General features: G+C 63.3%; 54 protein-coding genes and 1 pseudogene (1 of these 55 running past the window's edge). 33 read left to right on the top strand and 22 right to left on the bottom strand.

Features of this window, described 5'->3' with window-relative positions:
* On the bottom strand, positions 1-74 hold the 5' portion of the coding sequence (locus tag ENE74_RS14875) for a DUF7146 domain-containing protein (protein WP_127691718.1). Its footprint begins 775 nt before the window's first position; 74 of the gene's 849 nt are visible here — the first part of the coding sequence; it begins with the start codon at positions 72-74; its stop codon lies off the left edge, out of view.
* Positions 75-297: 223 nt separating this feature from the next.
* Here ENE74_RS14875 and ENE74_RS14870 point away from each other — a divergent pair, with 223 nt between their 5' ends.
* Positions 298-1,326 (top strand): hypothetical protein, encoded by a 1,029-nt coding sequence (locus tag ENE74_RS14870; protein WP_241242023.1) that lies wholly within the window; start codon positions 298-300, stop codon positions 1,324-1,326.
* Between the two features lie 1,452 nt (positions 1,327-2,778).
* On the opposite strand, the gene ENE74_RS14865 is transcribed toward ENE74_RS14870, so the two are convergent.
* The 4 genes from ENE74_RS14865 to ENE74_RS14850 form a co-directional block, all read right to left on the bottom strand.
* Positions 2,779-3,882 (bottom strand): replication initiator protein A, encoded by a 1,104-nt coding sequence (locus tag ENE74_RS14865; RefSeq protein WP_127691717.1) that lies wholly within the window; start codon positions 3,880-3,882, stop codon positions 2,779-2,781.
* 78 nt (positions 3,883-3,960) lie between these two features.
* A complete protein-coding gene (locus ENE74_RS14860) occupies positions 3,961-5,040 on the bottom strand; it encodes a ParB/RepB/Spo0J family partition protein (protein ID WP_127691716.1) in 1,080 nt (359 codons plus the stop codon).
* Positions 5,037-6,233, bottom strand: coding sequence for an AAA family ATPase (locus tag ENE74_RS14855; protein WP_127691753.1), 1,197 nt, complete (start codon positions 6,231-6,233; stop codon positions 5,037-5,039). Before ENE74_RS14855 ends, ENE74_RS14860 begins: the two co-directional genes overlap by 4 nt.
* Before the next feature lie 638 nt (positions 6,234-6,871).
* Complete coding sequence (locus ENE74_RS14850) at positions 6,872-7,672, bottom strand: N-formylglutamate amidohydrolase (protein WP_127691715.1); 801 nt, start codon at positions 7,670-7,672, stop codon at positions 6,872-6,874.
* Between the two features lie 20 nt (positions 7,673-7,692).
* Here ENE74_RS14850 and ENE74_RS14845 point away from each other — a divergent pair, with 20 nt between their 5' ends.
* Both ENE74_RS14845 and ENE74_RS14840 read left to right on the top strand, forming a co-directional pair.
* Entirely contained in the window at positions 7,693-8,601 is a 909-nt protein-coding gene (locus tag ENE74_RS14845) for a transglutaminase family protein (protein WP_127691714.1), read from the top strand.
* 11 nt (positions 8,602-8,612) lie between these two features.
* Complete coding sequence (locus tag ENE74_RS14840; RefSeq protein ID WP_127691713.1) at positions 8,613-9,425, top strand: transglutaminase-like domain-containing protein; 813 nt, start codon at positions 8,613-8,615, stop codon at positions 9,423-9,425.
* Between the two features lie 89 nt (positions 9,426-9,514).
* On the opposite strand, the gene ENE74_RS14835 is transcribed toward ENE74_RS14840, so the two are convergent.
* The 6 genes from ENE74_RS14835 to ENE74_RS14810 form a co-directional block, all read right to left on the bottom strand.
* Positions 9,515-9,682 carry a DUF1328 family protein gene (locus ENE74_RS14835; RefSeq protein WP_127691712.1) on the bottom strand — a complete coding sequence of 56 codons (168 nt, stop codon included), beginning with the start codon at positions 9,680-9,682 and terminating at the stop codon, positions 9,515-9,517.
* Between the two features lie 242 nt (positions 9,683-9,924).
* A complete protein-coding gene (locus ENE74_RS14830; protein WP_127691752.1) occupies positions 9,925-10,767 on the bottom strand; it encodes a transglutaminase-like domain-containing protein in 843 nt (280 codons plus the stop codon).
* A gap of 170 nt (positions 10,768-10,937) precedes the next feature.
* The gene (locus ENE74_RS14825) at positions 10,938-13,028 is read right to left on the bottom strand and encodes a catalase (protein ID WP_127691751.1); all 2,091 of its coding nucleotides are present in this window, start codon (positions 13,026-13,028) and stop codon (positions 10,938-10,940) included.
* A gap of 28 nt (positions 13,029-13,056) precedes the next feature.
* Positions 13,057-14,301, bottom strand: coding sequence for a DNA topoisomerase IB (locus tag ENE74_RS14820; protein WP_241242021.1), 1,245 nt, complete (start codon positions 14,299-14,301; stop codon positions 13,057-13,059).
* Between the two features lie 50 nt (positions 14,302-14,351).
* On the bottom strand, positions 14,352-14,837 hold the full coding sequence (locus ENE74_RS14815) for a hypothetical protein (protein WP_127691711.1): 486 nt from the start codon (positions 14,835-14,837) through the stop codon (positions 14,352-14,354).
* Between the two features lie 139 nt (positions 14,838-14,976).
* Positions 14,977-15,405 (bottom strand): DUF3597 family protein, encoded by a 429-nt coding sequence (locus tag ENE74_RS14810; RefSeq protein ID WP_127691710.1) that lies wholly within the window; start codon positions 15,403-15,405, stop codon positions 14,977-14,979.
* A 250-nt stretch (positions 15,406-15,655) separates the two neighbouring features.
* Between ENE74_RS14810 and ENE74_RS14805 the strand changes: the two are divergent.
* Positions 15,656-15,967: pseudogene (locus ENE74_RS14805) on the top strand (DUF4142 domain-containing protein); the annotation flags it as partial.
* Positions 15,968-16,274: 307 nt separating this feature from the next.
* Here ENE74_RS14805 and ENE74_RS14800 read toward each other — a convergent pair.
* Both ENE74_RS14800 and ENE74_RS14795 read right to left on the bottom strand, forming a co-directional pair.
* A complete protein-coding gene (locus tag ENE74_RS14800) occupies positions 16,275-16,601 on the bottom strand; it encodes a response regulator (RefSeq protein WP_277601379.1) in 327 nt (108 codons plus the stop codon).
* A 200-nt stretch (positions 16,602-16,801) separates the two neighbouring features.
* Complete coding sequence (locus ENE74_RS14795; protein ID WP_164847497.1) at positions 16,802-20,029, bottom strand: PAS domain S-box protein; 3,228 nt, start codon at positions 20,027-20,029, stop codon at positions 16,802-16,804.
* Between the two features lie 190 nt (positions 20,030-20,219).
* Here ENE74_RS14795 and ENE74_RS18730 point away from each other — a divergent pair, with 190 nt between their 5' ends.
* Positions 20,220-20,387: a helix-turn-helix domain-containing protein gene (locus ENE74_RS18730; protein WP_420902598.1), complete on the top strand. Its 168-nt coding sequence runs from the start codon at positions 20,220-20,222 to the stop codon at positions 20,385-20,387.
* A 63-nt stretch (positions 20,388-20,450) separates the two neighbouring features.
* Here ENE74_RS18730 and ENE74_RS14785 read toward each other — a convergent pair whose 3' ends face one another.
* A complete protein-coding gene (locus ENE74_RS14785) occupies positions 20,451-20,711 on the bottom strand; it encodes a hypothetical protein (RefSeq protein ID WP_127691705.1) in 261 nt (86 codons plus the stop codon).
* Between the two features lie 236 nt (positions 20,712-20,947).
* Positions 20,948-22,063: a LysR family transcriptional regulator gene (locus ENE74_RS14780; protein ID WP_241242028.1), complete on the bottom strand. Its 1,116-nt coding sequence runs from the start codon at positions 22,061-22,063 to the stop codon at positions 20,948-20,950.
* A 349-nt stretch (positions 22,064-22,412) separates the two neighbouring features.
* Between ENE74_RS14780 and ENE74_RS14775 the strand changes: the two genes are divergently transcribed.
* A complete protein-coding gene (locus ENE74_RS14775; protein WP_241242020.1) occupies positions 22,413-23,633 on the top strand; it encodes a GNAT family N-acetyltransferase in 1,221 nt (406 codons plus the stop codon).
* A 19-nt stretch (positions 23,634-23,652) separates the two neighbouring features.
* Entirely contained in the window at positions 23,653-24,111 is a 459-nt protein-coding gene (locus tag ENE74_RS14770; protein WP_127691702.1) for a MarR family winged helix-turn-helix transcriptional regulator, read from the top strand.
* Here the strand turns inward: ENE74_RS14770 and ENE74_RS14765 are convergent.
* The gene (locus ENE74_RS14765) at positions 24,089-24,334 is read right to left on the bottom strand and encodes a hypothetical protein (RefSeq protein WP_127691701.1); all 246 of its coding nucleotides are present in this window, start codon (positions 24,332-24,334) and stop codon (positions 24,089-24,091) included. The genes ENE74_RS14770 and ENE74_RS14765 overlap by 23 nt on opposite strands.
* A 465-nt stretch (positions 24,335-24,799) precedes the next feature.
* Between ENE74_RS14765 and ENE74_RS14760 the strand changes: the two genes are divergently transcribed.
* Complete coding sequence (locus tag ENE74_RS14760; RefSeq protein ID WP_127691700.1) at positions 24,800-26,362, top strand: DUF389 domain-containing protein; 1,563 nt, start codon at positions 24,800-24,802, stop codon at positions 26,360-26,362.
* Positions 26,359-27,633, top strand: a complete 1,275-nt coding sequence (locus ENE74_RS14755; protein WP_127691699.1) for a cation:proton antiporter — start codon at positions 26,359-26,361, stop codon at positions 27,631-27,633. The genes ENE74_RS14760 and ENE74_RS14755 overlap by 4 nt, the downstream gene beginning before the upstream one ends.
* 16 nt (positions 27,634-27,649) lie before the next feature.
* Here the strand turns inward: ENE74_RS14755 and ENE74_RS14750 are convergent, their stop codons facing one another.
* The 3 genes from ENE74_RS14750 to ENE74_RS18295 form a co-directional block, all read right to left on the bottom strand.
* Positions 27,650-28,186 (bottom strand): DUF305 domain-containing protein, encoded by a 537-nt coding sequence (locus ENE74_RS14750; protein WP_241242019.1) that lies wholly within the window; start codon positions 28,184-28,186, stop codon positions 27,650-27,652.
* Positions 28,187-28,439: 253 nt separating this feature from the next.
* Positions 28,440-29,732 carry an HD-GYP domain-containing protein gene (locus tag ENE74_RS14745; RefSeq protein WP_277601378.1) on the bottom strand — a complete coding sequence of 431 codons (1,293 nt, stop codon included), beginning with the start codon at positions 29,730-29,732 and terminating at the stop codon, positions 28,440-28,442.
* Between the two features lie 201 nt (positions 29,733-29,933).
* Positions 29,934-30,080 (bottom strand): hypothetical protein, encoded by a 147-nt coding sequence (locus ENE74_RS18295; RefSeq protein WP_164847496.1) that lies wholly within the window; start codon positions 30,078-30,080, stop codon positions 29,934-29,936.
* Positions 30,081-30,202: 122 nt separating this feature from the next.
* On the opposite strand from ENE74_RS18295, the gene ENE74_RS14740 reads away from it, so the two are divergent.
* From ENE74_RS14740 to ENE74_RS14725, 4 genes are all read left to right on the top strand, one after another.
* The gene (locus tag ENE74_RS14740) at positions 30,203-31,162 is read left to right on the top strand and encodes a mechanosensitive ion channel family protein (RefSeq protein WP_127691696.1); all 960 of its coding nucleotides are present in this window, start codon (positions 30,203-30,205) and stop codon (positions 31,160-31,162) included.
* Between the two features lie 80 nt (positions 31,163-31,242).
* On the top strand, positions 31,243-32,655 hold the full coding sequence (locus ENE74_RS14735) for a DUF2254 domain-containing protein (RefSeq protein WP_127691695.1): 1,413 nt from the start codon (positions 31,243-31,245) through the stop codon (positions 32,653-32,655).
* Positions 32,652-33,857, top strand: a complete 1,206-nt coding sequence (locus ENE74_RS14730) for a hypothetical protein (protein ID WP_127691694.1) — start codon at positions 32,652-32,654, stop codon at positions 33,855-33,857. The genes ENE74_RS14735 and ENE74_RS14730 overlap by 4 nt, the downstream gene beginning before the upstream one ends.
* Entirely contained in the window at positions 33,857-35,662 is a 1,806-nt protein-coding gene (locus tag ENE74_RS14725; RefSeq protein WP_127691750.1) for an SLC13 family permease, read from the top strand. The genes ENE74_RS14730 and ENE74_RS14725 overlap by 1 nt, the downstream gene beginning before the upstream one ends.
* A gap of 6 nt (positions 35,663-35,668) precedes the next feature.
* On the opposite strand, the gene ENE74_RS14720 is transcribed toward ENE74_RS14725, so the two are convergent.
* The gene (locus ENE74_RS14720; protein WP_127691693.1) at positions 35,669-36,418 is read right to left on the bottom strand and encodes a hypothetical protein; all 750 of its coding nucleotides are present in this window, start codon (positions 36,416-36,418) and stop codon (positions 35,669-35,671) included.
* 392 nt (positions 36,419-36,810) lie between these two features.
* On the opposite strand from ENE74_RS14720, the gene ENE74_RS18290 reads away from it, so the two are divergent.
* From ENE74_RS18290 to ENE74_RS14710, 3 genes are all read left to right on the top strand, one after another.
* On the top strand, positions 36,811-37,005 hold the full coding sequence (locus tag ENE74_RS18290) for a hypothetical protein (RefSeq protein WP_164847495.1): 195 nt from the start codon (positions 36,811-36,813) through the stop codon (positions 37,003-37,005).
* Between the two features lie 34 nt (positions 37,006-37,039).
* The gene (gene bktB, locus ENE74_RS14715; protein ID WP_127691749.1) at positions 37,040-38,236 is read left to right on the top strand and encodes a beta-ketothiolase BktB; all 1,197 of its coding nucleotides are present in this window, start codon (positions 37,040-37,042) and stop codon (positions 38,234-38,236) included.
* A gap of 100 nt (positions 38,237-38,336) precedes the next feature.
* Positions 38,337-38,606, top strand: coding sequence for a hypothetical protein (locus tag ENE74_RS14710; protein ID WP_127691692.1), 270 nt, complete (start codon positions 38,337-38,339; stop codon positions 38,604-38,606).
* Positions 38,607-38,650: 44 nt separating this feature from the next.
* Here the strand turns inward: ENE74_RS14710 and ENE74_RS14705 are convergent, their stop codons facing one another.
* Positions 38,651-39,946: a hypothetical protein gene (locus ENE74_RS14705; RefSeq protein ID WP_127691691.1), complete on the bottom strand. Its 1,296-nt coding sequence runs from the start codon at positions 39,944-39,946 to the stop codon at positions 38,651-38,653.
* A 110-nt stretch (positions 39,947-40,056) separates the two neighbouring features.
* On the opposite strand from ENE74_RS14705, the gene ENE74_RS14700 reads away from it, so the two are divergent.
* On the top strand, positions 40,057-41,004 hold the full coding sequence (locus tag ENE74_RS14700) for a lytic transglycosylase domain-containing protein (protein ID WP_127691690.1): 948 nt from the start codon (positions 40,057-40,059) through the stop codon (positions 41,002-41,004).
* Between the two features lie 49 nt (positions 41,005-41,053).
* Here the strand turns inward: ENE74_RS14700 and ENE74_RS18285 are convergent, their stop codons facing one another.
* Positions 41,054-41,545, bottom strand: coding sequence for a helix-turn-helix domain-containing protein (locus tag ENE74_RS18285; protein WP_164847494.1), 492 nt, complete (start codon positions 41,543-41,545; stop codon positions 41,054-41,056).
* 476 nt (positions 41,546-42,021) lie between these two features.
* On the opposite strand from ENE74_RS18285, the gene ENE74_RS14690 reads away from it, so the two are divergent.
* The 16 genes from ENE74_RS14690 to ENE74_RS14615 all read left to right on the top strand — a co-directional run bounded on the left by ENE74_RS14690 (position 42,022) and on the right by ENE74_RS14615 (position 56,004).
* A complete protein-coding gene (locus tag ENE74_RS14690; protein ID WP_127691688.1) occupies positions 42,022-42,342 on the top strand; it encodes a TrbC/VirB2 family protein in 321 nt (106 codons plus the stop codon).
* 61 nt (positions 42,343-42,403) lie between these two features.
* The gene (gene traL, locus ENE74_RS14685; RefSeq protein ID WP_127691687.1) at positions 42,404-42,694 is read left to right on the top strand and encodes a type IV conjugative transfer system protein TraL; all 291 of its coding nucleotides are present in this window, start codon (positions 42,404-42,406) and stop codon (positions 42,692-42,694) included.
* Position 42,695: 1 nt separating this feature from the next.
* Positions 42,696-43,277, top strand: a complete 582-nt coding sequence (locus tag ENE74_RS14680; RefSeq protein WP_127691686.1) for a type IV conjugative transfer system protein TraE — start codon at positions 42,696-42,698, stop codon at positions 43,275-43,277.
* A complete protein-coding gene (locus tag ENE74_RS14675) occupies positions 43,274-44,092 on the top strand; it encodes a type-F conjugative transfer system secretin TraK (protein ID WP_127691685.1) in 819 nt (272 codons plus the stop codon). Before ENE74_RS14680 ends, ENE74_RS14675 begins: the two co-directional genes overlap by 4 nt.
* A 4-nt stretch (positions 44,093-44,096) precedes the next feature.
* Positions 44,097-45,422: a TraB/VirB10 family protein gene (locus ENE74_RS14670; RefSeq protein ID WP_127691684.1), complete on the top strand. Its 1,326-nt coding sequence runs from the start codon at positions 44,097-44,099 to the stop codon at positions 45,420-45,422.
* On the top strand, positions 45,409-46,284 hold the full coding sequence (locus ENE74_RS14665; protein WP_127691683.1) for a DsbC family protein: 876 nt from the start codon (positions 45,409-45,411) through the stop codon (positions 46,282-46,284). Before ENE74_RS14670 ends, ENE74_RS14665 begins: the two co-directional genes overlap by 14 nt.
* Positions 46,281-47,291, top strand: coding sequence for a TraV family lipoprotein (locus ENE74_RS14660; RefSeq protein ID WP_241242018.1), 1,011 nt, complete (start codon positions 46,281-46,283; stop codon positions 47,289-47,291). The genes ENE74_RS14665 and ENE74_RS14660 overlap by 4 nt, the downstream gene beginning before the upstream one ends.
* A gap of 1 nt (position 47,292) precedes the next feature.
* Positions 47,293-49,878 (top strand): type IV secretion system protein TraC, encoded by a 2,586-nt coding sequence (traC, locus tag ENE74_RS14655; RefSeq protein ID WP_127691682.1) that lies wholly within the window; start codon positions 47,293-47,295, stop codon positions 49,876-49,878.
* Between the two features lie 3 nt (positions 49,879-49,881).
* Positions 49,882-50,238, top strand: coding sequence for a hypothetical protein (locus ENE74_RS14650; protein WP_127691681.1), 357 nt, complete (start codon positions 49,882-49,884; stop codon positions 50,236-50,238).
* Positions 50,231-50,917, top strand: a complete 687-nt coding sequence (locus ENE74_RS14645; protein ID WP_127691680.1) for a type-F conjugative transfer system protein TrbI — start codon at positions 50,231-50,233, stop codon at positions 50,915-50,917. The genes ENE74_RS14650 and ENE74_RS14645 overlap by 8 nt, the downstream gene beginning before the upstream one ends.
* The gene (locus ENE74_RS14640; RefSeq protein ID WP_127691679.1) at positions 50,898-51,443 is read left to right on the top strand and encodes a S26 family signal peptidase; all 546 of its coding nucleotides are present in this window, start codon (positions 50,898-50,900) and stop codon (positions 51,441-51,443) included. The genes ENE74_RS14645 and ENE74_RS14640 overlap by 20 nt, the downstream gene beginning before the upstream one ends.
* 2 nt (positions 51,444-51,445) lie before the next feature.
* On the top strand, positions 51,446-52,096 hold the full coding sequence (gene traW, locus ENE74_RS14635; RefSeq protein WP_127691747.1) for a type-F conjugative transfer system protein TraW: 651 nt from the start codon (positions 51,446-51,448) through the stop codon (positions 52,094-52,096).
* On the top strand, positions 52,096-52,365 hold the full coding sequence (locus tag ENE74_RS14630) for a hypothetical protein (protein ID WP_127691678.1): 270 nt from the start codon (positions 52,096-52,098) through the stop codon (positions 52,363-52,365). The genes traW and ENE74_RS14630 overlap by 1 nt, the downstream gene beginning before the upstream one ends.
* The gene (traU, locus tag ENE74_RS14625; RefSeq protein WP_127691677.1) at positions 52,365-53,384 is read left to right on the top strand and encodes a conjugal transfer pilus assembly protein TraU; all 1,020 of its coding nucleotides are present in this window, start codon (positions 52,365-52,367) and stop codon (positions 53,382-53,384) included. The genes ENE74_RS14630 and traU overlap by 1 nt, the downstream gene beginning before the upstream one ends.
* Positions 53,385-53,395: 11 nt before the next feature.
* Entirely contained in the window at positions 53,396-54,142 is a 747-nt protein-coding gene (trbC, locus tag ENE74_RS14620; RefSeq protein ID WP_127691676.1) for a type-F conjugative transfer system pilin assembly protein TrbC, read from the top strand.
* The gene (locus tag ENE74_RS14615) at positions 54,139-56,004 is read left to right on the top strand and encodes a conjugal transfer protein TraN (protein ID WP_127691675.1); all 1,866 of its coding nucleotides are present in this window, start codon (positions 54,139-54,141) and stop codon (positions 56,002-56,004) included. The genes trbC and ENE74_RS14615 overlap by 4 nt, the downstream gene beginning before the upstream one ends.
* Positions 56,005-56,136 lie beyond the last annotated feature (132 nt).

The following is a 56,136-nucleotide window of genomic DNA, read 5'->3' as shown; positions in this document are numbered from 1 at the left end:
CCGTGCCAGGTTCCGCCGAGCGCGCCGACAAGATCGATGAGTTGCTGGCTGGGTCTGTGGGCTGCTAGCGTCATGAGCCACTCCTTTCCCTGCCCTCATCCCTCCTTTCCTTCCGCGATCGTGAGCCCTGGACGACCTCCCTGCGCCGTCATGTCTGCGGCGCCTCACGCGTGCAAACTGGTCGCGGGGGCTATGGTCCGGAGCGAATATCAACGGGCAGCGTGAGGACACGAACCGCCCAAAAGCCGCTATACAAGCATACTTTACCGAACGATCATCTCAGTTTACTATTCCGGGATGGAAGCAGCCAAACTGACGAGCCATAGCCCGGTGGACTATAGCCCGAGGATGGTGTCGGCGATAGCCTCGGCAAGTAGCGCAATTGCTGCTCTGAATGCCCGGATATCCGTCAGTCCCGTCGCATCCGCCTGGCAGCGGAGAGCTTCGTGGAGCGGCTATGCCAGAGCCCTTCAGCTCCAGTCCGCGGAAGTTGACGAAATCGACCTATTTTCCTGGGGCTGCGGCCTGCAGATCGCCGGTCGCGCGCGCCAATCGACCACGCTCGATATGTTCGACCGGTTCGAAGAATGGTCGACGGCGCTTGCTGATCGCGACCAATTGAACTGGCGCGGCCGGGTTCCGGCTGACAGGGCAGATCAGCGCGACGCGAAACAGCACCCGCATCTGATCCAGGCGTTCGAACGGGTCCGGCTGCACGCGCGTACCGATAGCACGATACTACCCTGGCTTGGTCTCCCTTTCGCGCTGCGCGATCTCGGTCTGAGCGCTGCCCCCCTTCCCTCGCTTGCCGGCGGCGTGAAGGCCTTCCGTCTGAAGGGCACGCCTGGCCCTGACGATTGGCACGCCGCCATATCATCGCTTGGCGCCGCTGCGCGCACGAGCCTCGAGCGCCTCGATCATCTCGAACGCCAGCGCCGGGACGCCTTGCGCGCGGTCGCTGCCGAATATCGTCCCGGTGCACTGATCCGATTGTTCGCGCTGCTGCAGCACAGGCCGCTCGTCTCGCCCCAGGGCATATCCAAGATGCTCGGCATGAGCGTGGCCGGCGCGAGCAAATTGCTCGAAAGGGCAGTCAACGCCGACATGCTTGTCGAGATCACGGCCCGGCGCAGCTGGCGACAATTTCTGACGCCCGACCTCGCAGCCGAATTCGGCTTTATCACGCGCCCGGTCGGCAGGCCAAGATCGGAGCCCCCTCCCCTGCCCCCTACGCGCGATCTGGGCGAAACATTCGACGCGTTCGACCAGGAGATGGCCGCTATCGACGCATTGTTGGCCGGTATCGGGCAGAGGAGCGCTTCGTAGTACAGGGCATGACGGATCGCGGTGTCCACTGCTGCTGGGCTGTCCATCCCTTGGGCTGCGTGCACTTGGGTGCCGAGAGACGGTCGTAGAGCATCGATTGAGCTACATTGGTGGCGGAGCGTGGGCACAGCGGCAAAAGCGCTTCTGAAGCCCCATGAGGCGTCCTGAGCGCCTTTTTGCGAAATGCTCGGCAGCGTACTGGTCCTTCATTATCTGACGACAGCCTGTCGAGATCGGGTGTATTCGCTATTACGGGGCGATAGACGATCGGATCAGCTCGACGGGGTGGTTGCTGGTATGTACTGTTCTGGAACCGGCGGCATGTCTGGTCCCTCTTCTCCCATTCTCATTTTCAAAAAGAAGGAAGCGCCGCGAGGCGCCGTTAATTCCTTAGAGAGAAGGATAAAAAGTTAGGCTGTGGACGGGCTCGTTGCGACTCGCGGATTCAATGCGAGTCGGAGAGTACGGACCGTTCCCGTTATCCCGTCATCCCGTTCCTGAAATACCCATTAGGGCGTTCCCGTTGACCCGTGATTCGGTTCCCGAAATACCGTGCGCTGTTCCTGAAATACCGTGGGATAAAATGGGCCGGGCGTGGCGGTAAAATGCGTTTTACTCGCCGGATTTCTGGCGGTTTTACGTGGGTTTGAGGCCTTTTTGCAAGCGTGCGAGGGAGGCAGTGGGCCTTCCCCTTCCCCGCACTGGGATGCTGGTCTTCATTATGTGCCGAGTCGTTGGCGGTGCTGTTGGACCAACGGTGAAGCTCCTTGCTCGGTATTTCGGGAACGGCGACGTCCGCAATCGATGCTCTGATATGCGTGCGGCGTCAAAAACCCAAAGGAACCGCCATATCGAGCGGCTTCCGATCCTTCGCTGACCTGGGCCGCACCCGTCCGGAATAGAAGCTGTCGATCGCGCATTTGGAGGCGGCGCCGGCCGCTCGGTACTTTGGGAACGCGGCGCGGGGTGCTCTCGGCAGGGAGCGGACAGGGTATTTCAGGAACGCCGCTGATGCCGCTTTGGCCCAGGGGCATCGGCGATACTCGCCCTAAGGCCTGCGCAGCGTCGTTCCACCTGTCCGAGCCCAACCCGGATGACCATTGCTCGCAAGATAGGATAGACGGGGCGTTCCTGAAATACCGTGATGGCAGCGGACCATGCCACATTGGACCCGCTTTGACGGAGATAATGAGGGCTATGTCCCGCGCAGCGAGCTGCAGGCGGGTTTCTCGATCGCGCAGAAGCCGTCGCTTGGCGTCCGAAGCGGTCTTTCAGGAACGGCCGCACAGGAGACGAATCGCGCAGGGCGGGGGAGGGAGGCATTGACCGACGCTGCGGCGGCCAAAGACGCAATTCACTCTATGGTTTAGAGTGGTTCCGACACGATCGATCGCACACCGCGTTGAAGTCTGGCGGCAAGAGCCGATTCACAGGGGATCGCCCAGAGGCGGATTACTGGGCGGGGCGCTGCTTTGCGCAAAAGGTCGCGAAGATCTGCGTGATATTGTGTGCGTCGAAGGCAATTTCGCGCTGGCGCAGGAAAGCACGGAAATCGTCGCCGACGAGGCCATGATCTCTCTGGGGGGAGGGGAGGTTGGCACGGGCGATGGCGCCGAAGGCGCTATGGGAGATATGGCCACTCGCAGGGAAGGCGATAACCGGCTCTTGCGGAGGCTTGTTCTTCGTCGGTGGGGCAGGGGAGGGGCAGCGCTTGCCAGCCTCTTCAGGCTCCTGATCTCGCCGCGTCATGCGCAGCAACGGCTCGGCGTCGTGCCTGATCTCGAGGTCCAGCGAATAGCCGGGCAGAGCATTTTCCTTGACGATCTTGGTCATCTCGAATTTGAACCGGCGATAGTCGCCTTCCGCGCCGGATTTCTCGAAGAGCGTCGGCATGGATATGGCAAAGCCGTCGGCACCAGCGCCGCCCGCATGTTTGCGGGCGACACGATAGAGCCAGCGTTCACGGCCGCCTGTGAGGGAGAAGTAGGCAGGGTCTATGGCGAGGACGCCACCGTCCATGAGCACACCGTCATAGAACCATTTGGCCAGCGTTATGCGCATGCCTCGGACATTGCCGGATCGGTCCTTGAGCTGGCTATGGCTGTCGATCCAGGAGAAAGTTGTCTCCACGGCGTCGCCGGATCGGATGTTGGTCTTGACTGTCGTCGATTGCAGGCGATCGAGGGCGTTACCGAGCAGATCATAGGCTCGGCCGCCAATGTCGCGCTTGAGCGTCCTGAGCATGTCATACGGGACGATGTGCAGCGTCTGGGGGATGTCGTTGGTCCCCCGCCGCTTGTGCTCGATGAGCACCGAGGCACAGTAGATCAGAATGTCGAGATCGTAGATCGTGGCCAGACCATATTCGGAGTTGGCCGAGACATGGACGGTGATCTTGCGATCGGGACTGACATAGTCGATCGGCTTCAGGCGCTTGCGCTTGGACAGCGAGAAGAAGGGACGCTCCATCGTCTCGCGCTGATCCCGCAAGGGGAGGGCGGTGAGTTGCGGCAGAAAGAGATCTACCTGGCCGTCTTCTCGGGAATCCTTGGGCATTCGACGTCCTGAAAATCAGTAAAACGCGTTTTACTCCCGCGCAACTATATGAAAATAAACGGTAATATCACAAGGCGATCATTTTCTAGTGAACTGTGCGGCCTCTATGACGGGGCGCAGGGTCTCCAATATTTCCTCGACCGTGGCGCCGCCCTTGGGGTTGATGTTGAGCGTAATGCCGCGCGCACGGGTGTCGGTGAGCACCTGCCCGATCTGCCGGCCGCTCGATGATGTAAGAGCCGGCTTCGTCTTCGGTGCCGCCTTCGGCTTTACCGGCGTCGTGGCGGCGGCTGCGAGGCGCTCACAGACCTTTACGCCTTCGATCTTGGGCGAGCCGCCATCACGCAGTGCTTGCTGCTCGGCGCCGATCTTCAGCGCCTCTCCAAGGATTGCATCGCGATAACGGGGATCCTTGAGGAGGGGCGAAAGGCGCATGCCATGGCGGACCTTGATGTCGGCCGCTTCCGCGAACGCGCCGACCACCTCTTCGGGCAGTTCGGCGAGCTGCAGAAGATTATGCAGGTTCTGCTTCGGGATTGCGAGCCGGTCCGCCATCCGGGCGCGTACGCCGCTATAATAGGCGTCGACCGCATGCTGATAATTGCGGGCGCGTTCGATGTCGGTGACATCCTCGCGCTCACGATTTTCAAGATCGGCAAGCCTGAACGCACCCTCATCATCGAGAGTCTCGATCCGGGCGACCAGTTCGATTTCGCTATGGTTATTGGCGTGGAGCCACGAGACCGAGAAATGCCGACGCGTTCCCACGATGAGCTCATAGGGGTGCTCGGCATGGGGCGTACGCCGCACCACGACCGGCTCGCGATTCGTTCCTTCCTCGCGGATCGATTCGATGAGGGAGGCGCACCGCTCATAGCCGAGCGCTGCATAATCGCGGGCATTGCCCGGCCAGATCGAGCATTCCGACGGTTTCAGGCGGATCGTCAGGCGTTTGACCGTTCGCGCGATTTCATCGAACGCGACGCCGCGACGCTCTAGAAAGGACGGTCCGGCAGGGGCTTCGTCGGCCGCTGCCGGACGTTCTGCCAAAGCTCCGGCAGGCACCGCCTCGACGGTCGCCGCCGGGGCAGGGGTCGTGCCGATGCTCTCGATGGCGTTCGCCAGCAGACTGCGCCGTTTGCCCCCCGCGCCGCTCATGCCGCCTCCGTCAGCCGGTCGGTGCCGAGCTGGGCCATGCGCGAGGGCCACTGCTTGCAGATGTCCTTTTCGACTTCGCGGAACACCATGTTGAGATTGTCACGGCAGCGCGTGTAGGTTTGATGCGAGCCGTAAGGCTTGTTCACTTCGTAGATGGACGACATGGCAAGGCCGGCATTCTTGATCTCTTCCGACAGCAGGATCGGCGTCGAGAGCATCTGGCCGGCATAAGTCTTCTCCATGACCTGGAGCATCTGCGATTCGTTGGTCCGGCTGGGTTGGAACATCGTGCACACCACGCGGATGAAGCCATAGTCGATCGAGGTATCGAACTTCGACACCAGATCCATCGCCTCCCGGCAGGTCTGCATGAAATGGATGGTCGACAGATAGTCGAGTTGCCGAGCCGGCACCGGAATGAGCAGTCCATCGGCCGCTGTCAGCGTGTTTACGCCAAGAAAACCCATGGCCGGAGGCGGATCGAGGATGACCACGTCGTAATCGTAGCGCACTTCCTCAAGGCCGATCCGCAACATGCGAAAAGCCCCTGCAATAGCGGTGGGTCCTTCCTCGATGGTGGCGGTGAGCTCCCATTCGGTGTCCTGGAGGCCAAGATTGGCCGGACAGATGTCGATATTGGGCCATGCGGTCTTCTGGATCGTCTTGCGCAGCGAATCAGCCTCGTCGATGCGCGGCGACAGGAAATTCGACAGGGTATGCGTCTCATCGACGAGGGCTTCGAGATTGACGTCGAACATCACGCTCATCGAGGCCTGCGGATCGCAATCGACGACCAGGACGCGATAGCCACGCAGGGCAAGATAATCCGCCAGATGCTTGCCGGTGGTCGATTTGCTCACACCGCCCTTGAAATTCTGGACCGAGACGACGACGGCCCGTTCGGAGGGCAATTTCCCCATCTTGATGCCGAGTTTCTCGCGAATCGCGATGAGATCCTCGACGGTGTAGAAGCGGCGGCCATTGGCCGCGGTCTTGGGGGAGGGGAGGCGGCCGCGGGCTTCGGCCTTGGAGAGCGCCTCAGGGGTCCGCCCGAGATATTCGGCAGCCACCGTGGCGCCCATGGAAATGGTGAGAGTCTTGCGATCGGAGGGGTCGATGGCGGCTTGCCGCAGGACGGACTTGGCATTCTCGCACGAGGTGATCATCGTATCGAGAATCTGGCCCGACAGCATGGACATGTCCCCCTTAGAACTGGTGAGGAGGCTAGGGTTCGTCAAAAACGACCGGAATTCACCTCTGATCCCGGACAGCTATGCCAAAATCAGGGTGGTTAGTCAAACCAGGCCTGAAATTGTCGTCATCACCGGGACAAAGGAGACCACAGCAGGCTGTTCCGGGACATTTTCGAGGAGGTGCGGCAGCGGAAGTGCCGGCGAAAATCAACGGCCGCAAGTGCGGTGGTGTCGGCGGCAAAGCGCCAAATGGTGTTGAGCGATCTCCTGCAAGAATAGAGACAAGCATCCGGACATGCGCGAATCAATGACCGGCTTTTAACGACTGACAGGCAAGCAGAAGAGCGCGATGTCGTCGATGCGAAACGTCATAATTCGGCATGACTTCGCGCAGACCTGCGTCGCGGCAATCGATTCGACCTCATCAAGGCGACAGGTGCCAATGGGCGGGCGCGTTATGGCCCGGTCTCGTCATCACAGGGCGCCGACTAACCTTGGTCAGCACACCGCCCTATCAGCCCCACCCGCCCTTACTCCCATTCCGCGCAAGATAAAGGTCCACCGCGCGCCGGGTGTGTCATGATCACCTGAAGGAATAGAGCGCATGACGGCGCAAGCAACGGTGCCGCAGCCGATCTCTATTGCGCAGAAGTGGATTGAATGCCTATTTTTTGAGCAGCGGAAGTGAGAATTTGCGCCAAAAGAGTAGCCCAATGCGCCTGTTGGTCGGACGTTGCTATTTCATCCTGTCGCAGTTCGATCTCCACATAGGGCAGACCAGCCGCGATCGCATGATAGGGAACCGTGAAATCGGTATCGTCGAATTGATAGGGCCGGTTGTCACCCACGATGAGGCCGTCTTCCAGGCGCAGGGCGTGAAGAACCTCGGTGGCGAAACGCTCGTCGCCGCCTCCGTAAAGCACGCCGATGTGCCATGGGCGCGCATCACCGGCGAGCGTGGGCGTGAAGCTGTGCAGCGATACCGGGATGGTCGGGCGATTGCGCAAGCTGCGCTCATCCAGCAGGTCGGCGATGGCGCGGTGATAGGGGCGGTAGATCGCCTCGGCGCGGGCTTCCCGCTCTGCCGGCTGCAGGCACGAGTTCCGGGGGATGATGACCCTGTCGCTCATCGGGGTGATCGCTTCATCGTCTGACAGTGCGCGGTTACAGTCGATGACAAGCCGGGAATAACGCTGCGCGGCAAAGGGCGCGTCGAGGACGCGCGCGAGAAGGCGGCCGATGTCCGCAACGCCGAGGTCCAGCGCAATATGGCTCATCATATCGGCTTTTGAGAGGCCCAGGCCTTCCAGCTGCTCTGGTACCGCATTGCCCGCGTGATCGCCTAGCAGCAGGAACCCGCCGCGCCCATCACGGTTAACGATATCGACCGGCCCAGCATCCCGAGAAGTTAGCAAGCCGCGCTCTTCTTCGCTTGTCATCGCTATTACGTGGATCCTGGATGCCGCTCGTCAACCTCTCGCATGTGACGACCTACTCGTACAGCCAGCCCGCCCGTTTCGGCGAGCACCGGCTGATGGTAAGGCCGCGCGAGAGCTACGACCAGCATCTGATCAGTGCAGAGCTCAAAATCGATCCCGAGCCCAGGGAGGTGCGCTGGCTCCACGATGTATTCGGCAATTCGGTCGCCGTTGCGAGTTTCGATCGCCGCGCGGAGCAACTTCGTATCGAGAGCCGGGCCCGTCTTCTGCACCTGCCGAGCGATCTGGAGGATGTGCACATCGAGGAATATGCGCGGGGCTATCCATTCACTTACTCGTCTGAGGAAATGCCCGACCTGTTGCGGTCGATCGAGCGCCAGCATCTCGATCCGCTTCGCAGGATCGACACCTGGGCCCGCCGCTTTGTGGCCTCGCCGGGCGCGACTTCGACGCTCGGCTTGCTCACCGAGATGACGAAGGCGATCAAACGCGAATTCACCTATTTGCCGCGGCACCAGAAGGGCACGCAAAGCCCGCTTGAGACCCTGGAGCGCGGTACCGGCACTTGCCGTGACTATGCGATGTTCATGATCGAGGCCGCCCGCGCGCTTGGCTTTGCTGCCCGGTTCGTCTCAGGCTATGTCTATAATCCTACCGGCAAGCGCCGGCGCATCGGCGGCGGCAACACCCATGCCTGGGTGCGGATTTACATTCCGGGTTCGGGCTGGGTCGAATTCGACCCGACCAACGCGATCGTCGGCACGCACGGTCTCATACGCGTTGCAGTCGCGCGAGACATCAACCAGGCCATCCCGGTTTCCGGGACATTCTCCGGATTTCCAGGCTCGTTTCTTGGGATGGAGGTGACGGTCGATATCCATGCCGACGGGGATCCGCCTCTCTCCGCCGACACCCTTCCCGCCCTTTGAGGATGCGTTCCATGTTGATCCGCGCCGGCTACGACATACGCTTCGATACTGAAGCCGCGACGCCGTTAATGGCGATGCTCAGCCTCCATCCGTCCCGAAACAAGGATCTGACCACGCCGCATCGGATTCTGACGACGCCGCAGGTCCCCATCTACGATTACCTCGACAGCTACGGCAATGTCTGCTCACGCGTCACCGTGCCAGCTGGCGGGCTCGCGCTCAGTTGCGACTTCACGATCGAGGACAGCGGAGCGCCCGATCACGTGGCGGTCGGGGCGAACCAGCATCCGATCGAGGAATTGCCCGATGATGTTCTTCTGTATCTGCTGGGCAGCCGATATTGCGAGACCGACAGGCTCCTTGAAACAGCCTGGTCGCAATTTGGCGAAGTGGAGAAGGGCTGGCCGCTGGTTCAGGCCATCGTGGACTTCGTGCACGACCATGTAGAATTTGGCTATCACCATGCGCGGGCCACACGGACCGCCTGGGATGCCTATCAGGAACAGCAGGGTGTTTGCCGGGACTTTGCTCACCTCGCGATCACGTTCTGCCGCTGCATGAACATTCCGGCGCGCTATTGCACCGGCTATTTGGGCGACATCGGCGTCCCGCCCTCAGATGCCCCCATGGACTTCTCAGCCTGGTTCGACGTGTTCCTGGGCGGAAAATGGCATAGCTTCGATGCCCGCCACAACCAGCCACGCATCGGGCGGATTCTCATGGCGCGGGGACGCGACGCCACGGACACCGCGCTCACCACATCCTTCGGCCCGGCAACGCTCGCGCGCTTCGAGGTTCACACCGACGAAGTGGACCGCCCGTAAGGCCAGGAAGCCAAGAGGGGCGCGATCACCATTGACCGCGCCCCTCTTTCAGGCCTGTTTCAGCGCCTGGCGGCACCGTCAGACGGACTTCAGGGAACCCGGCGACCGCGGCCGAACAGGAAGCCCAGAGCAAGCACGACGACCGCAACCACGAGGAAGATCTTTGCCAGATCGGCCGAAAGACCAGCGACGCCGCCAAATCCAAGAAGTGCCGCAACGAGTGCGACGACTGCGAAAATAATGGCCCAGCGGAACATCTGATTCTCCCCGTCATATGTGAGGCCGCGCAGCTTGTCGGCACGCAGCCGTTACGAAACCTGCAAAGCGCGCCAAGGTTCCGGTCGGCATGGGCTCCAGAGCCGACGATATGGCTCAGGGTCGGTCGAGCAGGCGTCTTGGCGCCTTTCAGAGCGAAAGCGCAGGGGAGGGCGATATGATTCATGGGCGGATCGCTGATGTCCGCGCGTAACGCGCACGTCAGATCAAATCCAACCAGCCACTAGGCAGCCATGGTCAATGGCGCTGACTGATAGATGCTGTCAACTTCGTCGGTGTGAACCTTGAAGCCGATGAGATCGACAGAACCAAAAGCGGTTGTCAGCGCCGTATCGGCAGCGTCTCGCCCGCAGGCCATCAGGATGCGACCAATGCGCGGAACCCGGTGGCGGGCGTCGAAGCTATGCCATTTTCCGCCGAGGAACGCTTCGAACCAGGCGTGGAAATCCATTGGGATGGGGACAGGATCGATACCTATATCACCCAGATAGCCGCTGCAATAACGGGCCGGAATGTTCATGGCCCGGCACAATGTCACTGCGAGATGGGCGAAGTCCCGGCAAACGCCTACCTTTTCATTATAAGCTTCGGCCGCCGTGCGCGTGGCGCGCGCAAAAGGGTAGCCATATGTCAGGTGGCCGTGGACGAAATCGACGATCGCCTGCACGCGCTGCCAACCTGCCGGCACATGACCGAACAGCCGCCAGGCCTCGTTGGAGAGGAGATCGGTCTCGCAATACCGGCTGCTCGCCAGATACTGCAGGACATCGGGAGGGAGGTCCGCCACGTCTTGTTGGATTGCGGAAGGATCATAGGCGTCGGGTTCACCGCAGTCCTCGACCACAAAGTCGCAGGACAGCGTCGTCACCCCTGCGGGCATCCTCAGCCGCGTGCAGGTATTTCCGAATATATCGAGATAGTCTTCCATGGGCACTGCCCGGTCATTCGACAGGACGTGCGGCGTGCAGAGGTCTGCACGCCGCTCGGGTCGAATGCTGAGCAAAGACACCATCGGCGTCGGCGCATAGGCACGGTAGGTCAGATCAAAGCCGGCGCGGATAAGCATGGGCGATTTTCTTCTCTCTTTGTCGGCGATACTCGCCGTCGTCGCGATCCTTAACTCGGACGGCTGCTGGTTGGTTTCAGCAGGGCTCATGTGTGCGGCGAACGGCGCGAGTGGACGAGCGTAAGGCAGCGACGAGCGGTGGCCCGCTCATACCGGCAATCCTGGAATGATCATGCCAGCGTGCGCAGCATGGGTTCGCGGTCATAGAAGCGGCGAGAAGCGGCAGTCATGAAGGACTTGCCAAGGTCGGTGACGCCCTCGTCTGGCTCGATGCCGGCTTTGTCCAGCAAGGGCTTGGCAGCGTCGGAGTGACCTATGGCCTTGAGATGCCCGAACGCGTCCATTGCGAACTGCACCGCTGCTGCTTCCTTGATGAGCGCAGCGCAGCCTTCTTGTGACAGGACGATCGCAACCGCGTCGAAGATTTGGCTGGGCGAGCCGGCAAGCTGGCCATCTGCCTTTCGGACCGAGCCATCGCTGAGCTTCGCGCCGCCGACCTTGGGCGCGACGATCACCGCCTTGCCTTTCGCTTTCTTGATCGCTGCGACCACAGCGTCGAGTTCGGCGGCATCGGTGCCGTCGGCGATCAGGATGCCGACGGCGCGGCCTTCCAGTGTCTCCTTCATGTTCTTGTGGATCGAGAGTGCGTCCGACAAGGGCATGTCGACCGGCTCTTTTGCCGCCGGTGCCTTTTTGGGCAGCGGGATACCGAGCCCGTCAGCCACGCGCCGGGCGAGATCCTCGTCGACATTGCGCAGGTTCGCCACCATTCGCGGCGGCACCTGGTCGAGCAGTCCGACCTTGGAGAGTTCGAAGACAAAAGAAGAGGCGATGTGCGCCTGTTCGCTCTGGGTTTGCGAAAGATAGAAAAGCCTGGCCTGACTGTAATGATCCGCGAAAGTCTCGGAGCGCACGCGCAGCTTCTCGCCGCTCTCATCGTCTCCTGTCGCGGCATCGACCGTTACGAAGCCGGTAACGGGGCTTTCACGCGGCCCGCCAACCTCTCCGTGCGCGGCGAGGCTGTTGGGCTCGTAATTGGCGCGGCCCCTGGGCACCATCGTCTGCATTTTGCCGTCGCGCTGGAAGTTGGCGAAGGGGCATCGCGGCGCGTTGATCGGGATCTGGTGGAAGTTGGTCGTGCCGAGGCGCGAGTTCTGCGTGTCCAGGTAGGAGAAGAGCCGCCCCTGCAGGAGGGGGTCGTTCGAGAAATCGATGCCCGGGGGAACATTGGACGGCAGAAACGCGACCTGCTCGGTCTCCGCGAAGAAATTGTCGACGTTGCGATTGAGGGTCAACGTGCCGATCAGGCGGACCGGCACATTTTCCTCGGGGACGAGCTTGGTCGCATCGAGCACATCATAAGGCTGCGCGTCGGCAAAGGCCTGATCGAAGACCTGGATGCCAAGATCCCATTGCGGGAAATTACCGGTGTCGATGGCCTCGAAAAGGTCGCGGCGCTGAAAGTCGTTGTCCGCCGCCTGGAGCTTGAGCGCTTCATCCCAGATCGTCGACTGGAGGCCGAGCCGCGGCTTCCAGTGGAACTTGACGAAGCTCGCCTCGCCCTTGGCATTGACCAATTTGAAGGTGTGGACGCCGAACCCTTCCATAGTCCGGAACGAGCGCGGAAGAGCGCGATCAGACATGGCCCACATCAGCATATGGGTTGTCTCGGGCATCAATGAGGCCCAGTCCCAGAAGGTGTCGTGCGCACTGCCCGCCTGAGGGTAGCCGCGATCGGCCTCCATCTTCACGGCGTGGACGAGATCGGGAAACTTGAGCGCATCCTGTATGAAAAATACCGGGATGTTGTTTCCGACCAGATCCCAGTTGCCCTCGCGGGTGTAGAACTTGACGGCGAAACCGCGGACGTCGCGCGGTGTGTCGACCGACCCGGCGCCGCCGGCGACGGTCGAGAAGCGCACGAACACCTCCGTCTTCTCGCCCTTGGTGAAGACGGCAGCCATGGAAAGATCCGAGATATCGTCGGTCGCCTCGAATACGCCATGCGCGCCCGATCCACGGGCGTGGACGATGCGCTCGGGGATGCGCTCATGATCGAAGTGGAAGATTTTCTCGCGAAGAACGAAATCTTCGAGCAGCGTCGGCCCGCGCGTCCCGCTCTTCAGCGAATTCTGGTTGTCCGAAATGGGCACGCCATGGTTGGTGGTGAGGACAGCAGTGTCCAGGCCAGCGGCAGTCTGGTGCGTTTCGCCACCCGAAGGCTGGGTGCGGTCCGACTTGGTACGAGGCGATTTGGCCATGGAATGCCCTCCCTGTTGTGACGATGCCTCAAGGCAACCGGCGGGTGATGATGGATCGACGCAAGCCTGCGCCCGTGACGACAACTCGCGACGGCGATAATCGTCCCTGGTGCGAATGAATTTCAGCGCCGGTCGTCATGAAGCCGGTGATCCTCGCTCCGCCTAGGAGCCGACCTGTTTTGCCTTGGCGCTCAGCCGTTCGTGCAGGAACGCCAGGACAACGGCTTCTTCCGGGCGTAGCTGCGACAGGTCTTCCCGCAGTTCCTTGGCCGCTTCGTCGCGCGCTTCCAGGATGAGCGCATCGCTGAGGTAGCTCTCGAAAACTTCGGGGTGGATATAGCATTTGCGGCAGACAGTGGGCGTATTGCCGGAGACGCGCCGCTACCGTTTCGATCGCCTCGCGCACGTTGCGCTTGGCCGCGGCGGCGCTGTCGACCTTTTCATATTCGGAGAGCGCGATCGCGGCCAGCACGGTGCCGCTCCATGTCCGGAAATCCTTTGCCGTGATCTCCGCGCCGGAAATTTCCTTGAGATAGGCGTTGATGTCGCCCGAGCTGACTTCGCGCTGGGCACCCTCTTCATCCAGATATTGGAACAGGTGCTGGCCCGGAAGATCTTGGCTTGCCTTGACGATCCTGGCGATACGCCGGTCGCGAATGCTGAGACGCCATTGTTTTCCACTTTTGCCCTTGAAGCTGAAGCGAAGTTCGGCCCCGTTAACCGCGACATGCCGGTCCTTGAGCGTCGTCAGCCCGTAGCTCTTATTCTGTTTTGCGTAGTCGGCGTTGCCGACGCGGATCATGGTCGTTTCCAGCAGTCGCACGATTGTCGCGAGCACCTTCTCGCGCGGCAAACCGCGAAGGCTGAGATGTTCGTCGACTTTGCCGCGGATTTGGGGAAGCGCCTGCGCGAACTCGAGCATATGCTCATATTTTGTGCCGTCGCGCACTTCGCGGAAGCGTGCGTGATATCGGTACTGCTTTCGGCCCCGGGCATCGCGACCCGTGGCCTGGATGTGACCATCGGCACCCGCGCAAATCCAAACATCGGTATAGGCCGGCGGGATTGCGAGCTTCCGGATGCGCGCGAGGGTCTCGGTATCGCGCATCGGTTTGCCGTGCCTGTCGACATAGCGGAAGCCTTTGCCATGACGCAGTCGCCTTATTCCTGGCTCGTTGTCGTTGACGTAAACCAACCCTGCGCTCTCGGCGGCCTCGTGGGGGTCTACGATCGAACCACTCTCGTCTTGAGGTGCTGCTGATGGAGATGCCATAGCCGCAAAATCTCAATCGGCCGCCAGTGGTTCCCCGCGACCTCTGCAGTTCATCGCTTGGCCGCGCCTTTTGCGCGAAGCCGCCGGGCGTTCATGGTGGCAGCCGAGTGAACAGGCGCGAGCGCCGCGGTCGGTAACGCCGCGAGCGTCGCCCAGATTTCCAGATTGCGCTCGGCAACCTGTGTCCATGCTGACCAATTGAGCCAGCCGCCTTCCCACAGCCGTCCGAATGCACGCGCATTGGCGCCGCCTGTTTTGCGAAGCCTCTCCCGAGCGGATGCGATTGATCGTTGCGATCGTCCGAAAGCGCTCGTCTTTTCTGTAAGCATTCGCGTCAGTTCGCGCTGATCGGCATTGAACGGATCGATCAGTGTTGCCGAAATCAGCGGCATGCGCATCTCGATGACGCTTCGCGCGCTGCTCATGGTCTCCACCCAGTCGCTCGCCAGCTCAACGGCCGTGAGCGGCCACATCCACAGGATCATCCCGTTCTCGACTGCCGATTTCATCACGACCTCCGATTTGCTGCGCCGCACCAGTCCGTGGCCAAGAGGCGGGATCTTTTCGCACGGTCGCACGGTCTGGAACTCCGTAAACAACCGCTCGCCTTATCAGGCCCCGAGGGACAGGCCCGGTTCACCGCTGCTGAAGAATGAACCGAACCTGCTGATGTCTTCAGTTACGCAAACTGTCGGGAACGATACCGCCATTTTCAGCGAGCTTGTCGATGACGGCCCGGTGAAGCGCGATATTCTGCTCGGCCGAGCCGTCAGCTCCGGCATGCACGCCAAGCTCGTCAGCCAATTCCTTGCGTGCCGCGAGGCTGGAATCGAGATCGAGCAGCTTGAGCAGATCGACGATCGAACTCTGATAGTTGCCGCCCTCGTCGTCTTTCATATCCGCCATGCTCTGAAGCACGGCGCCCACATCGACAGCATCTGGTGCCGCCGCTGCAGCCGCCGGGGCAGGGGCAGCCTGCGGCGCGGCTGCAGCAGGTGCGGACGCTGCGGTCGGCGCGGGACTGACCGGCGCCGGAGCGACGGGCGCGGCCTTGGCGCTGTCATGATGAAAAATCTTGCCGAGAATATTCTTGAAAATGCTCATGGCGGTCCTTTCGTGCATTGCGCCGTCTGCTGCGGACTAAACGCGTGAAGAGGTGAAAGGTCCTGCAGGAACGACCTTCCGCCGAAACAGTTGACGATAGGACAATTTGTCTCGCCGCGAGGAGCACCCCAATGAAGCGCTTGTCAACAGCCGCCATCGTCACTCTTGCGCTCGCGCTGAGCGCTTGCGGGAAGAAGGACGAACCTGCTCCCGAGGCGACCACAACCACTAACTCCATGGCTGGCGATCCGCAGCCCAGATGATCAAGGCCCACACGGATTCCACCGCGAAGCTCAAGACGGCGGCCGCTGGCGCAACACCGGCGATCACGCCGGACGCTCAGCTCAGCCCCGCGCAGCAACAGACCTTGAACGACCTGCAGGCGAAGTCTGGCGCTGGGTTCGACACCGCTTACGCGAGGGCGCAGGTCGATGCTCACCAGGCGGCACTCGATGCCCTCAAGGCGTATTCGGGGTCCGGCGAAGTCGCATCGTTGAAGAGCTTTGCCACCGGGCTGGTGCCGACGGTCACGGCGCATCTCAATATGGCCAAGGGCCTCTGACCGCTTGCGCAGGTCTGCTGCGGGGAGTGGACCGCCCGTCGGCAGACCTGCGCAAATGCGGGGTCCGGCAGAAACGGCTGCACGACGGGCCTGTTCTCCGAATTTGTCGGCATAGGCGATGGATTTCTGATCGTGCCTGACGTCATGGTGTCCACGGGAATGCCGATGCGCAATGCGGTCGGGTCGTCGCTCATCGCAACGACGGCGCGGATGTATGGCGAACTGTATTTGTCATGGCTCCGCCCCTCGGAACCCGTCTCGGCACGCGGTCCTGTCGGTCAGGCGCCGGCGTCCTTTTCGCGAAGCTTTAGCCGAGGATACCGGACAAGGCCTGTTCGATGCTGTCGGCGGTAAAGGGCTTTTGCAATACCGGCCGGCCCTGGTAGCGCGGGTCTATGCCGCGATCCCCGTAGCCGGAGATGAAGAGGTAGGGCACAGCGCGCGGCCCAAGCACATCGGCGATGCCGTAGCTTTGCTCGCTACCCAGATTGACGTCGAGGAGCGCGGCGTCGAGCTGATCCCCCTCGATGCTTGCCAGCGCGTCCGCAACGGTCGCGACGCAGGCGACGACGATGCAGCCAAGGTCCGTGATGATATCTTCGAGAAGCATGGCGATCATGCTCTCGTCTTCCACGATCAGAACGCGCCTTCCTGCAAATCTGGGATCACTCAACTATTTTCCCCGCACTTGAAGACTGGCGCTCAGCGGCTTCAGCCATGAATTTCGATCAGGCGCTCACCTGATCATGCTCTGCCTAAAGCCGGGCACGGCGATCATTGTCCAGTCCATCTTTGCCCAGCCTGATAGGCAGGTCATGGCGCTGCGGCTTTTTCTCAGCAGGGGAGCATAGCTGCGATGCGCGCGGACAGCGCCTCGAAGCTGAAGGGTTTTGCCAGCAGTTCCACGCCTTCGTCGAGACGACCGTCATGGACGATCGCATCACGGGGATAGCCGCTCATGAAGAGCACCTTGAGCGCGGGCCGAACCCTGAGAGCCTCGTCGGCGAGCTCTCGCCCCGACCGTCCTGGCATGATCACGTCGGTCAGGAGAAGGTCGATATGCTGCTCGGGACGGGTAATGATGGCGAGCGCACTGGTCGCATCCTCGGCCTCGAGCAAGGTATAGCCGAGCTCCATCAGGCATTCGACGGTGAAGGCCCGCACGCCCTCATTATCCTCCACGACCAGGATCGTGGCGGCCCGTGACGCCGGATTTCCGGGCGCTCCTTGCGATGTGGGCGGTGTGTCGGGCTCCGCTTCGGACGCAAGCCGTGGCAGGTAGAGCGAGACGAGCGTGCCCTCGCCGGCGGCCGAGCGGAGCGTGACATGGCCGCCGCTTTGCGTCACGAAACCATAGACCATCGAGAGGCCAAGGCCGGTGCCTTTGCCCTGTTCCTTGGTGGTGAAAAATGGCTCGAACACGCGCGATGCGACCTCTGGCGGCATGCCTGCGCCGGTATCGCGCACGTCGATCCTGACCCAGGCGCCCGGCGCCATGCCTTGCGCGGGAGCGGAAGCTTCGTCGCTCAAGACAAGATTGCGGGCCTCGATATGCATGACCCCGCCCGCAGGCATGGCGTCGCGCGCATTCACGGCCAGATTGAGCAGTGCGCTTTCCAGCTGATTGGGGTCGATTTCGACCGTCCACAGATCGGCGGGGAGGGCCGTTTCGACGCGGATGGTCTCGCCGAGCGATCGTTCGAGAAGATCGCCCATGCCCTGGACGAGCGTCACGAGCGAGGTCGGGCGAGGCGCCAGTGGCTGCCGCCGGGAAAAGGCCAAAAGGCGCTGCGTCAGCGCCGCGGCGCGGTTCGCGCCGGTCATGGCGTTGCCCAGCATCTTCTGAACGCGCGGGTCGGGTGCCTCCGCCTTGCCGACTGCCCGGATGGCCAGTTCGACACTGCCCATGATGATCGAGAGCAGATTGTTGAAATCGTGGGCGATCCCGCCGGTGAGCTGGCCGATCGCTTCCATTTTCTGACCCTGGCGGAGCGCCTCCTCGGCTTGCTCGCGTTCCGCGACGGCGTCGGCGATGCGTTGCTCGAGCGTCTGGTTGAGTTCCCTCAGCTCGCTTTCCGCGCGAACGCGGTCCGTGATATTGACCGATGCACCCACCAGTCCGACCACCTGGCCCGCTTCGTCGCGAAGCGGCGCTTTCTGCGAAAGCCAGACGGCATGGGTGCCGTCAGGAAGAGCGACATGTTCGACAAGCTGCTCCGGCTCGCCGCTGTCCATGATACGGCGGTCATTGGCCATGACCGCGCGCGCCTGCGCCTTGTCCTCTAGATTTTCCAGATCGGTGCGGCCCAGGAACGTCTCGGGTGGAAGGCCGAGAAGCTCGCTCGTTCCGCCATTGCCCATGAGCATGCGGCCTTCATGGTCCTTGGCGTAGACGACGCCCGGCACAGCCTCCAGGACGGTGGCGAGCAGGCGATGGGCTGCGTCGCGATCCTGCTCGAGCGAGCGCCGCTGCTCGATATCGAGAAGGACGCCCGGAAAGCGGGTGCGGCCCTCGATCGTCCTTTCGACGCGGCCATTGGCTTCGATCCAGTAATAGCGCCCATCGGCGCGCCTCACGCGGTATTGATGGGCATAGGCCCCGCCGCGCGCGACCACGTCCTCGATCGCCTGGGCAAGGCCGGGCTTGTCGTCAGGATGCACCGTGGCGATGATCTGCTCGAGCGGGATGCCCTCCCGGCCGAGAGCGGGATCGATCCCGAAGGACTCCGAGAACTGCTCGTCGATGGTGAACTGGTTGGCCTCGATATCCCAGACCCAGGTGCCGATGATGGCGCCGGCGGCGAGCGCAAGCTGAACCCGCTCGGCGTCCCGGCGCGCCTGCGCTTCGCTGGCGAGCGCGGCTGTCTGCAGCGCGCGCTGGTCAGTGACGTCCTGCACCACGCCGACCATGCGCGTTGGCTTTCCGGCCGCGTCATATTCGAGTTCGGCGCGTCGTGCGACGATGCGGATCGCGCCATCGCTCGGCCGCCTGATGCGATACTCGACATCGCGCGCTACGTCGCCCGTGCCGCGCCGCTGCGCATTCGAGGCAATCTCGCGATCCTCTGGAACGATGATATCCTCGAAGGCGCTCGCCGGGAGCCCGTCCGAAGGCTCAAGGCCGAATATCCGGCATGCCTCGGCGGTGGGCTCCATCCAGCCCGAAGCGACATCGAGCGTGAAAACGCCGACATGGCCGGCTTCCTGGGCGCGACGAGAGCGTTCCTCCGAACGCTGCAGCGCGAGCGAGGCTTCATGCTCGGCCGTCCTGTCGCGCAGGACCTTGACGAAGCCGTCGATATGCCCGGCATTGTCCTTGATGATCCGCATCTCCCCGCTTGCCCAGAAGCGGCGGCCGCTGTGCGTCATGCGCCAACCTTCGTCGGCGTGATGCCCGGTGCGCCGTGCCCGCTCCATTCGCCCTGCAAAGGCGGTCCGACCCTGGGCATCGGGAAATATGCGGTCCAGAGGCTGGCCGATCATGTCCTGCGCGGTCCAGCCGAGCAATTGTTCTGCGCCGCGATTCCAGAGCGTTACCTGGCCTTCGCTGGAAAGGGCGATGATGGCGTGATCGGTCGCGGCATCGACCACTTGCCGATAAAAGGCTTCATTCTTGTGCAAGGCTTCGGTGGCGAGATGACGCTGGCTGACGTCGCTCCCCTCCACGAGGATGCCGCGAACCTCGCCGGCGGCGTTGCGGACCGGTTGATATACGAAGTCGAGCCAGTGGCGGGCGGGTTCGGCGTTCGCGGTGCTGTGGAGGAGGATGGGAACATCCCGCGCGGCGTGAGGCTGTCCGCTGGCGAAGACCTGATCGAGCAGTTCGATGAAGCCTTGCTCGGCGACCTCGGGCAGGCATTGCGAAACGGTGCGGCCGACAGCGGTCCTCTCGCCGATCAGCTGCTGATAGGCGGGATTGACGTAAAGAAAATGATGGTCGCTTCCGCCCAGCACCGCGACGAACGATGGTGAACTGTCAAAGAGGGCGGCAATTCTGGCCGTAGACTCGCTATCGATCAGCTCTTCCAGAGGCTGGTCGAGATTCTCCCACAATCTAAGCACGCGCGTCTTTCCCCCGAGGACGATCCACGTGGGCCGCCGACAGACCCTTTTCCTCGCTTTCGCCTCCAATTCGCCACGGAACGTCGCTTTGCGTCGATTGGTTCCCATTTCGAAGGGCGATGTCAGGGAACCAAAATCGATTTGGCTTCAACTGTGGCTCTTTGGTGGCACGCTCCGCTTCGGCGCTGGGATGCCCGCCTCCCAGCAATCGCGGGCAGGCTGGCGTCAAGAAATGGTCAGCCAGCTGGCGATAATCCGGTATCGCGGAAATATTGGCGAGACAGCTAGGCGCCTCGGTATTGGCCGCTCCAAGCTCAATCGCAAGCGCGATCGGATGCAGATCCTCGTGCGATCATGAAACAGAGGCCCGCTCGGAAAGCAGCAAAGAGGGCGGGAAGGTTGGGCAAACCTGCAGCATGCCTCAATGGATCGTAGGCGACCCCGGAAGCGAGGCGCCCGTCAAAATCGCCCAGGCCTGGTTGAGCGAAAACCAGAACCGGGCCTGATAGCGACGCTGGTCTATGCGGTTGACCGCAATCTCGGCGGCAGCAAGCTGGAGCCGGGCCTCGGCCAGCAGGCTCTCGGCATCCTGATGCTCCATAGCGACCGTTCCCGCCTGCGCCTTCTTCTCCGGCGCCCATCCCTCATGATCATGGCTAGTCGATCGGCTGCGAGAGTTCAATCGATCCGAAAGGGCAATCCGAACTGTCCCGGCGAGAAGAGCGGTTTCCGGGCATTGCTTTACATCTTTTTACCAAATATCTGCCAAGACCGGGACCAAGACTGCGGGGGAGCCGGCTTAGCGGATGTGGACTGTCCCGTTGCGCTGGCGCGGTAGGGTCGTGGGGAGTGCGGGGTCGCGCGGCGCAAGCCGCTGCGGCCCCGCATTGCTTTGCCGCCACAAAGCCTTCGGGCGATCTAGATGGCCTCATCGGCATCGAGCGTATCGATAAACCCTTCGAACAGGCTGATGACATTGGAAGGCGAGAGAGCCTGTTCGAAGTCGCGCGGGTGGACGAAAGCGTCGCGAAACCAGGGATACAAATCGCCATCGAAGGATTGCGCGAGCCAGTTGAGGGCTGACTGAACACCTTGCGTGATGGTCTGCTCGTTGCTGGTCAGACAGAAGATCTCCCGCCTCAGATGCAGTCCGACGTCGAGCGGCCGGACTCGCCGGCTCACCGCCCGGGCATAGGTCGGCAGGATCCCGATGCCGCCGCCTGAGGCTACGGCGCGGAAATGCGCCGAACTCGTGTTCGTGCGGATCGCGATGAGGCCGGCCGGATCCGCGGTGCCCAGAATATAGGGAAGGAGATGGGACGCGACCTGGTCTGCTTCCTGCCAGACGAGGCGGTGCCGCGGCCATTCGTCGATCGATCGCGGGACACCGGCGGTCTGCAGGTAGCGATCGGAGGCGAACGGCATCAGATGGAGCGTTCCGATATGCCGGGCCTGCGCGCCTTCGGGAGGCGGCTCAAGCTGCACCGCGATATCGCACGCATCGTTCAGAATGTCGGCCGCGCGCATGTCGCAGATGAGCTCGACGTCGAGATCGGGATGGCGTTCCTGGAATTCGACGAGCCTTGGCATGAGCCAATAGGTTCCAAGGCCTTCGGTCACGGCAATGCGGACCCGTTCCCGCCCTTGCAGCGCGTCGCCTGACTTCATGCGTTCCGCGCCAACCCAAGTGCGCTCCATGTCGCGAGCCCGTTGGATGAGCTGTTTGCCGGCCCGGGTCAGGATGAAGCCGGTGGCGCTGCGCTCGGCAATGGCGGCGCCGAGCTTGTCTTCGATGCGGCCGAGGCGCCGCCGGATCGTGCCGATGGCATGTCCTGTCCGGGCTGCGCCAGCACGCACGCTTCCCGCTGCGATGACGTGAAGGACAAGTTCCAGTTCGTGCCAGTCGATACGTTTCAGTCTGTCAGGCGCGAGCGGCGGATCGGTGGGTGCGTTGTCGCGATGATGGAATATTGGTCTTGCACTACTGCTATTAGATTTTGTTTGTACGCAATCCGTCCGTTTCTTCTTCGCCACCAAATTGCCTCTCCTTCTTTGTCCGCTTTTCCGGAAGGCTGGCGCCAACAGAATCCATTTGGGCGCGAATGGCCAATATAAAATGCATCCACATTGGCGCTGATACTTGTCGCGCTGCAGCAATCCTCGCCTCGAAGCGCGCTTATCAACTTGCGCTTCCGACCGCCGGGGGCGAACACCATGGGGTGGGACAATATTTGACCAGGGCTGGAGCGCGATAGGCTCGCCTCACGGCGGACAGTCGGGCCTAGTCGAGGAACCCTTCCAGCATGAAGGGAAATCGATGTATCAGGACAGTATCAGGCCGGCGCCGCTTGATGGTTTCAGTACCATGGCCTTCTCCGACCGTGTGACCCGCCTATGCGCTGCCGGCGCCGCACACTCCTGCCAGGCGCGTGCGGCTGGGCTGGATGAAGCCCTCGCCGCGCTCGGCGTAGCGCGGGGGCATCTGGGCCATCTCGTGCCCGATGGCGTCGCTGCGGCGGCGATCCGCCACAATCGGCAGATTTTCCAGCTCCTCGATGGCAAGACGGACAACGCGCCACCTTCCTTCCTGGCCTTCCTCCCGCTTAATGACCGGGGCGCCCGGGCGATGGTGTCTGGACGCTTCGACAGCGGGAATCCCGACCTGGCGCTGGTGAGCCGCGAGGACGAGCAGGTGGCGGCGATCTATATCTGGCTCATCTTCTCGCCCGGCAGCCTCGTGACGACCCTGCGCGCGCTCGCGCCGCTCCTGGGCAGGATCGCCCCTGCCGGATGCCCGCTCTTCACCCGCGCTGTCACCGGACACACCGCCCGGCTTTTCCCGGCGATGGGTTTCGTGCCTGCCCGCAGCGTCTATGCGCAGGCGCCCGGGGATCTTCTGGCGCTTCCCGCGCGAACGGGTTTTCCAGAATTCCGGCCCGAAGCCCTCGCGCAAAAGCCGGGTGACGGGATCGACATCCGTGTCGCGCGCACGATGGAAGACATGATGAAATGCTTCACGGTGCGCGCCGCGACCTACATGTCGGAACAGGAATGTCCCTATGAGGAGGAGTTCGACGGCAACGACTTTTGCGCGACCCATTTTCTCGGCGAGATCGACGGCGAACCTGCCGGGTGCATCAGGATCCGCTACTTCGGCGATTTCGTGAAGATCGAGCGCCTTGCCGTCCGGCAGGAATATCGAACGTCGCGCCTGGCTTTCCGGCTGGTGCGAGAGGCACTGGGCTTTTGCCGTCAGAAGGGCTTTCGCCGCGCTTATGGTCATTCGAGGCACGACCTGACGCGCTTCTGGGGATTGTTCGGCTTTCGGCCGATTGCCGGCCGGGCATCGTTCCGCTTCTCGGAGGTCGAATATGTCGAGCTTGAAGCGGTGCTGGATACGGGCGGCGACAGCATCGCGATCGGCGCCGATCCCTATGTCATGATCAGGCCTGAAGGCGCATGGGATCGGCCCGGCCCCCTCGATCTTTCAAGCAGGCAGCCCGACGCGCGGCGGCAGCAACGGGTCGATGCGCGCATGCGTAAGCTGCGCGCGGCAGCTAAGTCCACTCCATCGCGCGCGGGAGGCCGCGATGCGCGAGCCTGAGAGGCCGGAGCGGGCGGACATGGCGCTGGACGACGCGGAAAAGGCGTCGAAATGCATGCGCGGCGATGCGACCGACCACCGTGCCGGTATTGCGCTCGCTGGCTGGATCTTCATGGCGCGCCGCATGCGCGCGGATATTTTCGGGGCCGAGCTCTTCGCCGAACCCGGTTGGGACATCCTTCTCGATCTCTACGCGGCGCACGCACGGGGTTGCCGGGTGCAGATCACCAGCCTGGCGCCGATGAGCGGGGTTCCCTCCAGCACCGCGCGGCGCTGGGCCCGCAAGCTCATCGCGCTCGACCTTGTCGTCCAGGAGCGCGATCCGCGTGATCATCGTCTGACCTTCCTGAAATTGAGCGCAACGGGCCTTGGCCTGATGAGCCGTTATTTCGTGACGCTTCTCGATCGAGCGCAGCCGCCCGGAGCGAGCATGGCCAATGTGCGCAAGGAATTGCCTAGCCGCGGTGCCGTTGCCTGAAGAGCTGCCGCAGGCGCGGCGGCCTTGCGCGGCGAGGGGAAAGGGGGAGCAGGCCCGGACCGATGCCTGTCCGCAAGTGTCGCCGCGCCCGTTGCAGCGCACGCTCGATGAGCGCGGCGGACTCCTGGTCGCCAAGATCGCCCTCGTCGAGCAGGACGAGCGCCTCGTCGAGATGGCGGATCGCGGAAATGAGTTTGCGGTGATTGTCGCGATCGCTTGTCATGGCTCTCCGGACGCCCATGGGGATGCCGGAAGAATGCCCGATGCCCCCGCGCGCTGCGCGGGGAGCCGGGGCTGGTAACATGCGAAATGACATGCGCCTGCGCTTTTAGCCGCAAGCGACCTGGACATATGCACAGGCACCCCGGCGGATTTCTCCACCCGGGTCATCGCATTTCGCGGGATTACCAGTCCCGGCGCCGCTCCTCGCGGCGCCCGGCGGGCCTATCACAAGCTCGCGGACAGTCCAAGATATCGGCGTGAACCGGCAGTCCATTTCGCAATTCTTGGGCACACCGATCGCGCCTCGGACGATCCGTCGGGCCAGATTTCATCCTGGGGCACGCGCAAAGGCCCTGCTGGCGCTGCTTAAAATTCAGGCAAATTGTCCAATTGAATGTGGCGGTGTAGGCAAAGGCATCGGGGCAGGTGCCTCACATGCGAAGCCGCGTCGCGGTCAGGAGGCCGGATGCCGGAAGCCCAAAGCCACAACGATCATTCAGCCGTCCATGGCGCACTCAAGCGGGTAGCCCTCTACCGCTGGTGGCGCAGACGCGTCGTGGGCAGTATCGACCATGCGGCCGTGATCGAGAAGATCGCCGCGGAAAGCGGCTGGTCGCCCCGCTATCTGTTCATGACGATGATGTCCGCAGGCATCGCGGTGCTCGGCTTGTTGCTGTCGTCACCCGCCGTCGTAATCGGCGCGATGCTGATTTCGCCGCTCATGAGTCCAATCCTTGGTCTCGGTTTCAGCCTGGCGCTGTTCGATTTTGGGGAGATGCGCCGCGCGCTGATCGCGCTTGCGGCCGGTTCGGCGTGTGCCGTCGCCTTTACCGCGCTCATCGTACTGCTCTCTCCCCTCCAGGCGCCGACCACCGAGATCATCGCCCGGACCCGGCCGAATCTGTTCGATCTCGCCGTTGCACTCTTTGCGGCACTCGCCGGCACCTTCGCCATCATTCGCGGTCGCGGCGATACGGTCGTTGGCGTCGCCATCGCCACGGCCCTGATGCCGCCACTTGCCGTCGTCGGCTACGGGCTGGCGACAGGTAATCTGCCGGTCCTCGGCGGCGCCTTCGCGCTCTTCGTGACCAACTTCGTCACGATCGCGCTGTCGGCGACGGTCATGGCGCGCTTCTATGGGTTCGGGCATGCGCTTTCGAGCCAGCAGAGCTGGACCCAGACGATCGTCCTGTTCTTCGTGTTCATTGCGATGGCCATTCCGCTTGGGTTTTCGCTGAAGCGGATTGCCACCGAAGCCGTTACGGTGACGCAGGTGCGCTCGTTCCTGACCGATCGTTTCGGGTCGAACGCGCGCGTGACGCAGCTCGACGTCAATTTCGATGCCGCGCCGATCGCCGTGCGCTCGGTGGTCATTACGCCGCGCAAGAATATGCAGCGCACGCTTGGCTTGCAGGCCGAACTTCAGGAGCGGCTCGGCCAGCCGGTCCGGCTGCAGCTCGACCAGGTGCTGCTCGAACCAGGCTCGGGGGCCCTGGATGCGCAGCGCGAAGAACTGCGGCAGGCGGGCGATGCGGCCGCTATCGAGAATGCGCGCATCGCAGCGCTCTCTCGCATGCTTGGGCTGGCGGCGGGTATTTCCAGCGACGCCGTCACGATCGACCGCGATCACCGGCGGGCAAGCGCGGTAGCAGCGCCATTGCCCGGAGCGAGCGTGGCCAGCTATCGCGCCCTCGAAGAGCGCGCGCATCAGGATATCGACGACTGGGACATTGCGATCATCCCGCCACAGGGACTGTTGCCGGTCATCGCTTTTGCCGATGACGACGACAGGCTCGACCCGATCGCGCGCGATGCCGTACTGACCTCCGCCTGGGCGTCAAAGCGCTGGAATGTGCGCGCGCTTGGCGTGCCGGGCCTGCCGGAGGAGATGCCGGAGAAGCCGACGCTCAGTCAGCGCCGCGCCGCGGCGATCGCCGCGGTCCTGCGCGATCAGGGCGTGACCCCTACTTCCGCGCGGGCGGCAGGGCAGTCCTTCCGGCTGCAGCGTATCGATGCGGAGGAGCCATGATCGCGGGTCTTTCGCTGACGCCGTTCGACGCCGCTGCGATCCTCATCGTGCTCGCAGCGCTCCTTGGCTATTGCAATCACCGTTTCCTCAAATTGCCGCCCTCTGTCGGACTCACCGTCATGGGGGCGGTCGCATCGCTCATCGTCGTGGGACTGGACCGGTTGTTGCCAGGCAGCACCGTCGGTAGCGATGTGGCTCGCTTCATCGCCGGCATCGATTTCCACACCACCTTGATGGACGGGATGCTATCGTTCCTCCTGTTCGCCGGGGCGCTTCATGTCGACTGGCATGAGATGCGGCGCGGGCGCTGGCCGATCCTCGTCCTCAGCACGATCGGCGTGCTGATCTCCACCGCGCTGGTCGGCGGCGGATTCTATGGGCTCGGCCTGCTGGTCGGGCTCGATATTCCGATGATCTGGTGTCTCGTGTTCGGCGCGCTGATCAGTCCTACCGACCCGGTTTCCGTCATGGGCGTGCTCAAGCGCGCCAGGGTCGCGCTTATCCTCGAGGCGACGGTGGCGGGCGAGAGCCTGTTCAACGACGGCGTGGGCGTCGTCGTTTTCGCGATCCTGCTCGCGACCGCAGTGTCGGGCGAGCCTTTCTCGCTCGCGCATGCAGCACATCTGTTCCTGCTCGAGGCCGGCGGAGGCGTGCTGCTTGGCCTTGCCATCGGCTGGATCGCCTTTCGCATGATGCGCTCGATCGACGAATATAAGGTCGAGGTGATGATCAGCCTCGCGGTGGTGATGGGCGGCTACGCGCTCGCAAGCGGGCTGCACGTCAGTGGCCCGGTGGCGATGGCGATCGCGGGCCTTGTCATCGGCAATGCCGGGGTCGCTTATGCGATGAGCGATTTAACGCGTGACTATGTCCACAAATTCTGGGCGCTGGTCGATGACATATTGAACGCTGTCCTGTTCCTGCTGATCGGTCTCGAAGTGGTCACGATCCCGGGCGACCCGCGTTTGCTGCTGCTCGGCGCCCTGGCCATTCCGCTGGCGCTGGCCGCCCGCGCCATATCGGTGGCTTTGCCGCTGGCGGCGATGCGTCCGCTGCTCGATCTCGGGCGTCTGGCGCCGCCGACCTTGATCTGGGGCGGACTGCGCGGCGGGATATCGATTGCACTCGCCCTTGGTCTGGCGAGCGATAGCGCCCGTCCCGGCCTCCTGACCGCCACCTATATGGTCGTGCTCTTCTCGGTCATCGTGCAGGGAGGTTCGATCGAGAGGGTGCTTCAATATTTCACGAAGAGGGATGACACCCCGACCTGAGGTGGCAGGGACCTCATCATTCTACGGCTTTGGCGATATCGCCGCTCATTTCGGGGGTGACGATCGCGGCGGCGGGCGGGAGGGTAGCTGATCCGCGCGAGCCGTTGCGGCGGATATCGCTGATGAGGATTTTCATTTCCTCGATCTCACGCACCTGCGCCTTGATGATGCCATCGGCGAGGCGGCGCACGCGAGGGTCGGTGAGATCTGCCTTGCGGGCATTGTTGATCGCTATCGAATGATGCGGGATCATCGCCTCCATGAAGGCGGTATCGCCGACCAATGCCTGGGAACGGTTGAGCGCAAGCAGAATGAAAGCGCAGCCGATCGAGAGCCAGAGGACGGCGATCTTGAGCATGCGCGGATGGTACATGTCCCACATGAAAGCGAGCATGATGGCGACCATTACCGCGCCCATGATGAATGAAGACAAAAGCCTGGTTACGCTGAAATAGAGATGATCGGCGCTATAGACGAGCTGGTACATCAGCACGAACATGACAGCCGTCGACACTGCGACCATCGCGGCAAGCCGCGCCCATCCTACTGCCATTTGCTTGTCCATGTCCGCCATCGCTGCTCTACGGGTTGTCAGGGATCAACGCGTGGGTCCGACATTCGTTCTTCGCGCAAGGCTCGTGCATGACGTGGCGGAGCCGGGGAAAGGACGGGCGGCGGTCCTCGGTCGACCCGGGCGGGATGCGGACCGTGAACGTGAAAGTGGAACGCTATACGCCTGCGTCCCCGGCCTGCTCATGGGCCAGGTTCGCCGACACCACGCGCTGCCGTATTTCTGTCAGTCTCGATCAGCCGTTGGCGGCTCGGGCTGTCATCGTCCGCTGACGAACGAAGCGGGAATCCTGTCCGCTCTCGAGCGCCAGAGCGACGGCATCCCACTCCGTAAAGCCCCAGAGTGCCGGCTCCTCGGCGGAAAGGATCTGGTCGCCGGACAGGTCGTCGCGAATGACGACGATTTCGGGATCGAGGAATTCACGATCGCGCGTGGAGTAGAAGGCGCAGACGCGGGGCCGCGATGCGCGGCGCCGGTTCTCAAGTGTAAGCGCGAGGCGATTGCTGCGCAGCCGGACCAGCAGGCCTTTGGGGAAGACGCTGATGCTTTGCATGAATTCGAAGAGGAGCGCCTGGTCGAAATGCCCCTCCCAGTTCCACATGGCGCTGATCGCTTCTGCGGGAGCCCAGTCTTCCTTGTAACTTCGGTCCGAGGTCAGCGCGTCATAAACGTCGCAGATCGCGCCGGCCCGCGCGGCAAGGCTGATCGCCTCGCCTGGCATGGCAAAGGGATAGCCGGTTCCGTCCATCTTCTCGTGATGATGGAGGCACACATCGAGCGCGGTCGGCGACATGTCCGGGGTCGCCGAGAGCAAGCTGTGACCGAAGTTCGGATGGTCGCGGACGATGGCGAACTCGCCTTCGGTCAGTTTGCCCGGCTTGTTCAGAATATCGTCCGGTATTCCCATCTTGCCGATGTCGTGGAGCAGACCCGCTAGCCCGAAATCGCGCGTCGTCGCCTCATCAAGGCTGTGATGCCGGGCCAGGTTGACCATCAGGGTGCAGACCGCGACCGAATGAAAATAGGTATATTCGTCTTTGCTCTTGAGCCGGATAACCCCGATCAACGCCTGGGCGTTATGCTCGATAGAAGCCACGATATCGTCGACAACGGGCTCGACGTCGGCCCGGCGTACCGCCTTGCCGAGACGGGCGGCTTCGAAGACGCCTTTCATCCGGTTCTTGGCCTGCTGTACGAGGCGGGCGGCTCTGTCCCGATCGCGTTGGGACTGCGGTCTTTCTGCTGGCTCGTTCGCCGCGCGGACTGAGGAAAGGGCGGGTCTGCGCACGTTCGCGGGTCGGGGGGCGGCTTGCGGTGCCGCAGCGGGGATAGCGGGCTCCGCTGCAACGCCGCGCTGGTCGTCGATGACGATAAAGGGGACGCCCGATGTGCGCACGCGCTGCACATCCTCCTCCGATGTTAGGAGAAAGTGGGCTCGCCAGAAAGGATGGCGAAACCAGGATCCGCCAAACTTGAGCACGTACATGCCGGCCCGTGCCTGGGAACAGGATATCTGTACGCGGGCCAAGCTGATCCTTTCTTCAACGACCGCGCTTAAAGATTCTGCGGGCTGGCGGACCGTGCTCGTATCACGCAATTGCTTACCTGATTGCTTAAACCTCGCGCGGCACTCTGCTCAGACTTGCGCATTTTACGTGTTTCACCGCATGAATTATGTAAAATCTTGTCTAGCGTGGGCCGCTTTTTTGCCGGTCCGCGCGAAGGTCGTCTATTCCACGAGGCCGCGTAGAAAGGCGATCAGGGAAGCAGCCCCCTGGAGCAGCCCCGCGATCGTGGCGAGGCCGATCAGGGCGCATTCCGCCTCGATCAGCCATGGCCGGATCGGCTTTTCGTTGGGGTCAGGCCACTCTTTCATTCCGGCGACGTGCCATAGCGACGATCATCAGGCAATTTTTGCGGGTCGATGTGCGGCGCGAGAGAGAAAAGATGCAGCGCTGGCAAGGAGGAACGCAGCCGAAACAAGCGGGTTATAGGGCGATGCAGCCGGTTACTCCCCCACCAGTCAAGAACCCTATCGATCTGATCAGCGCCAAGCTTCACGTCGCCGTCAACGACTTCTTCCTGCAACTGCCCAATATTGTCGGCGGCATCGTCTTCATCATCCTCATGTGGTTCGTCGCGAAGCTCGTCGCCGGGCTGGTGCGCAAGGGTTTCCATCACAAGGGCCTTGTCGATCTGGGCGGCGTGCTCGCCAGCCTTGTCTTCGGCGGCATCGTTGCCACAGCTGTCATGATCGCCGCCGTCATCGTCTTTCCGAGCGTCAAGCCCGCCACGATCATCTCCTCGCTCGGCATCGGGACCGTCGCGATCGGCTTCGCCTTCAAGGACATCCTGCAGAACCTGCTTGCAGGCATCCTCCTGCTGGTGAACCGTCCCTATCGCCGGGGCGACCAGATCGTCGTCAAGGATTTCGAGGGAACGGTCGAGCATATCCAGAGCCGCGCCACGCTGATCAAAACTTATGACGGCCGGCGCGTGATCATTCCCAATTCCGACATCTATACTTCCCCGGTGATCGTCAACACGGCCTTTCCCACACGGCGCAGCCAATATGATGTCGGGATTGGCTATGGCGATGACCCCGCTGCGGCGGCCGAAGCCTTTGTCGAGGCGGTGCGAAGGGTCGAGGGCGTCGAAGCAGATCCCGCGCCCGAAGCGCTGCCCTGGGCGCTCGACGACAGCTATGTCACGATCCGCGTGCGCTGGTGGACCGACAGCAAGCGCACAAATGTCGCCCACACCCAGTCCCGCGTCATTCTGGCGATCTACAAGGCCGCCAAGGAGCATGGCATCGATTTGCCCATTCCGACGACAGTTATGCTCTATCATGATCAGACCGAGGAAACGGACGGCAACCGGGCCGAGCAGCGGGAAGGGTGGCCGACCGGTAAGGAGCCGTCCAGGCCTCGCCGGCTGGCGCGGCAATCCGGGGACTAGAAGAATGAAGGGGGAGAGGCCATTTCTGAAAGACGCCCTGCGCACCGCACCTGTGAACTGAACGCGGGAGGGGCTGCGCGATGAGGGCGCGGTTTCTCAAGTTCAGCGCCAATCTGCGCGAAAGTTACTGGTTCGTCCCCAGCCTCATGGCAGCGGGCGCGATGCTCCTCGCCTCGCTGATGGTCTATGTCGACAGCCATTTCGGGTCGGGCTGGATGGATGGGCTGCCCTGGCTCTATGCCGCACGCCCCGATGGCGCGCGCAGCCTGCTGTCAGCCGTCGGCGGATCGATGATCGGCGTTGCCGGCACCACCTTCTCGGTGACGATCGCGGCCGTCGTCTATGCCTCCGGTCAATATGGGCCGAGGCTGCTCAGCAACTTCATGGCCGATAAAGGCAACCAGGTGACGCTCGGCACCTTCATCGCCACTTTCCTCTATTCGATGCTCGTCCTGCGCACGATCCGCTCGCCTGGGGAGAATGGCGCGGGCGCCGAGGCCTTCGTCCCGCAACTGGCGCTCGGCGTCGCGGTGCTGCTCGTTCTGGGTTCGGTCGCGGTCCTCATCTATTTCATCCACCATGTCCCGCAGCGCATCCATATCAACAGCGTCATCGAGGAGGTCGGCGAACGTCTGATCCGGGAGATCGACAATCGCTTCCCCGTCTTCATAGGCGCGCCGCTCGATGACCAAGCGGGCGAGGACGAGTCTCCTGTTCCATCCGCCTTGCGCGACGATGATGTCGCAGCGCACGAGGCAAGGGTCGCGATCCGGTCGAAGGATACCGGATATATCCAGGTCGTTGATGACGGGACGCTTCTTGCGACGGCCCAAGACCTGGATCTCGTCCTGCGGCTCCAGTATCAGCCGGGGGACTTCGCGCACCGGGGCAGCGTGCTTCTCGAAGCCTGGCCCGCCGAGAAATGCGATGAGCATGCGATTGCTCGCCTGCGCGGTGCGTTCGCGATGGGTTCGCGCCGCACGCCGCTCCAGGATTTGCGGTTTCTGATCGATGAGCTGGTCGAGATCGCGGCGCGTGCGCTGTCGCCGGGGGTGAACGACCCCTTTACGGCCAACTCCTGTCTCGACTGGCTGGCCGCCGCGCTCGCGGACCTGGTCCGACGCGAACTGCCTTCGCGTCTTCGCGCCGATGAGGAAGGCGCTTTGCGCGTGATAGCCAGGCCCATGAGTTTCGCGCTGCTCACCGATCGGGCATTCGGCGCTCTCGCCCAATATGCAAGCGCCGACATGATCGCGGGGCGGCGTTTTCTCAATGCCGTGGGAGACGTCGCGCTGTCCTGCGAAGCGCCGTCACGCCTCGCGGTCCTGCGGGCGCAGGTGCTGGATTTCAAGGCGCTGGCCGAAGCAAACCTCAAAGGCGCCAATCGCCGTTCGGTCTGCGACCGCGCCGACGATCTGCTCCGCGCGCTCGACGACCCCGCGTTCAGGCGGCACCTTCGCGACGGCAATACCTGGCTGGGAGGGACGGCTTGATCTTCTGGATAGCAGTTGGAGTGGCCGTGGTCGTCACGGCGGCGCTGACCTTCGGGCGTTTCGCACGCTCGGACAGCTGGCACGCCACGGTTACGCCGCTGGCATCGATCATCGGGTCGGGTTTCCTGATCTGCGGGCCGCCGCTTGCAAAGGAGTTCGGGGGAGCAGCGCTCCTCGCCATGGCCGTCCTGCTCGCCATCGCCTACGCCGCAGGTTGGGTGATCCGCTTCAACATCGTCCATGTCGAGCCCTATCTCGAGCAGGCGCCTTTCAACGATCGTGTCGCCTGGCTCGCCCGGACCGCGCAGGGCGTCCTGGCAATCGCCTATGCCATTTCGGTCGCCTATTATCTCAAGCTGCTGGCCGAGTTCGCTCTGAAGCCACTGGAGCTCGCGCCCGACACCCAGCCGCTCGTCGCCAAGTTCGTCGTCACGGTAATCATCATCCTGATGACGCTGCTGACGCTCGGCGGCAGCCTGCGCAAGGTCGAGCATCTCGCGCATGGCACCGTGTCGCTCAAGATTGGCATCATCTGCGGCATGCTGGTTGCGCTGGCGATCGCCTGGGTGAGTGGGACGGCGCATCAGCCTTTGCCGGAGCCTATCCTCAATCTGGGCAGCATCCCGATGCTGCTCGGATTGCTGATAACCGTCCAGGGTTTCGAGACCTCGCGTTATTTGGGGCACGCTTATCCTCCCGACTTGCGCATCCGCACGATGCGCAATGCCCAATGGATCGCGAGCGCCATCTATCTTGCATTCATCGCCTTGCTGACCCCGTTTCTCGCGCGTGCCGCGCAGACGGAGGGGGTCGCGGGGATTCTGGATATCATGGAGTTCATTGCGCCCGCGCTCGGCGGTCTGGTTCTCGTTGGCGCTCTGGCCAGTCAACTGAGCGCGGCGGTTGCCGATTCCATCGGTTCCGGAGGGGTCGTCAACGAAGTGTCGCGCCGCCGCGTCAGCATCCGACTTGCCTTCGCGCTCGCCGGCGTCCTTGCCATCGGCGTGACCTGGGCGACCGATCCCTTCGAGGTCGTGGCGCTCTCCTCGCGGGCATTCGCGCTATTCTATGCGCTGCAATGCGCCCTTGCTTTCATGGTGGGACGCCGGAACGGTGCCAGTTTCGGGCAGAAGCTGGGTTTCGTCCTGGTGGGCCTTGTCTGTATCGTCGCCGCAGCGGCCGGCGCACCCGCGGAGGGATGATGTTCGCCGACCTGCTTCATGTGGCCGCGCTCCACCGGGCCGAACTCGGCCTCTTCTTCATCGTCGCTCTGTTCATCGCCTTCGCGCTCGAGAAATTTCCGCCCGTCGTTATCGCGATCACCGGCGCGGCGATCATGATCCTGTTCGGATGGGTCGCGACCGATCGCGCCATCGCCGCTTTCGCCAATCCGGCACCGATAACCATCGCGGCCTTTTTCGTGCTGTCGGGAGCGCTGATCCGCACCGGCACGATCGAAGCGATTGCGGGCGCCATCGTGCGGCAGGCGGAGCTTCATCCGAGGCGCACGCTTGCCGAACTGCTTCTGGGCGCAGCTACCGCGCCAGCCTTTGTCAACAACACGCCTGTCGTCATGGTGCTGATCCCGCTGGTCAAGCGGCTGGCAAAGACCGTCGGCGTTGCTGCGACGCGGCTCCTGATCCCGATCTCCTACCTGTCGATCCTCTCGGGAACGCTGACCCTGGTCGGCACGTCGACCAATCTCCTCGTCGATGGCGTTGCGCGCGACAGCGGGCTGCGTCCGTTCGGCATATTCGAGATCACGCAGGTCGGCATCGTCGCTCTCCTCTCCGGCGCGGCGACGCTCGCAATATTGGGCCCTCTGCTGCTGCCGCGTCGGCGCGATATCCCGATGCAGGAAACAGATCAGTTCAGTTATCTCACCGAGCTGGCCATGACGCCCGAGAAGCTGGAAACGCGCCCGACGATCGCTGATCTGAAAGAACTGACGCGCGAGAAAGTCGAACTCATCGCGCTGCGGCGCGGCGACACGCTCATCCGCTCGCCAGACGGTGCGATCCAGCTCGGCCCTGACGATCGGCTCGTCGTCAGGGCGGCAGCGGGAGAAATCGACGACCTGGCGCGCAGCCATGACTATACGGTCGGCCTGCAGGGCCTTGGTCAGCCGATCCGGCTCGCGAGTGACGAGCGATCGGACAAGGTGAAGCTTGTCGGCTTGATGGTTTCGCCGGCGCATATCGCGCTTGGACGCCGTCTTTCAGAACTTCCGATGCTGGCCAATTTGCGCGTGCGCGTGCTTGGCCTGGGCCGAGCGGGCAAGGCATCGGCGGGCGCCCTCGGGCGCATCCGGGTGCGGCCCGCCGACAGCCTGCTGGTCGCGGCAGACGACGACGCCATCATAGAACTTTCGGAAAACACGGGGTTCATCGCGGCCGATACCAGCAGGGTTCGTCGCTATCGCCGTCACCGTGCGCCGATCGCGCTGATGACGCTCGCCGGCGTCATCGCTCTGGCCGCGTTCGGCGTCGCATCGATCACGACCCTCGCCATCATCGGTGTGGCGCTGGTGCTCGCAACGCGGTGCATCGATCCTGACGAGGCATGGCAATCGATCGACGGCAATGTCCTCATGCTCATCGTCGCGATGCTGGTCATCGGGGAAGGTCTGCAATCCATCGGCACCGTCCAGCTGATCGTCTCGGCGCTCTCGCCTGTGCTGGCGCACGCCTCGCCGCTGTTGCTGATCATTTTGCTCTACGCGCTCACTTCGCTGCTGACGGAGACGGTCACCAACAATGCCGTGGCGGTGATCATGACGCCGGTTGCGATCGGCATTGCGCAAAGCGCCGGGCTCGATCCGCGCGCGCTCGTGGTGACGGTGATGTTCGCCGCTTCGGCAAGCTTTGCCACGCCGATCGGCTATCAGACGAATACGATGGTCTATGCGGCGGCGGACTATCGCTTCACCGACTTCGTCAAGATCGGCATTCCGATGAATGTGATCGTCGGCATAGCCACCTGCCTTGCCGTGTTCTGGCTGTTCTAGGGCCAGTCATCCTGGTCGCGGCGCGGCAATCTGCCCCTCGAGCCAGCCGACGAACGATCCGTCGGCGAAGCGTTCGGGGGTAAGAGCATAAGACTGAGCATCGCCGTTGCGTGCCGGGATAGTGTCTGGATCGCCTGCCGCCATCTGGATCTGCAGTTCGCGCCGCGAGCCAGTGCGGTCGACCAGCTGGATTTCGATGGGCTGCTCCGGTGCCTGTCCGGAGAAGGAGCGCAAAATCGTGCAGTCGGTGCCATGTGTGTCCAGGCGTTCCTGGAGCGCGACCAGGGCGTGGAAGACATCGCGTTCGAAGGCCGACTGGACCGGCATGAAATACCGGCTGCTGAGGATCGGCTGCGCAAAGCCGCGCACCGCGTCGATCGAACCTGTTTCATCGAGCCGGCATGCCACGAGGACGAGATAGGGACCGGGTGTATCGAAGTCGCCGGAGATCTCCTCGGTGACCACGAAGGGTTGGGCGTGGCCGAGAAGTGCCGCCCGGCGCCCCGCGCCTTGCGCATGGAGAAGGACCGCGCCTGGGGTTCCAGTGGGAAGATGCCGCAGGGTGCGCGCCATTTCGCCGTTCCAGTAAGGCCCGCTTCTCGTCCAGAGCACCTGCGATAGGGGAATTTCTGGTGCCACCTCGAACCTGTCCGCCGCCCCCGAGAGCGACGCGAAAGCGTCGACCAGGGAGCTGTCGCCTCTGCTGCCGGGAGAAGCGATCACCGTAGCGCCTGACGCGACCAGTAGCTCTTCCATCCGTTGGGCCAAGGGCAGGGGTGGCTGGATATCGGGCGCCGGCGCGCCGGGAAGGGGCGGCAGGAGCGCCTCTTCGAGAAGCGGAAAGAACCGACGTGGGGGTGATGAGGCGGAGAAAACTGAGGAGCTCAACGTCGGGCCTCTTCGCTTGCGAATTCTGTGCGTCGGCATGCGTTACAGCGAGACTTGCGACAAGAGCGAGGATCTAGCTGAAACAGCTGAGTTGACCTTGTGATGTATGATACATCAAATGAACGGCTTATATATCATAGATGATGTGTGATAGGGGTGTGTTGTCGGTATGTCAGGTCGACCCGCTGCCCTAGGTGCTTCGAGCGTCACCATCGCGGCGGTATCCTACGCGCTCATCTCGAGGCGGCTTGCTGAGGCTGATGAACATTCCTGTGGTTGCCGATTTTTTCGAAATACAACTTGTCCTGTTCGAGCGCCATTTGGCCAAGGCGCAGAAGGGCGATGGATGCACATCGGAAGAGCTGGCCCTCCTTGAAGCGCTTCGCCTGGCAATCATCAGAAACATCGCTGAATGGGATGCGCTCACAGCGTGCCCAGTCGCTCGTGAAGCCTGACAGCAACTCAAATTTTGCCAAGAAGGATCCCGTGGTGGAGGATATTTACATCGTCGGCGGTGCGCGCACCGCAATCGGTGACTTTGGTGGAGCACTCAAGAGCTTCCTGCCTGGCGAGCTGGGTGGAATCGTAGTGGCAGGCGCGATAGCGCGAGCGGGAATATCCCCGGTAGATGTCGAGCAGGTGGTGATGGGACAGGTGATGCCCACCAGCGCCAAGGATGGCTATCTCGCACGCGTCGCCAGCTTGCGGGCAGGGATACCTGCCGAGACGCCTGCATTGACGGTGAACAGGCTCTGCGGATCGAGCGTGCAGGCCATCATTTCGTGCGCGCAGATGATGAAACTGGGAGAGGCCGCGTTGACCGTTGCCGGCGGAGCGGAATCGATGTCGAACGTACCCTATCACGGTCATGGCGTTCGCTGGGGTCAAAAGATGGGGGATAATCTGCTGGTCGATGCGCTCACACAAGGTTTGCAGGACCCAATAGGGGGCTTCCACATGGGCGTTACGGCGGAGAATATTGCCGAGCGCTACGCGATAACGCGCGAAGCGCAGGATAGGCTGGCACTTGAAGGGCATCGCCGCGCCATTTCCGCCATCTCCCAGGGCCGTTTCCGTGACCAGATCCTGCCTGTAGAGATTCGCACCCGGACCGGCACGAGCAGTTTTGCCACCGATGAGCATCCTCGAAGCGACGCATCGCTTGAGGCGCTCGCTGCGATGAGGCCCGTATTCCGCGAGGGTGGCACGGTTACGGCAGGCAATGCCAGCGGGATCAACGACGGGGCGGCGGCTGTCGTCCTGGCGACGGGATCGCAGGTTAAAGCGCGGGGTTTGCGCGCGCTTGCGCGGATCGTGTCATGGGGACATGCGGGCGTTGATCCCGCCTATATGGGTATTGGTCCGATCCGGGCGGTTCCCATTGCCCTCGAGCGAGCGGGCCTCAGCCTTGCGGACATGGACACCATCGAGGCGAACGAAGCCTTTGCGGCCCAAGCTCTGGCGGTCGCGAACGAACTGGGCTTTGATCCCGCCAAGGTGAATCCGAATGGCTCAGGAGTGAGTTTGGGGCATCCGGTTGGGGCGACCGGCGCTATTCTGACCATTAAGGCAGCCTATGAACTTGAGCGGATTGACGGCCGATATGGTCTTGTCACCATGTGCATCGGTGGCGGTCAGGGTATCGCCATGGTCATTGAGCGGGAGCGCATTCGAGCGTCCCACTAAACGGTGCAACAAGGCGTTGACCTTCCTGGTCAGCGAAGGGGCTTGGCCGCGTGCAGCTTGATTAAGGGCTTGTTTACCATTCTCGAAGTTATAGTTGTCGATGCAGCAATTAACCCACGCCGAATTTTCTAACTGGGTCGCGCTTTACGTCGCAACCGGGCTGTGTTGCGCAATCGCTTTCGCGCTGGCGGCGGCAAAGACCGCTATCGATATCTACCAGGAAAGCAGTTGGGCGTCGGTTCAGTCTTTCGGTTCATTGGTTCTGTTTGTGCCAAAAACATGGTGGCGCTGGCAGAAGAATTACCTCGCGTCGACGCCTGTGACATTAGGTGTCGTGTCCCTCTTCGCAGCATCGATGAGCTGGAGTTGAATTGCTAAAGCTCGGCAAGTCTAAGGTGCCGACGTGGCGAGGTGTCAAAGTCCAAGGGCTCGCATCACCATAGGGTCGATGCGCTGCTGTTCGAGGTCCCCCGGGGAGATGCGCAAGACCGGTGCGATCTGCTCGAGACGGGCTCTCGACGCCTGTTTTTCTCCGAGCAACGAGGGATCATCCGAGCCCGCGGCGTCGATGACAAGCTGGCGAATTTCGCCGGTATCGCTAGATCGCGCCTCCAGCAGAAAATCCGGTCGGCAGGGCCCGGTGGACGTAAGCGTGTCGAAAAGCGGCTTTTCCAGCAGCAGATCGATCCCCTGCCTGTCGAACGATCGGCGTAGGCCAAGGATCTGCTGCAGGACCAATCGTTCGAATTGCGAATCCACGGGCAGGAAGCGCCGGCCGGAATGGATGGGCTGCGCATAGGCGCGCAGCGGAGCATAGCCATGGGCTTCAGGATAGGAGCCGGCAACGACGAGGACCAGATAGGGTCCCTTTACGGGATTGCCGCGAACCGAGGGAGACTGCACCCGGTTGGCGAGCATGACGGGTTCGCTGCCGGATACAGTGATGGTGGCGCCCTGTATGTGCTGCGCGAAGAGCGCAAGGAATGCCTGGGGGGCATGGCCGCGGGGCCATTGGCGCGACAGTTCGCGCAGACGCGCATAGACACGATTGGAGTGCAGGGCCTGTGCGTGGGTCCAGAATGCCCGGCCAAGCTCGATCCCCGGAGCGAGCTCGATCTTTTCCGCCGCAGCCGACAATTGAGCAAATTCGTGTCGGATCGAATGATCGCTCGATTCCATCGACAGCGGGAGGGTGCGATTGAGCCCCGAGATGTGCAGGAGGCGCCATAGCAGGCGAGCGAGGCGTGGGATCGAGGCCTGACGGGTTCGATCGTCGGTGCTGTCTTCATTCGGGCGTTGCGCCAGCTTTTCGGGGGCAGGCCGCAGGACTTCGAAATAGCCGCTCGGCGGATCGGCCGGACTTCCCTGTTTGCGCACTTCACTGATCCGATTGGTCGCCTGATCGCGAAAAAACGGGCAATCCGACCGATGCTCTGGGCGCTGCCGGCTGGTGAGCCGGCGTAAATAATAGGTCTCGGCTTCTGACAGGAAGGCGGGTGTGAGGATCGGCGGGGCCTCCTCGTCGCCCCGACAGTCGCATGCGATCCATCGCTCGCCGATACGGGCCTGCTGGACGAGCATGATCCCCGCTTCTTCGTCCTGCCGTGAGCCTTCGCCGACATACCAGCGGACAAGCGCGTCGCGCACCAGGTCGGGCAAGGCTATACGGCCAGCGCCGTGGCCATCGCTGCCGCGCAGGATCAGCCACATATTGGCTTCCTCTCCGCGCGAACCGGGGCGGGCGATCGCCGGCCGGGCGCATTGACAGGCCCTTCCTGCCTGATCTCCACTCGGGATCGCTCGACGATGGAGAGGCAAAGATGCGCGTGATGCTCGATGGAATGCTGGTGGCGGCCCTGACCTTCGCAGGGCCGGTGATGGCCGCGGAGCGGGCTCGGCCGCCCCTTCGCAGCGTACAGCTGATCGCCATGGGTGCGACAGCCCCATCTCCAGGATCGGAGACCCCGCCTGTTTCGGCCGCCGAGAGAGCGCAGCCGCCTGCCAAGTCGCGCCAGGCGCCGGATTTCCGGGTCCATGATCTCAGCCGGCGCTGGGTCGCGTTCCAGATGGCAAGCGACTTCGGGACAGACGGGCTCGTCGCCGAAACGGCCATGGCTGCGCCTGCCGCCGTATCTGACCTTTCCGCGCTTGCCGGCATCCCGCCGATCGCGGTGCCGCTCTGGATGCGCAGCGCGCCGGCGCCCGTTTTGGATTCGGCGGCCTATCGGTTCGTGCCGGCATGCTCTGCGCCGGACTACCGGCCTGCCGGGTTCCTCACGCCCGACGCAGAGGCGCGGCGCGCCGGCTTTTATGGGATGATGAGCAGCATTGCCTGCCAATATGGCATCCCGGTCGGTCTGTTCGACGCCATGATCATCCAGGAAAGCCGCTATCGTCCCGACATCTTCTCGCCCAAGAGCGCCTTCGGACTGACCCAGCTCATGCCAGGCACCGCTGTGTCGCTCGGGGTCAATCGCTATGACATCGAGGGCAACCTGCGTGGGGGCGCGCAATATCTGCGCCAGCAGCTCGACCGCTTCGGTCAATATCATCTCGCGCTCGCGGCGTATAATGCGGGTCCGGGCCGCGTTCGCAACGGCCTTGTCCCGCCTTTTGCTGAAACGCAGGCCTATGTGCGCAGCGTGCTGTCGAACTGGTCGCGAATGAGCGGGCTCGATCGGCGGGTGGAGCTTGTTTCCCAGAGCCAGGTTCCGATCGTCCCGCGGCCGCGCGTGGCGGGCAGGTCGCCCTCGGTCTCCACCTTCTAGAGGGCGAAGGGTTTTTGCCGCGGGATCGTGTCGGCCCGATCCCGCGGTCTCAGCGCCACAGATCATCACGTTCTGCGATCAGGCTCCTGCGTCTGACGACGTCGGAGACGGCATTGGTCACCTGTTTGGTGAAGCCGCCTTGCAGGATACTGGCCCATTCCTTGCGGACTTCAGAGCCGTCGATCCCGCCGATTTCCTCGAGCGCGTCGATGAGCCGCCGCCCGAGGCCAAACATGAATTCGCAGATCAGTTCGGCCACGCCCTCGTAGCGTTCGCGATGGAGCGCTTCGAGATCGCGGAAGATCTCCTCACGCAGGAGCGCGCGCACGATGTCGGTGCCAAGTGCATTCAATATGCGCTCGAACTCGTTGAGGGTCATCCTCGAGCGCTTCGCTGGATCGCGGTGCAGAAGGAGGGCAAGCCGGGTCTTGCTGATGCCTGTTCTCTGTGCCAGCGCCCGCTGAGCAGAGGATTTTTCCGCCATCATCTCGAGGATGAGCGGCACATAGTCCCGTCCAGCCATGCCGGCGAGCGCTTCCATGATTACGCCTCGATCCCTGGAAGAAGCGGCATGGCCATAGTTCCCCTGATCCCGTTTGCGATGTGCAGAACAGCATGGCGGCGAGCCCGACGGCAAGTCCGGTTGGGGCCAGAGTGAGCAGCATCCCTCGCGCAAGGCGATGAACTCTCGGTCTTTTTCTGTCTGAGCCGAACTGGCGATGCCCGTGCTGCTGTCGGTCCAGAGAGCCTGATACGATTCGCACAGCCTTGTCCGGGTTTCCCGGAGCCGGGGCAAGCCGATCCGCAGGATGGGGCAGGGTGCCAGCATATCCGGGGCGATGCGTCCCATCTGACTGGGCGGTGTGCCCCGGCGTTGCGACCGGCAGCCGAAAATATGCGCGGCAACGAAAAAAACACCGGACCATCGGAGCGCCTTCGGTTGCTGGCACCCAACGGCGCCGTTCATTTTTTCTTCGGGCGCGGACCAGTCGCGTCTCGATCCGAAGGAACACCGACATGCAGTCTGTCTTCAAAAAGAGCGGACACGCGGAGCTGGCCATCCTCGCCCTCGCCGCGATCCTGTTCGCTTGCCTCTTCTTTGCGGGGCCAGCCTTCGCCGGCGCCGACACGACCTTCAATACGGCACTCACCAAATTCACCGACTTCCTCGAGGGGTCCGGCGGCAAGATCATCACCGTGCTCAGTCTGGCGGGCGGCATTGTCGCGCTGGCATCGGGCCGCTTCTCGATGGGCCAGATCGCCATTCCCGTCGGTGTCGGCGTGGGCGCGGGCACCGGCATTCCGATCGTCACCTCGACCGTGACTGCGACGATCTGAACCGATCCGAGGCCCGGGGCGGAGTAGCAGCTCTGGCCGGGCGTAAGGAGGGGGTGGTGCAATGGCCGCAGACAAGTACGTCATTCCAACTCATCTGGACGATCCCGAGCTGATCGGGCTGTGGACGCTGGATGAGTTCCTGGCGATGGTCATACCATTCGTCTGGGGGATCCTGTCTCAGCACATCCTTATCGGCATGCTTCTCTCGGGAGCGGGCTGGTGGGGTCTCAGAAAAGCTAAGGCGGGCCGGGCGACATCCTGGCTGCTCCACTTGGCCTATTGGCATCTGCCGGCCGGCTTCACCGGTCTCAAGGCCACGCCACCCTCATATCTTCGACTGATGGCGGGATGATATGGACCTTTCCTACAGCCATACCAACAGCCAGCGCATCCTGCGTCAGCGCAACATCCTGGCCGTCGCGGCGGCAGCGCTTGCCGCGCTCACCCTGCTGCTGTTCACGGTCAGTCTCTCGCGGGATCGCGAGGTGGTGCTGCAGCCGGTGCTGCGCTCGCCGCTCACGATCAGTTCGGCGGGCGTCAGCCGCGAATATCTGGAGATGATCACGCGCGACACGGTCGTGTTGACGCTCGACCGCAGTCCGCAGAATCTCGATTATTGGATGAACGCTGTGCTCGATATTGCGAGCCCGCGCACCCAAGGCAAGATCAAGGCCGATCTGCTCAAGATCGTAGCCGAGCAGCGCGGTTCGTCGATCGCGCAGTTCTTCACGATCCAGAAGATGGAGATCGACACCAAGAACCTCCGCTCGGAGGTCACCGGCGAACTTCACACGATCGTCGGCAACAAAGTCATCTCCAGCGAGAACCGCACCTTCCGCTACGACTGGGAATATTCCGGCCTGTCGCTGAAGCTGGTCGGGTTTGGCATGGTGACGGCCGGCCCCGCCAAGGATCAACAGGGGAGCCCATCATGATGCCGGTCTATGCCATCGGGAGTGCCGCGCTCGGCACTGCCTTCCTTGCCCGTGTCTATTGCCATGCAAGCCGCTTCATCGGCGCGGGCCTCGTTGCGCTGGCGGTCTTCCTGATCGCTGAGCCGGCTCTCGCCGACCAGACGATCATGGCGAGCGACAGCGCCCAGGTCGATTGCACCGCGTCGGCCAAGGACCTGACCCGCATCAGCCTTGTCGAGGATGAGTTCGCCTCTGTCTCCAAGATATCCACAGGCAATCCACAGGATGACTTCTCGGTTGTCAACGAACCTGTCCGCGGGGACATCTATCTTTCCGTGCCCGACGGGTTCGGCCGGCCAGCGCTCTCCTTCTTCGCCACCAGCAAGCGCGGCTATGTCTACAAATTCGTTTGCCGCATTGGCGGCGACCAGGCGGCCCAGGTCTTCGTGTCGAACCCGGCGATCGCCGCTGAGAAGGCCGCGGAGAATGGTCCGAGCACCCAGCTTGGCCCCCAGGACGCGGCAGTCGAGCTTGTCCAGGCCATGTATTCGAACGCAGTGGCGGACGGATATGAGATGCGCCAGCGCGCCCTGCGCCCGGTCTATGTCGGTACGCTCAAGGTTCAGATGATCGCCGAATATCGGGGGTCGGAGCTGACCGGCAAAGTGCTCCGGATCGAGAATAAGGGCGATCAGAGCATCGAGCTCACGACAGCCATGGTTGCCCCGCCCAGCGCGCTCGCCGTGTCGATCGCCGACGCCAGGCTGGCGCCCGGCAAGGTCACCACGGCCTATCTCGTCTCGCAGACGGGCCTGCTCTCTCAGACTGGAAGGTGAGGATATGGCTCTTTCCGATTTCCTGACCCGCAAACGCCGCCCACTCGACGGTGGCGCGGAAGAGGGCGTGTCGCCGGTTGCGGGCGAACTTGGCGGCAATGACGCGGTGCGGCGGCGCCAGCGTCTGCTGCTGGCTGGTGCGGCCGGTGTCGGTCTCGTGATCTCCTCTTTCTGGATCTTCGGCGGCGACGGAGACAAGTCCGGCGACGACGACGACGGTGTAAGCGAGGTCAATGTCTCGACCAAGGATCTCGTCAATCGCAACCTTTCCCAGCAGGAGTGGATGGCGCTCTCGGAAAACCGCTTCCAGTCGACCGAAAATCAGCTGAAATCGATCGACGGTCAGAACCACCGCCTCGAGATGCTGACCGCCCAGGTCGAGGCCTTGAAGGGTCAGAACCAGGCGATGCAGGCCGATGGCCAGCGGGTGCTCTCCGCCTATCAGGCCGAAAATGAGCAGCTCCGCCGTCAGGTCGCCGATCGCCGGACGGCAACCGCGCCGACGCCCGGCCCCGCCGCCATGTATGGTCCTTATGGTCCACAGGCCTATCAGCGCCCGGACGGACAGGCCGCCGGCCCCGGCGCTGCTCCTGTCGCAGCGTCCGCCGAGGTGAAACTCGTCAATTTCACCACGACCGATAGCGGCAATGCCTCGCGGGTCGCCAAGGGCAACACCGTCTACACCGATAGCGTCAATTACCTTCCGCCCAACAGCTTCGCGCGTGCCAAGGTGATCGTGGGCGTGGATGCGAGCGCCGGGGTTACCAGTCAGAGTGACCCGCTGCCGGTCGTGCTGCGCGTGACGGGTCCGGCGCGTTCGGTCTACCAGAATGGCCGGCTGCTCACGACCAAGATCGAGGGCTGCCTCATCAACGGCGCGGCACGCGGCGATCTCTCGAGCGAAAAGGTCTACGTCAAGCTCCAGAAGATGACCTGCCCGCAGCCGGGCGGCCGCTATGCGGTCTCGGAGGTCAAGGGCTTCATCGCGTTCGGCGGCAAGACGGGCGTGCGTGGCCGCGTCGTCTCTCGTGAGGGATCGCTTGTCACCCAAGCCTTCCTGGCGGGTCTCGCCGGCGGGTTCGGGCGTGGCTTTTCCGCCAATGCCCAGTCGGTATTTCAGGGCACCAACATCACCACCAATGGCCAGCGCCAGAAGCTCTCGACAGGCGACATTCTGGAAGGCGGCTTCGGCGAGGGCGTCGCGCAGAGCGGCGACATGGTCTCCAAATATCTGATCGAGCGCGCCGAGCAATATCAGCCGGTGATCGAAATGCCGACCGGCATCGACGTCGAAATCGTTTTCCTGGAGGGTGTCTATGTCCGCAATTGACCGCATCCGTTCGCTGGCGCGCCCGTCGCGCCTGGTCATAACCACGCTGCTTGGTCTCAGCGTTGCCGGCATCGCGCTGGCGGCCGACACCAACAGCCCGGAAGATCGGGTCCGGCTGCTGCTGAAAACGCGGCTGCCCAAGACGCCGGTCACCGCGATCGATTGCGGCAAGATCAGCGGCCTGTGCGAGATCACCGCCGGCGCCAACCTCTTCTATGTCGATACCGGCGCGCGCTTCCTGGTAATCGGGCGCATCTATGACATGCAGACCCGGCAGGACATCACCGCGGCGCGGCTGCTCGAGATGAACCCCGACATGCTGGTAGGCGCTGCCGCCAAGGCCAATGCCTCCGCCAATGCCGGCGGGGACGACGACTCCGCCCAGCTTACCGCCGTGACGCCGGGACGGGCCGAGAAGGCGGTGCGTCCCGCGACGCCGCAGAAGCTCTCGCTCGCCGAACTGCCGCGCGATGGAGCGATCGTCTGGGGCAATCCTTCTGGGCAGACGGTCACGATCTTCACCGATTTCCGCTGCGGCTACTGCCGGGCACTGACGAGCGTCCTGAAGGACATGAACGTCCGCGTGGTCGAGCGTCCGATCTCGGTGCTGGGCAGCCGCGACGTCGCAGACCGTGTCTATTGCGCGAAGAACCGTGAAGCCGCGCTCCATGCCGCGTATGCGGGCGAAGACGTGAAGTCAGGCGCGTCCTGCGACACATCGGGTCTCGATGCGAACGAGGCCTTCGCCCACCGCCACGGTCTGAGCGGCACGCCGGTGATCGTTCGGGGCGATGGCGCGGTGATCGAAGGCTATCGCCCGCGCGCTTTCCTCGAGAACTGGCTCAAGGGAGGACAGTCGTGACGCGACGCCCTGCGATGCAGAGCAGCGGCCGGCGGCGGCGCCTGCGGCTCACCGGTGCGCTTGGCCTCACCAGTCTTGGCGTCCTGAGCAGTTGCGCCAGCCTCGGCGGCAATGTGCGCGGCAGCTTTTCCTGCGCCGCGCCGGACGGGATTTGCGCGCCGAGCTCGACGATCGACGACCGGGCGCTGGCGCTCATCTCGTCGGACCAGTCGGACGGCGAGACGCGGCCTATGGGTAATGTACGGCAGCCGATCCGTAGGCGGACCAACCGCGCCGAAGCGGGCCAACCGGCCCGCCTGGCATCTGCTGATCCTGGCCGTACCCAGGAGAAGGTCCTGCGGATCGTCTTCCAGCCCTATATCGACGAGCGCGGCCGCCTCCACGAGGCGAGTGCAGTCCATGCCGTCGTGGCGCGGGGCGAATGGCAGCAGCAGGCCCTGATGGATGCCTCGCTGCCTCAGCGCCGCTCGGCCGCGGCGCAAGGCACGGAAGCGCTGGCCGATGCGGTCGATCGCGTCGACCCGCCGGTGGACGGTTTCGCACTGGCTGATCCTGACGCACCGGATCCGGCGGCAATCGCGGCCGCGAGGGCGCGTAAGCCCGATCCGGCCTCGGACCCGGTCAGCGCGATAAAGGCGGATGTCAGGGCGCGCCTCGCTCCCAAGGCGCAAGCGGCACCCCGCCAGGGAACGGCGGCGGCTTTGAGCCACACCCCGCCGGCTGCCGCCTCGCCGGTGCTCCAACCCCCCTCGGGAGCATCGACGGGTGGCAGTCCCCAGGCCAAGGTGACGCCGGTACAGGCACCAGCGGCTCTTCCGCCCGGCGGGAGCGGCGCGGCTGCGGCCGTCCGCGTCAAAGCCGATCCCCGATATCAGGAAGTGGCAAACGGAGCCGCAAAGGGCGCGCGGGATGCCGCTGCGCAGTCCGGAGCGCAGGCCGCGCCGGCGGCGATCGGAGCCACGGTGAAAGCCGCGAACTTCCCGGCCGCCGTCCCGGAGGACAAGTGAGATGGCAGGCGGCTTCTTCGAGAGCCTGCTTGCCGGAATCCTCGGCGACGCGAAGCGGCCGGATGCCGATCGGCCGGACCTCGGCGTGCCGATGCTGGCGCACTGGCTGCCCTATCGAAGCTACGATCCCAAGACCGGGATATTCTACAACAGCGCCTCGCGGGGATTCGTGATCGAGGCGGCGCCACTCGTCGGCGCCGATGAGCGGACCGGCGAGATCCTCACCCAGTTCCTGTCGGAAGCGATCCCCGCGCCGGGCTGCCTGCAATTCCATCAGTGGATGAGCCCGCGGATCGGCGAGCGCCTCTCGAAATGGTATCTGCCGCGCTACTCGGCGCGCGGCGTCTATGAGCGGATGGCGAAGCACCGCGTCGATTTCCTGACCGACGGCGTCTGGAAATCGCTGTCGGCCGACGCTCCCTTCTCGCTGCGCAACCACCGGGTCGCGATCTCCTATTCGACACCCGAAACTTCGAGCGTCACGGTCGAGGAGATCGTGGCGGTCTTGGACGGTCTCATCTCGGCGCTGGCGTCGATCAATGTCTCGGCGAGACGGATGGATCCGCCGGCGCTGATCGCCTGGATCGACGACATCACTTCGCCGACGACTGCGGCCGGCGAGGACGTTGTCAGCTACAATCCGCTCGATCCGATTGCCGATCAGGCCATCCGCCGCGACGTCGAACTGCATGTCGAGCCCGACCGCATGCTGCTGCGGACCGAGCGTTTCCGCCCCACCGGCAAGACGATCGATGAAGCGCCGGAGATCGGCGAGATCCTGCCCGATGTCTTCGACGTTCGCTCCTTCTCGGTCCGCAATCTGCCGGCGCGCTGGGCGCCCTGGGATGTCGCGCGCCTCATCGGCGATATGTTCACCGACAAACTCAGGATGCCGTGCCCGGTCGCGACCAACCTCTGTGTCGAATTTCCTGATCCCATGGCCTCGAGCAACAAGGCCAGCTTCAAGTTCATGCGGACGACCAGTCTCGCCGATTCCAAATCGTCGCGCTTCCTGCCGCAGCTCAAGGACCAGAGCCAGGAATGGCGCTATGTGAACGACGAAATCCGGCAAGGCCGCAAGCTCGTGCGGGTGTTTTTCAGCGTTACGTCCTTCTCTCCCAAGGGCAGAGGCGATGCCAACGAGCGGGTGCTGAAGTCGGTCTACCGGGCCGCAGGCTGGGACCTTCTCGACGATCGCTATCTGCAGATCATGGGGCTGCTCTGCGCGATGCCCATGACGATGGCCAACGGCCTCGCCCGCGATCTCGAGCGCATGAAGCGGATGCGCACGCTGCTCACGACGACGGCCGCCAATCTCGCGCCGATCCAGGGCGAGTTTCTGGGTAGCCATGTGCCGCACCTGATGCTGATCGGGCGGCGCGGCCAGCCCTATTTCTGGAGCCCCTTCGAGAACAAGGCGGGCAACCACAATGTCGCGGTGGTCGGCAAGTCCGGTTCGGGCAAGTCGGTGACGCTGCAGGAGCTGTGCGCTTCGCTGTGCGGCGCTGGCGCGCGCGTGGTCGTGATCGACGACGGCCGCTCCTTCGAGCATTCGGCCAAGCTGCAGGGCGGAGCTTTCGTCGAGTTCACGCTTGGCTCGGGCTTCTGCCTCAACCCCTTCAGCATGATCGACGAGGAGCTGGCGAAGACGGACGAGGACTATCTGCTAGATTGCATGGCCATGCTGAAGGCGATCGTGAACCAGATGTCGCGGCATATCGACCGGCTGAACGACACCGAGCGCGGCCTGATCGACGGCGCAGTCAATTCGGTCTGGGAAGAGAAGGGCAGGGGCGGCTCGATCGACGATGTGATCGCCGCGCTCGATGCGACGGGCAACCACCAGGCGAGCGACCTCGGCATCGCCATGCGGCCCTTCTCGAGCGGCGGCACCTATGGCCGCTTCTTCCAGGGGGAGGTGTCGTTCGAGCTGTCGGCGCAGCTCACCGTCTTCGAGCTTTCGGACCTTTCCTCGCGCGAGGAGCTGAGGAGCGTCGTCCTCACCGCGATCATGTTCATGTCGCAGCAGATGATGCGCAAGATCGATCGTTCGATCCCCAAGGCGCTGCTGCTCGACGAGGCGTGGCAGATGCTGCGCGGCGGTGCGATGGCCGACTTTATCGAGACCTATGCGCGCACCTGCCGCAAATATGGCGCCTCGCTGGTGACGGCGACCCAGTCGCTCAACGACTATTACAAGTCGGCGGGCTCGGTCGCCGCGCTCGAGAATAGCGACTGGTTCGTGATCCTCCAGCAGAAACCCGAGACCATCGCGGATTTCAAGAAGCACGATCGCTTCGAGATGGACGATTATACCGATGCGCTGCTGCGCTCGCTCAAGATCAACGGCCGCGAATATTCCGACATCCTGATCAAGGGACCCGAGACGCTGGCTGTCGGCCGCCTGGTGCTGGATCCCTTTTCGTCCACGGTCTACTCGTCGAGCCCCGCCGTCTATGCCGCGATCGAGGACCTCGTCGCCCAGGGCCTCAGCATGGACGAGGCGATCGAGCGGGTCGCGTTCCCCGACAATCCCGAGAAATGGGCGTCGCACGGCGACGCCGAGCTCGCGCAGGCGGCGGAGTAGATCATGGCGAGAAGGAGCCCGGAGTCCAGGATCGAAGTGCGGGGCGCAAACCCCATCGATGTGCGTGCAAGCCTGTATTTCGCGCTGCACTTCGCAGGTTTCCTCGTCGCGACCCTGCTGATGACCTGGGGCCTCTTCGCGCTCTTCTTCCTGGCGATCGGGGGCTTCACGCTCGACGGGCTGATGAATCAGCTCAACAACCTCACCGCCCGCTACGTCATGGCCACTTCGGCCCGCGTGGCTTCGTTCAAGACCATCGCCGCTATGGCCCATCTCATCCTCTCCGTAGGGCTCATCGTTCTGCGGCGGGACAGGATCATGCCGCCGGCCCGATCGCAGGGAGACCCGCGCCATGGCTGAGCAACCCGAACTCGACTTTCCCGCGCCTCCGGCTTCGCCGCCGGCGCCAGCGCGGACAAGACGGACCTTCTTCGCCGGCTTCAGCCGGATGCAGATCCTCGGCGGCCTTATCCTTCTCGTCGCCATCGTCTGGGGCATGTGGGTCACCAAGCTGCTCGTGACGCCGAAGCAGGATCATATCGTCTCCGCGCGGCTGTCGTCGATCGTCGGCGAATATGTCCAGGCGCAGGCGCGCTCGACATCCCCTCCGGCGCAGGTCGAGGCCGAGATGCGCACCTTCATGGCATCGCTCGACAAGGAACTGCAGCGGCGCAGCGCCAGCGGTCAGATCGTCCTCGTCGGCGAGGCCGTGCTCACCAAGAACGTCCCGGACATCACCGACAGCCTGAAGAACGCTGTCTATGCCTCGGGCGTCGCCCGTCCGCGCCAGGCGTCAGCCGAGGAGCTCGAGCGGCTGAGTGCCCAGGCCCAAGCGCTGTCGGCGGCCCAACCGCAACTTGACCCTCGGATGTCCGGGCAGATGCAGGGCCAGGTGCCGGGAGCATCGGCGCCGATCGATCCGATGATGGCAGCTCAGGGCATGGCCGCGCCGATGCAGCAACAATCGGTTCCGCAATATGCGCCGCCCGCGGCGCAGGTATCGACCTTCGGAGGCCCCGATGGCAGCGGCGGCCAGTAAACCTGCCACCGGGCCGGCCGCGTCTTGGCGGCCGCGCACGCGGCTCTGGCAGCTCTTCGGCCTGTTCGTCGTCGGTAGCATCGTCCTGAGCGCGATTGCCACATGGCGCAGCGACCACCTTTTGCTGATCAACACGACGGATTCGCTGCCGAACTGGGCCTTTCTGATCCAGCGGCACAAGCTTCCCGCGCGCGGCGACTATCTGTTTTTCGATCCGCCGCAGAGCGCGCTCCTGCGCCGTCATTTCGGCGCGAAGCCCCGGATGTTCGGCAAGATCGTCTACGGCATGCCCGGCGACACCATCAGCCATACGGGCCGCGAGGTTGCCGTCAACGGGCGCATTGTCGCGCGGATGAAGCCGTTCACGCGGTTCGGTGAGCCGCTGGCGCCGGGGGCCACCGGCCGCGTTCCGCCGGGATGCTATTTCGCGGCGACGCCGCACAAGGATGGCTTCGACAGCCGCTACGCCGAGATCGGCTTCGTCTGCGCGCGCCAGGTCATCGGAACCGGGGAGGCCATCCTGTGAGGATGCTTGTTACAGGCGGCCTTGCCCTTGCGGCGACGGCCGGGGGGCTGGTCCTCGTCGGCCCCATGCGCTCCGAAGCGAAGGACTATGGCCAGGCGGCACAGACCTTCCCGGTGGTCGAGCCCGATCTGCTTTCCACGATCGAGAATCGCCTGAAGCGCGCCGAGGCGAGCGGCGAGCTCGCGCGGACGAACGAGATGTTCGCCAAACGCGTCGAGGCCAAGGTCCGCCGGCCCGATCCCGTGTCGGGCATTACGCCCGCTCGTGCCGCCCGAAGCTGGGACTTTGACCCTTCGATCACGATGGAACGCGACATTCGCGACCAGAAAGGCAATCTGATTGCCGCCAAGGGCCAGCGGATCAACCCGCTCGATTTCGTCGCGATCCGGCAGGACCTGGTTTTCATCGATGGCGATGACGCCGGGCAGCTTGCCTGGGCGACGACGCGCTACACCGACTTGCACGCCAAAATCATCTTCGTCGCCGGCTCGCCGATCGAGCAGATGACCGCGAAGAAGCGGCGCTTCTACTTCGACCAGGAAGGCAAGCTCACCGCGCGCTTTGGCATCGAACACACGCCCGCGGTCGTTGCCCAGGCGGGCAAGGTCATGAAAGTCACCGAGGTCGTCCTCAAGGCGGGAGGAACCAGCTGATGCCGCTGTGGCTCGACTTGCTCCGCACGCCGATGGCGGCGCCCGAGACCGCCGATCTTAGGCGTCTGCGGCGAATCTGGCAGATATTGTGCCTGTCGCTTGGCGCCAGCGTGCTGGCCCTGGAGCCCTTGCTCGCCCTGCTCGGCCGGGCGGCGCCCTGCGCGATCGCCGCGCTGCTCGTCGCGGCACTGCTGACCACCGCGCTCTACCTCGCGCGCAAGCACCGCGCCGACAGCGCATTTTTCGAAGCCGCCGGGGAGGATCTGTGATGCGCGCCGTTCGATCCCCTTTGCGGCTGCTCGTGATGATGATCGCCGCCTTCATCCTCGCGCCGAGCGCAGAGGCGGCCGGGCCGACCTGTCACGGAAAATTCGTCAACCCGATCACCGACGTCTGCTGGTCCTGTCTCTTCCCCTTGTCGGTGGGCGGTCTCAAGATCTGGCCGAGTAGCCGGCCAGATACCTCCAATCCCGCCTCGCCCATTTGCCTGTGCGGCAGTCCCATTCCGCGGATCGGCATCGCCGTCGGCTTCTGGGAACCCGCGCGCCTTGCCGACGTCACGATGAAGCCCTGGTGCTTCCCGAACCTTGGCGGAATGCGTATCGCGCCGGGTTTCGACATCGGGCAGGGCTACCTCACGGGCCCCTCGATGGTGGGCGGGCGGTCTCAGAGCACCGCGAAGTGGCACGTCCATTGGTATGTCTATCCGCTGCTCTACTGGATGGAGATCCTGACCGACTTCGTCTGCTTCGAGCAGGCGAGCTTCGACATCGCGTACATGACCGAGATCGATCCGCTCTGGCAGGACGATTCGCTCACGGCGCTGATCAACCCGGAAGCGATCGTCTTCGCCAATCCGATCGCGCAGGTCGCCTGTGCCGGCGACTGCATCGCGGGCACCGTCCATCTGCCGCTCGATCCGCTGTTCTGGTGCGCGGGGTGCCAAGGCAGCATGTATCCGCTGAACGGCAACGTCCCGTCCTCGATCGGGCATGTGCAGTCGTCGCGGCTCGCTCTGTCGCGCTTCGCCTACAAGATGCACCGCGAGGCTTTGGCCTGGGGGACGATGGGGTCGGCGGGGCTCTGCAAGAAGTATCTCATGCCGATCATGCGCAAGCAGCAATACCGCTTCCAGATGGTCAATCCGATTCCGACGGTGAGCGGCCGCTTCGCCTGCTCCGCGATCGGGGCATCCACCATGCCGCCTGACGCAGGCCGTGCCTATCCCGCCGCAGGCGAGGACATGGGCTACCTTGTGTGGCGCAAGCGCAATTGCTGCGTGCTCTAGGAGGCCTGTCGATGCGCGCATTACTCTGGGCTCCCGCTGCCATCCTCACCATTGCCGGCATGTCGGCTCTGCTCGCGCAGAACGTCGACGGGATCGACGTCCAGGCGATCAAGCAGCGCTCGGCCGATCTCCAGGCCGACGCCGAGGCTTTCGTCAACCAGGTGAAGGACAGGGGCGATGCTTTCCGCGAGGAGGCGGCCCAGTCGCGCGAGGTCGGCATGGCCAACATGCAGCGCGTTGCGAAGAGCGACCTGCCCAAGGGCCCCGCCGGTCCCGTCGACTTCGACGAGATCGTGGCCGGAGCCGCGTCGAACGCGACGGCGGGCAAGGGGGAGGCGCCCCAGCTTATCGTCTTCGCCAGCCTCTCGATGCCGCCGCAGTCACTCAAGAAGCTGATCACCGATACCGCCAAGGCCGGCGGCGTGGTCGTCTTCCGCGGATTTCCGAACAATTCGATGAAGGAATTCGCGACCCGCCTCGGCAAGATCGTCGACCGGCAGGACGATTTCGCCAATGTCGGCATCGATCCCCGCCTGTTCCGCGCTTTCGATGTGCAGGCGGTGCCGACCTATGTCGCGGTCTCGTCGGACTTCGACCTCTGCGCCGGATTTTCCTGCCAGACCAAGGTGCCGCCATATGACCGCATCGTCGGCAACGTCTCGGTGGAATATGCGCTCGAGCAGTTCGCCGATGGCCATGGGCCTGGCGCGCGAATTGCCGCCGTCGGTCTTTCCAACATGCGCAAGGCTGCCCGATGAGGCGAGCGCTCGTCTCGGCTGCGCTGCTTACGGCACTGGCGATGGCATCGCCGGCGATGGGGCAGATGACGCTCGACGAGGCCCGGCAGGAAGGAAAGGCGCTCGGCACCGAGAAACGCAACGATTCGACGCTCGTGCCGTCGAACGAGGCTCAGGCGGCCGCGGTGCCGGGCTATTCGGGCACGAGCCTGCCCGAGGGCTCCTATTTCGATGATCCGGAAAAGCTCGAGGCGGCTGCCCAGTCGGCCAAGTCGTCGAACGAACAGTACCGGATCACGACCGATGCCGATCGCACCCGGGCCACATTCAGCAATTCCGAAATCCTTTCGACCACAGCGCGCGCGACATCCGTCGAGAACGACCCGTCGACCTATCTCGCCGGCGAGACGATGGGAGGGACCAAGGGGACTTGCGTGCCGCTACCGACCACGACCGGCAGTGCGGGCTATTATGAGACGAGCTGCAACGCCGGCAGCAAGGTCACCACGGAGGCGCGGACCTGCGACGTCACCCTCGATGTTCGTGCCGAGCCCAGGACCGTCTACACCTATTATACGGGCCGGCTGAGCTTCCTGCCGACTGACGGCGGCCCCTATCCCGCCCGCGCGGCATTCGACGACGAGATCGCATCGGGGGTCTGCTGGGAAAGCCGAGTCATCGACTATTGCGACAATATGAGCGCCTATGGCTATACAGCGGCGCCCAACTGCAAGAGCCTTGGCCATACCGCCGTCGAGGTCAAATGCACTTCCGAAGCGCAGGGGATCACGCCGGGCGAATATCATCCGGGCTATGTGCTCTCGACCGGCAACTATTGGCTGACCAGGCAGGACGAGCCGGCAGTTCCAGTCGTGACGCGCAACGAAGGATTGTGTGCAGCCAACGCCGCTGACGCGAACTGCACGCTCGAGACGGAGGTTTGCACCTCGAGCGATCCGGTGACCAGGATCGTCAATGGCGTTCCCGTGACCCAGCCCTGCTGGGCGTGGCAGCGAACCTATCAGTGCCACCGTATTTCATCCGCCAATGACTGCGGTGATCTCGAGGCGAACGGAAGCTGCACCTATCTCAGGACCGAATGCCTGGACGAGGAGCCCGACGGCGGCCCGTGCAAGGTCGAGAACCGGGTCTACAAGTGCCCCACGCCGTCAGGCGGCACGAGCGATGCGCCCCAATATATCTGCGGCGACGACGTCTATTGCATCAACGGCGACTGCGAGCCGATCGTGCGCGAGGCATCGACCGAATTCAAGGATGCGCTGGTCGCTCTCCATTCGATCGACCAGGCGGGCCAAGAGTTCGACGAGACTAATTTCACGGTCTTCAAGGGCAATCGCGAGACCTGCCACAAGCCGGTCTTCGGTCTGATCAACTGCTGCGCGGGCAAGACGTCGGGTCTCCTCACCGTCGGTGCCGGCGCCGCGGCGCTGGCGGGAGGACCGGCCGCGATCGCCGCGCTGGCGACGCCGTTCCTCACGTTGTTTGCCTGCTCACAGGACGAGATGAAGCTCGACATCAAGGACCGCATGGGCCTGTGCCACAATCTGGGCACTTACTGTTCGTCGAGCTTCCTTGGCATCTGCAGCACGCGGCGCACCGCCTATTGCTGCTTCGAAAGCAAGCTCAGCCGCGTGCTCCAGGAGCAGGGCCGCCCTCAGCTTGGCAAGGCCTGGGGCACCGCCAAGAAGGAGCAATGCCTCGGATTCACGATCGACGAGTTTTCCCGTCTCGACCTGTCGGTGATGGATTTCACCGAAGTCTATGCGGACTTCATGGATGCGGCCAAGCTGCCCGATGAGGTCCAGACCATGACCGACATCCAGCAGAAGATTCAGAACTATTACGACCTTCACGGCAAGTGAGAGGGACAACTTGTCTTCTTGCCGCTGAGCCGCAGTACCAGCCCCAGGACATAGGACCATGCCGTTCCTCATCATCATGCCGCCCCCAGCGGCAGCGCAGCCCCATCGTTGTGGCGCTCCACCTCCCCGCAC

This window comes from Sphingobium algorifonticola (genome assembly GCF_004005485.1).
Classification (GTDB): domain Bacteria; phylum Pseudomonadota; class Alphaproteobacteria; order Sphingomonadales; family Sphingomonadaceae; genus Sphingobium; species Sphingobium algorifonticola.
Note: the sequence above shows the minus strand (reverse complement) of the source record. Positions and strands in the feature narration are given on the sequence as shown.

Excerpts from the sequence above, each read along its gene's own strand:
- ENE74_RS14870 (WP_241242023.1), top strand. The coding sequence starts at position 298 with ATGGAAGCAGCCAAACTGACGAGCCATAGCCCGGTGGACTATAGCCCG.
- ENE74_RS14865 (WP_127691717.1), bottom strand. The coding sequence starts at position 3,882 with ATGCCCAAGGATTCCCGAGAAGACGGCCAGGTAGATCTCTTTCTGCCG.
- ENE74_RS14860 (WP_127691716.1), bottom strand. The coding sequence starts at position 5,040 with ATGAGCGGCGCGGGGGGCAAACGGCGCAGTCTGCTGGCGAACGCCATC.
- ENE74_RS14855 (WP_127691753.1), bottom strand. The coding sequence starts at position 6,233 with ATGCTGTCGGGCCAGATTCTCGATACGATGATCACCTCGTGCGAGAAT.
- ENE74_RS14850 (WP_127691715.1), bottom strand. The coding sequence starts at position 7,672 with ATGACAAGCGAAGAAGAGCGCGGCTTGCTAACTTCTCGGGATGCTGGG.
- ENE74_RS14845 (WP_127691714.1), top strand. The coding sequence starts at position 7,693 with ATGCCGCTCGTCAACCTCTCGCATGTGACGACCTACTCGTACAGCCAG.
- ENE74_RS14840 (WP_127691713.1), top strand. The coding sequence starts at position 8,613 with ATGTTGATCCGCGCCGGCTACGACATACGCTTCGATACTGAAGCCGCG.
- ENE74_RS14835 (WP_127691712.1), bottom strand. The coding sequence starts at position 9,682 with ATGTTCCGCTGGGCCATTATTTTCGCAGTCGTCGCACTCGTTGCGGCA.
- ENE74_RS14830 (WP_127691752.1), bottom strand. The coding sequence starts at position 10,767 with ATGCTTATCCGCGCCGGCTTTGATCTGACCTACCGTGCCTATGCGCCG.
- ENE74_RS14825 (WP_127691751.1), bottom strand. The coding sequence starts at position 13,028 with ATGGCCAAATCGCCTCGTACCAAGTCGGACCGCACCCAGCCTTCGGGT.
- ENE74_RS14820 (WP_241242021.1), bottom strand. The coding sequence starts at position 14,301 with ATGGCATCTCCATCAGCAGCACCTCAAGACGAGAGTGGTTCGATCGTA.
- ENE74_RS14810 (WP_127691710.1), bottom strand. The coding sequence starts at position 15,405 with ATGAGCATTTTCAAGAATATTCTCGGCAAGATTTTTCATCATGACAGC.
- ENE74_RS18730 (WP_420902598.1), top strand. The coding sequence starts at position 20,220 with ATGCCCGCCTCCCAGCAATCGCGGGCAGGCTGGCGTCAAGAAATGGTC.
- ENE74_RS14770 (WP_127691702.1), top strand. The coding sequence starts at position 23,653 with ATGGCGCTGGACGACGCGGAAAAGGCGTCGAAATGCATGCGCGGCGAT.
- ENE74_RS14765 (WP_127691701.1), bottom strand. The coding sequence starts at position 24,334 with ATGACAAGCGATCGCGACAATCACCGCAAACTCATTTCCGCGATCCGC.
- ENE74_RS14760 (WP_127691700.1), top strand. The coding sequence starts at position 24,800 with ATGCCGGAAGCCCAAAGCCACAACGATCATTCAGCCGTCCATGGCGCA.
- ENE74_RS14755 (WP_127691699.1), top strand. The coding sequence starts at position 26,359 with ATGATCGCGGGTCTTTCGCTGACGCCGTTCGACGCCGCTGCGATCCTC.
- ENE74_RS14750 (WP_241242019.1), bottom strand. The coding sequence starts at position 28,186 with ATGGCAGTAGGATGGGCGCGGCTTGCCGCGATGGTCGCAGTGTCGACG.
- ENE74_RS18295 (WP_164847496.1), bottom strand. The coding sequence starts at position 30,080 with ATGAAAGAGTGGCCTGACCCCAACGAAAAGCCGATCCGGCCATGGCTG.
- ENE74_RS14740 (WP_127691696.1), top strand. The coding sequence starts at position 30,203 with ATGCAGCCGGTTACTCCCCCACCAGTCAAGAACCCTATCGATCTGATC.
- ENE74_RS14735 (WP_127691695.1), top strand. The coding sequence starts at position 31,243 with ATGAGGGCGCGGTTTCTCAAGTTCAGCGCCAATCTGCGCGAAAGTTAC.
- ENE74_RS14725 (WP_127691750.1), top strand. The coding sequence starts at position 33,857 with ATGTTCGCCGACCTGCTTCATGTGGCCGCGCTCCACCGGGCCGAACTC.
- ENE74_RS14720 (WP_127691693.1), bottom strand. The coding sequence starts at position 36,418 with ATGGAAGAGCTACTGGTCGCGTCAGGCGCTACGGTGATCGCTTCTCCC.
- ENE74_RS18290 (WP_164847495.1), top strand. The coding sequence starts at position 36,811 with ATGAACATTCCTGTGGTTGCCGATTTTTTCGAAATACAACTTGTCCTG.
- ENE74_RS14710 (WP_127691692.1), top strand. The coding sequence starts at position 38,337 with ATGCAGCAATTAACCCACGCCGAATTTTCTAACTGGGTCGCGCTTTAC.
- ENE74_RS14705 (WP_127691691.1), bottom strand. The coding sequence starts at position 39,946 with ATGTGGCTGATCCTGCGCGGCAGCGATGGCCACGGCGCTGGCCGTATA.
- ENE74_RS14700 (WP_127691690.1), top strand. The coding sequence starts at position 40,057 with ATGCGCGTGATGCTCGATGGAATGCTGGTGGCGGCCCTGACCTTCGCA.
- ENE74_RS18285 (WP_164847494.1), bottom strand. The coding sequence starts at position 41,545 with ATGGAAGCGCTCGCCGGCATGGCTGGACGGGACTATGTGCCGCTCATC.
- ENE74_RS14690 (WP_127691688.1), top strand. The coding sequence starts at position 42,022 with ATGCAGTCTGTCTTCAAAAAGAGCGGACACGCGGAGCTGGCCATCCTC.
- traL (WP_127691687.1), top strand. The coding sequence starts at position 42,404 with ATGGCCGCAGACAAGTACGTCATTCCAACTCATCTGGACGATCCCGAG.
- ENE74_RS14680 (WP_127691686.1), top strand. The coding sequence starts at position 42,696 with ATGGACCTTTCCTACAGCCATACCAACAGCCAGCGCATCCTGCGTCAG.
- ENE74_RS14675 (WP_127691685.1), top strand. The coding sequence starts at position 43,274 with ATGATGCCGGTCTATGCCATCGGGAGTGCCGCGCTCGGCACTGCCTTC.
- ENE74_RS14670 (WP_127691684.1), top strand. The coding sequence starts at position 44,097 with ATGGCTCTTTCCGATTTCCTGACCCGCAAACGCCGCCCACTCGACGGT.
- ENE74_RS14665 (WP_127691683.1), top strand. The coding sequence starts at position 45,409 with ATGTCCGCAATTGACCGCATCCGTTCGCTGGCGCGCCCGTCGCGCCTG.
- traC (WP_127691682.1), top strand. The coding sequence starts at position 47,293 with ATGGCAGGCGGCTTCTTCGAGAGCCTGCTTGCCGGAATCCTCGGCGAC.
- ENE74_RS14650 (WP_127691681.1), top strand. The coding sequence starts at position 49,882 with ATGGCGAGAAGGAGCCCGGAGTCCAGGATCGAAGTGCGGGGCGCAAAC.
- ENE74_RS14645 (WP_127691680.1), top strand. The coding sequence starts at position 50,231 with ATGGCTGAGCAACCCGAACTCGACTTTCCCGCGCCTCCGGCTTCGCCG.
- ENE74_RS14640 (WP_127691679.1), top strand. The coding sequence starts at position 50,898 with ATGGCAGCGGCGGCCAGTAAACCTGCCACCGGGCCGGCCGCGTCTTGG.
- traW (WP_127691747.1), top strand. The coding sequence starts at position 51,446 with ATGCTTGTTACAGGCGGCCTTGCCCTTGCGGCGACGGCCGGGGGGCTG.
- ENE74_RS14630 (WP_127691678.1), top strand. The coding sequence starts at position 52,096 with ATGCCGCTGTGGCTCGACTTGCTCCGCACGCCGATGGCGGCGCCCGAG.
- traU (WP_127691677.1), top strand. The coding sequence starts at position 52,365 with ATGCGCGCCGTTCGATCCCCTTTGCGGCTGCTCGTGATGATGATCGCC.
- trbC (WP_127691676.1), top strand. The coding sequence starts at position 53,396 with ATGCGCGCATTACTCTGGGCTCCCGCTGCCATCCTCACCATTGCCGGC.
- ENE74_RS14615 (WP_127691675.1), top strand. The coding sequence starts at position 54,139 with ATGAGGCGAGCGCTCGTCTCGGCTGCGCTGCTTACGGCACTGGCGATG.